General features: G+C 65.7%; 40 protein-coding genes, 6 tRNA genes, 1 rRNA gene and 1 pseudogene. 35 read left to right on the top strand and 13 right to left on the bottom strand.

The features are described from left to right. Positions 1–65: 65 nt before the first annotated feature. The 3 genes from AC1AYP_RS04275 to AC1AYP_RS04265 form a co-directional block, all read right to left on the bottom strand. The gene (locus AC1AYP_RS04275) at positions 66–902 is read right to left on the bottom strand and encodes a metal ABC transporter permease (RefSeq protein ID WP_476546841.1); all 837 of its coding nucleotides are present in this window, start codon (positions 900–902) and stop codon (positions 66–68) included. Further along, the gene (locus AC1AYP_RS04270) at positions 899–1,798 is read right to left on the bottom strand and encodes an ABC transporter ATP-binding protein (RefSeq protein ID WP_476546839.1); all 900 of its coding nucleotides are present in this window, start codon (positions 1,796–1,798) and stop codon (positions 899–901) included. The genes AC1AYP_RS04275 and AC1AYP_RS04270 overlap by 4 nt, the downstream gene beginning before the upstream one ends. Before the next feature lie 119 nt (positions 1,799–1,917). Further along, positions 1,918–3,024 (bottom strand): metal ABC transporter solute-binding protein, Zn/Mn family, encoded by a 1,107-nt coding sequence (locus AC1AYP_RS04265; protein WP_476546838.1) that lies wholly within the window; start codon positions 3,022–3,024, stop codon positions 1,918–1,920. 145 nt (positions 3,025–3,169) lie between these two features. Between AC1AYP_RS04265 and AC1AYP_RS04260 the strand changes: the two genes are divergently transcribed. The 6 genes from AC1AYP_RS04260 (at position 3,170) to pyk (ending at position 11,351) form a co-directional block, all read left to right on the top strand. Next, complete coding sequence (locus AC1AYP_RS04260; RefSeq protein WP_034526445.1) at positions 3,170–4,063, top strand: bifunctional methylenetetrahydrofolate dehydrogenase/methenyltetrahydrofolate cyclohydrolase; 894 nt, start codon at positions 3,170–3,172, stop codon at positions 4,061–4,063. 124 nt (positions 4,064–4,187) lie between these two features. After that, positions 4,188–5,660: a 30S ribosomal protein S1 gene (rpsA, locus tag AC1AYP_RS04255; RefSeq protein ID WP_034526447.1), complete on the top strand. Its 1,473-nt coding sequence runs from the start codon at positions 4,188–4,190 to the stop codon at positions 5,658–5,660. Between the two features lie 197 nt (positions 5,661–5,857). Continuing rightward, positions 5,858–6,499 (top strand): dephospho-CoA kinase, encoded by a 642-nt coding sequence (coaE, locus tag AC1AYP_RS04250; RefSeq protein ID WP_034526449.1) that lies wholly within the window; start codon positions 5,858–5,860, stop codon positions 6,497–6,499. After that, a complete protein-coding gene (gene uvrB, locus AC1AYP_RS04245; RefSeq protein WP_034526451.1) occupies positions 6,499–8,610 on the top strand; it encodes an excinuclease ABC subunit UvrB in 2,112 nt (703 codons plus the stop codon). The genes coaE and uvrB overlap by 1 nt, the downstream gene beginning before the upstream one ends. A 37-nt stretch (positions 8,611–8,647) precedes the next feature. Beyond that, the gene (locus AC1AYP_RS04240) at positions 8,648–9,667 is read left to right on the top strand and encodes a TerC family protein (RefSeq protein ID WP_051922765.1); all 1,020 of its coding nucleotides are present in this window, start codon (positions 8,648–8,650) and stop codon (positions 9,665–9,667) included. A gap of 241 nt (positions 9,668–9,908) precedes the next feature. Beyond that, positions 9,909–11,351, top strand: a complete 1,443-nt coding sequence (gene pyk, locus AC1AYP_RS04235) for a pyruvate kinase (protein ID WP_034526453.1) — start codon at positions 9,909–9,911, stop codon at positions 11,349–11,351. Positions 11,352–11,620: 269 nt separating this feature from the next. Here pyk and AC1AYP_RS04230 read toward each other — a convergent pair. Continuing rightward, positions 11,621–11,694: transfer RNA gene (locus AC1AYP_RS04230), tRNA-Leu, on the bottom strand. A 187-nt stretch (positions 11,695–11,881) separates the two neighbouring features. On the opposite strand from AC1AYP_RS04230, the gene AC1AYP_RS04225 reads away from it, so the two are divergent. From AC1AYP_RS04225 to AC1AYP_RS04200, 6 genes are all read left to right on the top strand, one after another. Then, positions 11,882–12,673, top strand: a complete 792-nt coding sequence (locus AC1AYP_RS04225) for an ANTAR domain-containing response regulator (RefSeq protein WP_034526460.1) — start codon at positions 11,882–11,884, stop codon at positions 12,671–12,673. Between the two features lie 33 nt (positions 12,674–12,706). Further along, positions 12,707–15,532, top strand: a complete 2,826-nt coding sequence (gene polA, locus AC1AYP_RS04220) for a DNA polymerase I (protein WP_034526463.1) — start codon at positions 12,707–12,709, stop codon at positions 15,530–15,532. Between the two features lie 76 nt (positions 15,533–15,608). Continuing rightward, on the top strand, positions 15,609–16,541 hold the full coding sequence (locus tag AC1AYP_RS04215; RefSeq protein ID WP_051922766.1) for a Nif3-like dinuclear metal center hexameric protein: 933 nt from the start codon (positions 15,609–15,611) through the stop codon (positions 16,539–16,541). Between the two features lie 4 nt (positions 16,542–16,545). Then, entirely contained in the window at positions 16,546–17,163 is a 618-nt protein-coding gene (locus tag AC1AYP_RS04210; protein WP_034526466.1) for an NUDIX hydrolase, read from the top strand. A gap of 75 nt (positions 17,164–17,238) precedes the next feature. Next, positions 17,239–19,380, top strand: a complete 2,142-nt coding sequence (gene glgX, locus AC1AYP_RS04205; protein ID WP_034526477.1) for a glycogen debranching protein GlgX — start codon at positions 17,239–17,241, stop codon at positions 19,378–19,380. 116 nt (positions 19,381–19,496) lie between these two features. Further along, positions 19,497–19,584: transfer RNA gene (locus tag AC1AYP_RS04200), tRNA-Leu, on the top strand. A 289-nt stretch (positions 19,585–19,873) separates the two neighbouring features. Here the strand turns inward: AC1AYP_RS04200 and AC1AYP_RS04195 are convergent. After that, positions 19,874–19,947 (bottom strand) — tRNA-Pro (locus AC1AYP_RS04195). A gap of 73 nt (positions 19,948–20,020) precedes the next feature. On the opposite strand from AC1AYP_RS04195, the gene AC1AYP_RS04190 reads away from it, so the two are divergent. The 3 genes from AC1AYP_RS04190 (at position 20,021) to aroA (ending at position 23,875) form a co-directional block, all read left to right on the top strand. Next, complete coding sequence (locus AC1AYP_RS04190) at positions 20,021–21,190, top strand: ABC transporter permease (RefSeq protein WP_476502178.1); 1,170 nt, start codon at positions 20,021–20,023, stop codon at positions 21,188–21,190. A gap of 162 nt (positions 21,191–21,352) precedes the next feature. After that, complete coding sequence (locus AC1AYP_RS04185; RefSeq protein ID WP_476546831.1) at positions 21,353–22,489, top strand: hypothetical protein; 1,137 nt, start codon at positions 21,353–21,355, stop codon at positions 22,487–22,489. 48 nt (positions 22,490–22,537) lie between these two features. Beyond that, positions 22,538–23,875 carry a 3-phosphoshikimate 1-carboxyvinyltransferase gene (aroA, locus tag AC1AYP_RS04180; RefSeq protein WP_476546827.1) on the top strand — a complete coding sequence of 446 codons (1,338 nt, stop codon included), beginning with the start codon at positions 22,538–22,540 and terminating at the stop codon, positions 23,873–23,875. Between the two features lie 151 nt (positions 23,876–24,026). Here the strand turns inward: aroA and AC1AYP_RS04175 are convergent, their stop codons facing one another. The 3 genes from AC1AYP_RS04175 to AC1AYP_RS04165 all read right to left on the bottom strand — a co-directional run bounded on the left by AC1AYP_RS04175 (position 24,027) and on the right by AC1AYP_RS04165 (position 29,740). Continuing rightward, entirely contained in the window at positions 24,027–25,256 is a 1,230-nt protein-coding gene (locus AC1AYP_RS04175) for an acetate/propionate family kinase (RefSeq protein WP_163197983.1), read from the bottom strand. Between the two features lie 130 nt (positions 25,257–25,386). After that, positions 25,387–27,057, bottom strand: a complete 1,671-nt coding sequence (gene pta / locus AC1AYP_RS04170) for a phosphate acetyltransferase (RefSeq protein ID WP_476502181.1) — start codon at positions 27,055–27,057, stop codon at positions 25,387–25,389. A 205-nt stretch (positions 27,058–27,262) separates the two neighbouring features. Beyond that, the gene (locus AC1AYP_RS04165) at positions 27,263–29,740 is read right to left on the bottom strand and encodes a phosphoketolase (RefSeq protein ID WP_034526492.1); all 2,478 of its coding nucleotides are present in this window, start codon (positions 29,738–29,740) and stop codon (positions 27,263–27,265) included. Positions 29,741–30,198: 458 nt separating this feature from the next. Between AC1AYP_RS04165 and guaA the strand changes: the two genes are divergently transcribed. The 9 genes from guaA (at position 30,199) to AC1AYP_RS04120 (ending at position 38,094) form a co-directional block, all read left to right on the top strand. Beyond that, entirely contained in the window at positions 30,199–31,761 is a 1,563-nt protein-coding gene (gene guaA / locus AC1AYP_RS04160) for a glutamine-hydrolyzing GMP synthase (RefSeq protein ID WP_476546824.1), read from the top strand. Between the two features lie 320 nt (positions 31,762–32,081). After that, complete coding sequence (locus AC1AYP_RS04155) at positions 32,082–33,875, top strand: acyltransferase family protein (protein WP_476546821.1); 1,794 nt, start codon at positions 32,082–32,084, stop codon at positions 33,873–33,875. 94 nt (positions 33,876–33,969) lie between these two features. Beyond that, positions 33,970–34,989: a ribose-phosphate diphosphokinase gene (locus tag AC1AYP_RS04150; protein ID WP_476502184.1), complete on the top strand. Its 1,020-nt coding sequence runs from the start codon at positions 33,970–33,972 to the stop codon at positions 34,987–34,989. Between the two features lie 41 nt (positions 34,990–35,030). Further along, a tRNA-Gln gene (locus AC1AYP_RS04145) sits at positions 35,031–35,101 on the top strand. 99 nt (positions 35,102–35,200) lie between these two features. Continuing rightward, positions 35,201–36,592, top strand: coding sequence for a bifunctional UDP-N-acetylglucosamine diphosphorylase/glucosamine-1-phosphate N-acetyltransferase GlmU (glmU, locus tag AC1AYP_RS04140; protein ID WP_476502185.1), 1,392 nt, complete (start codon positions 35,201–35,203; stop codon positions 36,590–36,592). A gap of 86 nt (positions 36,593–36,678) precedes the next feature. Next, entirely contained in the window at positions 36,679–37,062 is a 384-nt protein-coding gene (rsfS, locus tag AC1AYP_RS04135; RefSeq protein WP_034526502.1) for a ribosome silencing factor, read from the top strand. Next, positions 37,062–37,772: a histidine phosphatase family protein gene (locus AC1AYP_RS04130; protein ID WP_476502208.1), complete on the top strand. Its 711-nt coding sequence runs from the start codon at positions 37,062–37,064 to the stop codon at positions 37,770–37,772. The genes rsfS and AC1AYP_RS04130 overlap by 1 nt, the downstream gene beginning before the upstream one ends. 121 nt (positions 37,773–37,893) lie before the next feature. Further along, positions 37,894–37,966, top strand: a tRNA-Ala gene (locus tag AC1AYP_RS04125). A 55-nt stretch (positions 37,967–38,021) separates the two neighbouring features. Further along, positions 38,022–38,094 (top strand) — tRNA-Ala (locus tag AC1AYP_RS04120). 148 nt (positions 38,095–38,242) lie between these two features. Here AC1AYP_RS04120 and AC1AYP_RS04115 read toward each other — a convergent pair. Continuing rightward, positions 38,243–39,346: a hypothetical protein gene (locus AC1AYP_RS04115; RefSeq protein ID WP_476546818.1), complete on the bottom strand. Its 1,104-nt coding sequence runs from the start codon at positions 39,344–39,346 to the stop codon at positions 38,243–38,245. Positions 39,347–39,508: 162 nt separating this feature from the next. After that, positions 39,509–40,444, bottom strand: coding sequence for a DMT family transporter (locus AC1AYP_RS04110; RefSeq protein WP_034527987.1), 936 nt, complete (start codon positions 40,442–40,444; stop codon positions 39,509–39,511). Positions 40,445–40,636: 192 nt separating this feature from the next. On the opposite strand from AC1AYP_RS04110, the gene AC1AYP_RS04105 reads away from it, so the two are divergent. Beyond that, positions 40,637–41,041, top strand: coding sequence for a pyridoxamine 5'-phosphate oxidase family protein (locus AC1AYP_RS04105; RefSeq protein WP_034527991.1), 405 nt, complete (start codon positions 40,637–40,639; stop codon positions 41,039–41,041). A gap of 99 nt (positions 41,042–41,140) precedes the next feature. Here the strand turns inward: AC1AYP_RS04105 and AC1AYP_RS04100 are convergent. After that, positions 41,141–41,227 (bottom strand): annotated as a pseudogene (locus AC1AYP_RS04100) (addiction module antidote protein); the annotation flags it as partial. A 25-nt stretch (positions 41,228–41,252) separates the two neighbouring features. Here AC1AYP_RS04100 and AC1AYP_RS04095 point away from each other — a divergent pair. Beyond that, positions 41,253–41,504, top strand: coding sequence for a DUF2442 domain-containing protein (locus tag AC1AYP_RS04095; RefSeq protein WP_034527994.1), 252 nt, complete (start codon positions 41,253–41,255; stop codon positions 41,502–41,504). A gap of 40 nt (positions 41,505–41,544) precedes the next feature. Here AC1AYP_RS04095 and AC1AYP_RS04090 read toward each other — a convergent pair whose 3' ends face one another. Then, positions 41,545–42,861 carry a THUMP-like domain-containing protein gene (locus AC1AYP_RS04090; protein WP_034527996.1) on the bottom strand — a complete coding sequence of 439 codons (1,317 nt, stop codon included), beginning with the start codon at positions 42,859–42,861 and terminating at the stop codon, positions 41,545–41,547. A gap of 109 nt (positions 42,862–42,970) precedes the next feature. Between AC1AYP_RS04090 and AC1AYP_RS04085 the strand changes: the two genes are divergently transcribed. From AC1AYP_RS04085 to metF, 7 genes are all read left to right on the top strand, one after another. Then, positions 42,971–43,816, top strand: a complete 846-nt coding sequence (locus AC1AYP_RS04085) for a histidine phosphatase family protein (RefSeq protein ID WP_034527999.1) — start codon at positions 42,971–42,973, stop codon at positions 43,814–43,816. Positions 43,817–43,969: 153 nt separating this feature from the next. Next, positions 43,970–44,920 (top strand): magnesium transporter CorA family protein, encoded by a 951-nt coding sequence (locus AC1AYP_RS04080; protein WP_476544877.1) that lies wholly within the window; start codon positions 43,970–43,972, stop codon positions 44,918–44,920. Positions 44,921–44,928: 8 nt separating this feature from the next. Further along, positions 44,929–45,873 (top strand): transporter substrate-binding domain-containing protein, encoded by a 945-nt coding sequence (locus AC1AYP_RS04075; RefSeq protein ID WP_476544878.1) that lies wholly within the window; start codon positions 44,929–44,931, stop codon positions 45,871–45,873. A gap of 111 nt (positions 45,874–45,984) precedes the next feature. After that, positions 45,985–47,040, top strand: coding sequence for a tRNA (adenine-N1)-methyltransferase (locus AC1AYP_RS04070; RefSeq protein ID WP_034528004.1), 1,056 nt, complete (start codon positions 45,985–45,987; stop codon positions 47,038–47,040). A 153-nt stretch (positions 47,041–47,193) separates the two neighbouring features. Further along, positions 47,194–47,751: a SixA phosphatase family protein gene (locus AC1AYP_RS04065; RefSeq protein ID WP_476546812.1), complete on the top strand. Its 558-nt coding sequence runs from the start codon at positions 47,194–47,196 to the stop codon at positions 47,749–47,751. Between the two features lie 283 nt (positions 47,752–48,034). Continuing rightward, positions 48,035–50,341: a 5-methyltetrahydropteroyltriglutamate--homocysteine S-methyltransferase gene (gene metE / locus AC1AYP_RS04060; RefSeq protein ID WP_034528010.1), complete on the top strand. Its 2,307-nt coding sequence runs from the start codon at positions 48,035–48,037 to the stop codon at positions 50,339–50,341. 79 nt (positions 50,342–50,420) lie between these two features. Continuing rightward, positions 50,421–51,275 (top strand): methylenetetrahydrofolate reductase [NAD(P)H], encoded by an 855-nt coding sequence (metF, locus tag AC1AYP_RS04055; RefSeq protein WP_034528012.1) that lies wholly within the window; start codon positions 50,421–50,423, stop codon positions 51,273–51,275. A gap of 137 nt (positions 51,276–51,412) precedes the next feature. Here the strand turns inward: metF and AC1AYP_RS04050 are convergent, their stop codons facing one another. Further along, the gene (locus tag AC1AYP_RS04050) at positions 51,413–51,763 is read right to left on the bottom strand and encodes a hypothetical protein (protein ID WP_476532744.1); all 351 of its coding nucleotides are present in this window, start codon (positions 51,761–51,763) and stop codon (positions 51,413–51,415) included. 145 nt (positions 51,764–51,908) lie between these two features. Between AC1AYP_RS04050 and AC1AYP_RS04045 the strand changes: the two genes are divergently transcribed. Both AC1AYP_RS04045 and AC1AYP_RS04040 read left to right on the top strand, forming a co-directional pair. Further along, on the top strand, positions 51,909–55,040 hold the full coding sequence (locus AC1AYP_RS04045; protein WP_476546811.1) for a bifunctional [glutamine synthetase] adenylyltransferase/[glutamine synthetase]-adenylyl-L-tyrosine phosphorylase: 3,132 nt from the start codon (positions 51,909–51,911) through the stop codon (positions 55,038–55,040). A gap of 1,090 nt (positions 55,041–56,130) precedes the next feature. Continuing rightward, positions 56,131–57,661: ribosomal RNA gene (locus AC1AYP_RS04040) — 16S ribosomal RNA — on the top strand. Positions 57,662–57,671: the final 10 nt, after the last annotated feature.

Genomic DNA, 57,671 nt, shown 5'->3' with positions numbered 1-57,671 from the left:
CGGGCGATGGGGAAACCGGGATACGGGGAAACCGGGATACGGGGAAACCGGGATACGGGAGGGCGTCACCGCCGCCGCAGCGCTTCCACGGCTTTGGCGGCGGCCCAGAACAGGGTGGAGATCGTCACGATGATGAAGCTCGGGGGAGCTGGGAACATCGCGGAGAGCACGAGGCCACCCCAGATCGAGACGAGGCAGATCGCCCCGGCCGCGACCATCGCCCTGAGCGGCGAGGAGGCGATGATGTTCGCCGCGGCCGCCGGCGTGATGACCAATGCGAAGATGAGCAGCGTGCCCACCGCGGGCACGGCGATCGTGATCACACCGGCCATGATCGCCATGAACGCGACGTTCATCCAGCCGATCGGCACGCCCTTGGCCTGCGCCACCTGCTCGTCGAGCGAGCTGAACAGCAGCGGCCGGTAGATGATCGACAGCACCGCCAGCAGCACCACGTCGAAGATCGCGAATCCGACGATCTGCGCGGTGGTGATCGTCAGGATCGAACCGAACAGGATCGACTGCATCTGCTGCGAGGCCGAACTCGACAACCGGGCGAAGAACAGGCCGAGGCCCGTCGCGAAGGCGAGCACCGTGCCGGTGGCGATCTCGCGTTCGGAGACGCGCTTGCCGAGCGCGCCGATCACGAGCGCGCCGCCCAGCGCGAACACGCCGAGGCCGAGCGAGACGGGCAGTCCGAGCAGCACGGCCCCGGTCGCGCCGGGCAGGCCGATGTGGGCGAGCGCGTGCGCGGCGAACGTGGAATGCCGGGCGATGGTGAAGTAGCCCATCACGCCGGCCGCGAACGCGATGCACAGGCCGGCGAGGAACGCGTTGGCCATGAACGGCGCGGTCAGCGTGTCCATCCAGTTGGGGTCGAAGCTGAAATCGATGTGGCTCATTTCCTTGCTCCTTGAATCGTGGAGGCGTCGCGCGCGTGCATGTCGTCGGTGTGCGCGTGATGGTGCAGCTCCGCCACCTCGGCGGCCGTGTGCATGTCCATCGGCTGGTCCTTCGGCTCGTCGGGGGAGGGGGTGACGAACATGTCGCCCTGCGGCGTGGTCACGACCTGCACGTTCGTGCCGTACAGGTGGGTGAGGAGCTTCGAGTCGAGCACCTTGCGCATGTCCGCGTAGTGCGGGTGCCCGTCGAGCAGGTAGACGGCGCCGGTGAGGATCGGCAGCAACATGTTGAGGTCGTGTGCGACGATCTGGATCGTCATGCCGAGCTCCTGGTTGAGGCGTGCGAGCAGGTGCGCGACGGCGCGCTGGGATGCGAGGTCGAGGTTGGCGAGCGGCTCGTCGAGCATGAGCAGTTTCGGGTCGGAGACGATCGCCTGCGCGATGGCGACGCGTTGGCGCAGGCCTCCGGACAGTTCGGACAGCCGGTATCGCGCCTTGCCGTCGATGCCGACGAACGCCATCGCCTCGTGCGCCTTGGCGCGTTGCGCGCGCGTGACCGGGTGGATGCCGAACCGCGTGCCGGTCAGGCCGAGCAGCACCGACTGTTCGGCGGTGAGGTTCGAGTCGATGTCCGACGTGTAGCTTTGCGGGACGTAGCCGATGACGCCGTTCGCCTCGCCGGCCGGCTTGCCGAAGACGGTGAGCGAGCCGTGCGAGAGCGGCAGCAGTCCCAGCTCGGCCTTCATCATCGTGGTCTTGCCGGCGCCGTTGGTGCCGACGATCGCGGTGACCGATCCGGCGGGGATGGCGAAGTCGCCGTGCTGCCAGATGACGCGGTCGCCGCGCCTGATCGCCGCGTCGCGGAAGACGATCGCGTCCTGAAGCGGTTCGCCCATGGTCGGGCCTCCTGTGGTCATGGATTGGGATTCACGAATCTACCGCAGGATTATCGCAAATGATGTTGACAACCGTTCTCAATTACGTGCGCATCGATAAGGACCCGTCGTCCGTGCCGTTACTTGCCGGGGTCGGGTTGGGCGTCGCCTGCGGCGGTCCCGGCGGAATCCGAGTCGTTGGAGGAGTCGTCGGAGGAGCCAGAGGAATCAGAGGAATCGGAAGAGGACGATTCGGTATCGTCGGCCGTGTCGTCCTTGCCGTAGTCCGGGTCGACGGCGGTGAAGATCTCGTCGGCCAGCGCGCCGATCCAGTCGACGAGGGTGTCGTACCGCTTCGGCATCTGCTCGCTCACGTCGACGACCGGCACGTCGGAGCGCCCGGCCGTGCCGATGAGCATGTTCGTCGCGTCGGAGGCCTCCTGCGTGTTGTTGACCAGCACGTCGACCTTCTTCTTCTCGATGGCCTCCTGGAAGGTCTGCAGGTCCGCCGGCGCGACCTCGCCGCCGTTGGCGACCGCCTGCGCGTAGCCCTTCGGGGTGGCGTCGTCGAACGACATGTCGCTCATCAGATAGTAGACGACCGCCTCGGTCGCGCCATAGGTGAGGTCCTTGTGCGCGTCGGCGAAGTCGGCCATGCGCGCGTCGAGCTCCTTCTCGCGCGACTGCCAGGCCTTGAGATTGGCTGCGAACGTCTTGCGCTTCTTCGGCCGCGCCTTCGAGAACGCGTCGGCCAGCTCCTTGGCCATGCCGGCGCGCGCGTCCTTCGAGAACCACAGATGCGGGTTGTCGCCGTCCATCGCGCCCACGATCTGCGCGGCGGAGACGAGCGTCGAGTCCGGTCCGCGCGACTTCGTGGCCCACGTGTCGTATCCGGCGCCGTTCGCGACGACGATCTCGGCGCGGCTCAGTTTCGCCAGATCGGAGGTCTTCGGTTCGAAGTCGTGCGCGTCCACGCCCGTGGAGGAGAGGATCGATGTGACGTCGACCGCGTCGCCGCCGATCTCCTTGGCGAGCGACCCCCACTGGTTCACCGAGGAGACCACCTTGATGACGCCGGTCTTCGTCTCCTGCGTCGTCTGCGCGCCCGTGGCCGTCCCGCCGTCGCCCGCCGCCGTGCCGCAGGCGGCGCAGGCGAGGGCGAGCGCGGTAGCGACGACCGAAGCCGCGACGCGCCGCACGCTCCCGAACCGTCGTCCCGCTCGCCGTCCCAAATGTCCCACGTTCATCGTCCGAACCCTTCCGCTCCTCGCCGCGCGTCCATATCCGTCTTCGGCGAAACCGACATGTTACCTAATCGTAGTAGCGTCCACCGCATCCCACGACACGTTGGGACGCGTTGAGAAACGATGGGACGCAAGAGAAGGAGTCGACATGCCCGTGAAACTCGACGGCAAGGCCGTGGCCGCGCAGATCAAGCAGGATTTGAAGGAGCGCGTGGAGCGTCTCAAGGCCGCAGGCGTCGAACCCGGCCTCGGCACGCTGCTGGTCGGCAGCGACCCCGGCTCGGTCAAGTACGTGGCAGGCAAGCATGCGGACTGCGCCGAGGTGGGCATCCGCTCCATCAAGCACGAGCTGCCCGCCGACGCGACCTTCGACGACATCGCCGCCGTGGTGCGCGAGATGAACGGGGATCCGGCGTGCACCGGCTACATCGTGCAGCTGCCGCTGCCGAAGGGCATCGACCAGAACGCGATCATCGACCTCATCGACCCGGCCAAGGACGCCGATGGCATGCACCCGTACAACCTCGGCGAGCTCGTGCTGCACGTCAAGGGCGACATCGACACGCCGCTGCCGTGCACGCCTCGCGGCTGCATCGAACTGCTGAACGCCTACGACATCGACCTGGACGGCAAGGAGGTGTGCGTGCTCGGCCGCGGCATCACGATCGGCCGCACGATCGGCCTCATGCTCACCCGCCGCGCCGTCAACGCGACCGTCACGCTGTGCCACACCGGCACGCGCGACGTCGTCGACCACATGCGCCGCGCCGACGTGGTCGTCGCCGCGATGGGCTCCGCCGGATTCGTCAAGCCCGACATGGTCAAGGACGGCGCCGTGCTGCTCGACGTGGGCGTCTCGCGCGTCTACGACGAGGAGGCGGGCCGCTGGCGCGTCAGGGGCGACGTCGACAAGGCCGCCCACGAGAAGACGTCCGCCTACTCGCCCAACCCGGGCGGCGTCGGGCCGATGACCCGCGCCATGCTCCTCGCCAACGTCGTGGAGATGGCCGAGCGCCGGGCGAAGGCCGAGGGCAGGGCCTGACAGCGACACGCCCGGGATTTTGGGCATGGCTGACTGTATTGTGGAAAGTCGCGTGTCCGATGGGCACATCCATAACTGAATATCGAGTAATTATCCATCCAACTATTGAGAAACCATTACCTACATGGCAGAGAACAACACTGAGGTCACCAAGGTCGCCATCAACGACATCGGCACCGAAGAGGACTTCATCAAGGCAGTCGATTCCACCATCAAGAACTTCGACGATGGTGATCTGGTCGAGGGTACCGTCGTCAAGATCGATCACGACGAGGTCCTCCTGGATATCGGCTACAAGACCGAGGGTGTGATCCCCTCCCGCGAGCTTTCCATCAAGAAGGACGTCGATCCGGACGAGGTCGTCGAGGTCGGCGACACCGTCGAGGCCCTTGTCGTCACCAAGGAAGACAAGGAAGGCCGTCTGATTCTGTCCAAGAAGCGCGCCCAGTACGAGCGCGCCTGGGGCGACATCGAGAAGATCAAGGAAGCGGACGGCGTCGTCGAGGGCACCGTCATCGAAGCCGTCAAGGGCGGCCTCATCGTGGACATCGGCCTGCGTGGCTTCCTGCCGGCCTCCCTGGTCGAGATGCGTCGCGTCCGCGACCTCACCCCGTACATCGGCCAGAAGATCCAGGCCAAGATCCTCGAGCTCGACAAGAACCGCAACAACGTGGTCCTGTCCCGTCGCCAGTACCTCGAGGAGACCCAGTCCGAAGTGCGCGAGACCTTCCTCTCGCAGCTCAAGAAGGGCCAGATCCGCGAGGGCGTCGTCTCCTCCATCGTCAACTTCGGCGCGTTCGTCGATCTCGGCGGTGTGGACGGCCTCATCCACGTCTCCGAGCTGTCCTGGAAGCACATCGACCACCCGTCCGAGGTCGTCAAGGTCGGCGACAAGGTCACCGTCGAGGTGCTGGACGTCGATCTGGACCGCGAGCGCATCTCCCTGTCGCTCAAGGCCACCCAGGAGGATCCGTGGCAGCGCTTCGCCCGCACCCACGTCCCCGGCCAGATCGTCAAGGGCAAGGTCACCAAGATCGTGCAGTTCGGCGTGTTCATCTCCGTCGAGGACGGCATCGAGGGCCTGGTGCACATCTCCGAGCTCGCCAACCGTCACGTCGAGAACCCGGAGACCGTGGTCAAGCCGGGCGAGACCGTGTTCGTCAAGGTGATCGACGTCGATCTCGATCGTCGCCGCATCTCCCTGTCCCTCAAGCAGGCCAACGACTCCGTCGACCCGGCCTCCGAGGACTTCGATCCGGCCATCTACGGCATGCCGGCCGAGTACGACGAGCAGGGCAACTACAAGTACCCCGAAGGCTTCGACCCGAACACCAACGAGTGGATCGCGGGCTACGAGAAGCAGCGTGAGGAGTGGGAGTCCCAGTACGCGGCCGCCCACCAGCTGTGGGAGGAGCACAAGGAGTTCGTGGCCAAGGAGCTGGCGCACGCGGAGGAGTCCGCCGCCGCCGACGGCCAGGGCCCGAAGGAGGAGAAGGTCGAAGAGGTGTCCAACTACTCTTCCGACAACACTTCCACCGGCACGCTCGCCGACTCCGATCAGCTCGCCGCTCTGCGCGACCAGCTGCTCGGCAAGTGAGTTCCGCCTCACGGCATGAGCTCACGGCGTAACGCCTAACCGAAACCCGGTCCACGATGGGCCGGGTTTCGTCGTATATCGACCATATTCCCCATGGTGCGGCAACACACTTTCTCCATAACCGCGGAATCAAGCCGTTTTCGCCTACCGCGCCATGGGGATTTCACCGCACCATGGGAGAGGGGAGAGGAGGGCGCATGATTCGTATCGGATTGACCGGTGGCATCGCGGCGGGCAAGAGCACGGTGGCGGCGCGGATGCGCGAGGACGGCGTGCTGCACGTCGACTATGACGCGATCGCGCATGCGATCACCGCGCGCGGGGGAGCGGCGTTGGCGCCGATCGCGCGCGAGTTCGGCGACGCGGCCATCGCCGCGGACGGTTCGCTGAACCGCGCGTGGATGGCGGAACACGTGTTCGGACGCGATGCCGAGCCCGGCGCGCGCGAACGGCTCGACGCGATCGAGCATCCGCTGATCTACGCCGAGGCGCGACGACGGGAGCACGATGCCGTGGCGGCGGTTCGGAACGCCGCATGCGGCCCGGGGGAGCATGGGATCGTCGTTGTGCACGACGTGCCGTTGCTCGCCGAGGTGATCGGCGACATCCCGTTCCGGTTCGACCATATCGTCACGGTCGAGGCGCCCGCCCCGACGCGGATCGCGCGCATGGCCGCGACACGCGGCATGACGCGCGAACAGGCCGAGGCACGCATCCGCTGCCAGTCGACGCGCGGGCAGCGCGAGGCGATCGCCGACGTCATCATCGACGCCACGCAACCGCTCGAACGCATGTTCGAGCAGGTTGATAGACTGGTCGCCGAGTGGAAGGAGCAGTGATGGGATTCAACATCCAACGCGAGAACCGGCCGTTCGTCGTCAAATCGCCATACCAGCCGAGCGGCGACCAGCCTCAGGCCATCGACGAGCTCGCCACGCGCATCGAGAACGGCGAGAACGACGTCGTGCTCATGGGCGCGACCGGCACCGGCAAGACCGCCACCACCGCCTGGCTCATCGAACGGCTGCAGCGGCCGACGCTCATCATCGAGCCGAACAAGACGCTCGCCGCGCAGCTGTGCGCCGAATTCCGCGAGCTCATGCCGGACAACGCGGTGAGCTACTTCGTCTCCTACTACGACTACTACCAGCCGGAGGCGTACATCCCCCAGACCGACACCTACATCGAGAAGGACTCCAACATCAACGACGATGTGGAACGGCTGCGCCATCAGGCCACCGCCAACCTGCTCACGCGACGTGACTGCGTGGTCGTCGCCACCGTGTCGTGCATTTACGGTCTCGGCACGCCGGAGGAGTATGCGGGCCGCATGCTGCTGCTCAAGGTCGGCCAGCAGATCGACCGCGACCAGCTGCTGCGGAAGTTCGTCGCCATGCAGTACAAGCGCAACGACATCGCGTTCACGCGCGGCACGTTCCGCGTGCGCGGCGACACGGTGGAGATCATCCCCGTGTACGAGGAGCTCGCCGTGCGCATCGAGTTCTTCGGCGACGAGATCGACCGCATCTCCACGCTCCACCCATTGACCGGCGACGAGATCGCCGAGGAGAACGAGGTGCACATCTTCCCCGCCTCGCACTACGTGGCCGGGCCGGAGCGCATGGAACGCGCGTTGAAGACGATCCGCGAGGAGCTCGACGAGCGCGTCGCGGAACTGAAGAAACAAGGCAAGGAGCTGGAGGCGCAGCGCCTCACCATGCGCACCACCTACGATCTGGAGATGCTCACCCAGGTGGGCGTATGCTCCGGCGTCGAGAACTATTCGCGGCATTTCGACGGACGTGCGCCCGGCACGCCGCCGCACACCCTGCTTGACTTCTTCCCCGACGACTTCCTGCTCGTCATCGACGAGTCGCATGTGACCGTCCCGCAGATCGGCGCCATGTACGAGGGCGACGCGTCGCGCAAGCGCACGCTCGTCGAGCACGGCTTCCGCCTGCCCTCCGCGATGGACAACCGCCCGCTCAAATGGCCGGAGTTCCTTCAACGCGTCGGCCAGACCGTGTACCTGTCCGCCACGCCCGGCGACTACGAGCTCGGGCTTTCGGACGGGGTGGTCGAGCAGATCATCCGCCCGACCGGACTGCTGGACCCGAAGGTCGAGGTGCGTCCCACCGACGGGCAGATCGACGATCTGCTCGCCGAGATCAAGGACCGCGTCGCCAAGGGCGAGCGGGCGCTTGTCACCACGCTCACCAAGAAGATGGCAGAGGATCTGACCGATTATCTGCTCGAACGGGGCATCAAGGTCGAATACCTGCATTCCGACGTGGACACGCTGCGCCGCGTCGAGCTGCTGCGCATGCTGCGCGAAGGCAAGATCGACGTGATCGTCGGCATCAACCTGCTGCGCGAGGGTCTCGATCTGCCCGAGGTGTCGCTCGTCGCGATCCTCGACGCCGACAAGGAGGGCTTCCTGCGCTCCTACCGTTCGCTCATCCAGACGATCGGCCGCGCGGCCCGCAACGTGTCCGGCACGGTCATCATGTATGCGGACGAGGTCACCGAGGCGATGCGCAAGGCCATCGACGAGACCGAACGCCGCCGCGAGAAGCAGATCGCGTACAACAAGGAGCACGGCATCGACCCGAAGCCGCTCATCAAGAAGATCAGCGACGTCAACGACATGCTCGCCAAGGAGGACGTGGACACGGCCACCCTGCTCGAAGGCGGCTACCGCAACGCCGGCAAGGCGGGCAACACGCATCTGGGCGTGCCTGCGTTCGACGCCGCCGAGGCGGACAAGCGGCACGAGGAGATCCTCAAGGCCGGTCTGCCCGCGCAGGACCTCGCCGATCTGATCCGCCAGCTGAGCGAGCAGATGCACATCGCGGCCGAACAGCTCCAGTTCGAGCTCGCCGCCCGTCTGCGCGACGAGATCCGCGACCTCAAGAAGGAACTGCGGCAGATGACCGAAGCCAATAAGTAGGAGGGACGGTCATAGAGGTGCGTTAGGGTAGGGAATCATGGCCGAAACCCCTCTTGCATTTGAGATCACCACATTCGTGGTGCTTGCGTTGTTCTTCATCGTCGACCTGTTCGTCATCGGACGCAGGCCGCACGTGCCCTCCACGAAGGAGTGCGTCCAGCACATCGCCTTCTTCGTGGTCATGGCGCTGATCTTCGGCGGCTGCATCTGGTATTTCGCCGGTTCCAAGCCCGCGATCGAGTTCTACTCCGGATGGCTCACCGAGTATTCGCTGTCCATCGATAACCTGTTCGTGTTCGTCATCATCATGTCGAACTTCGCCGTGCCGAAGCAGATCCAGAAGTACGTGCTGTCCGTGGGCATCACGATCGCGCTGATCTTCCGAGGCCTGTTCATCCTCGTCGGCGCGGCGCTCATCAGCCGTTTCACATGGGTGTTCTTCATCTTCGGCGCGTTCCTCATCTACACGGCGATCAAGCTGGTCATTGGCGGCGACGATGATGAGGAGTATCAGGAGAACGGGCTCATCCGCACGTTGCGCAAGGTGATCCGCATCACCGACGAATATGACGGCGAGAAGCTCAGGACCACCCATAACGGCGTGCGCTACTGGACGCCGATGCTCATCGTGTTCCTCACGATCGGCACCACCGACGTGATGTTCGCGTTCGATTCGATCCCGGCCATCTTCGGCCTGACGAAGGATCCGTTCCTCGTGTTCACGTCGAACGTGTTCGCACTGCTGGGCCTCCAGCAGCTCTACTTCCTTCTGGGCGCGCTGCTCGACAAGCTCGTCTACCTGCCGCTCGGCCTGTCCGTCGTGCTTGGCTTCATCGGCGTGAAGCTGGTGATGGAGGCGCTGCACGGCAACACGCTGCCGTTCATCAACGGCGGTGAGGGCGTCCACTGGGTGCCGGAGGTGCCCACGTGGCTGTCGCTGGCCGTGATCGTCGTCGCGATCGGCGGCGCCGCGCTCGCCTCGGTCGCCAAGATGAAGGCGATGGACGCGGGCAAGGAGCCGAAGCCCGCCGTGAAGTCCGGCGCGGACGGCGAGTGACGCTCAGGCGACGTGACGGGTGGATTCGTTCGTCACGGCGGTGAATTCTACGAGAACGCTCACGGAATTCCCTGAAAAGGGAGTTTCCGTGGGCGTTCTTTGTATTGCGGCGATTGGGTTGTGAGCGTTAACAACACACCGAGAGGAAAACTGGAAGGAACGGATGAAAGCTAGTACACTGTTCCGTGGAAAACGTAGGTCGTCCGGCCTGCGTCCCTTGCAATAGTTAGGAATAGGCAACATGCGCAAAGCCAAGATCGTCGACACCATCGGTCCCGCCACCGAATCCCTCGAAGGCATCACCAGCCTCGTCGAGGCCGGCATGGACGTGGCCCGTCTGAACCGTTCCCACGGCACGCCGGAGGACCACCTCAAGGTCTACAACAACGTGCGTCAGGCCTCGAAGGCCGCCGGCCGCAACGTGGCCGTGCTGGTCGACCTCCAGGGCCCGAAGATTCGCTGCGGCTGGTTCAAGAAGAACGCCGAGGGCGAAGACAAGGTCGAGCTCAAGGAAGGCCAGGAGTTCGTCATCACCACCGACGACGTCGAAGGCGACGAGCACATCACCTCCACCACCTTCAAGGGCCTGCCGGGCGACTGCCACCCGGGCGACCCGATCCTCATCGACGACGGCAAGGTCCGCCTCGAGGTCACCAAGGTCGAGGGCAACAACGTGCACACCAAGGTCGTCGTGGCCGGTCCGGTGTCCTCCCACAAGGGCATCAACCTGCCGGGCGTCGCCGTCTCCCTGCCGGCCCTGACCGAGAAGGACGAAGAGGATCTGCGCTGGGCCATCCGCACCGGCGCCGACATCATCGCCATGTCCTTCGTGCGTTTCGCCACCGACATCGACCGTGCCCACGAGATCATGGACGAGGAAGGCCGTCGCATCCCGATCGTCGCCAAGATCGAGAAGCCGCAGGCCCTCGAGAACCTCGAGGACATCGTCAAGACCTTCGACGGCATCATGGCCGCCCGCGGCGACATGGCCGTCGAGTGCCCGCTCGAGGAGGTGCCGCTGGCCACCAAGCGCATCATCGAGCTGTCCCGTCACTACGCCAAGCCGGTCATCGTCGCCACCGAGGTCCTGGGCTCCATGGTCCACTCCCCGGTCCCGACCCGCGCCGAGGCCTCCGACTGCGCCAACGCCGTGCTCGACGGCACCGACGCCACCATGACCTCCAACGAGACCGCCGTCGGCGAGTACCCGGCCGTCACCGTCGCCACGATGGCCCGCATCTCCAGCTTCGCCACCGAGCACGGCTTCGACCGCATCCCGTCCCTGAAGAACCTGGACATGTCCTCCACCGGCGCCGTCTCCTCCGCCGCCGTCGATCTGGCCGACAAGCTCAACGCCAAGGCCATCGTCGCCTACACCCAGACCGGCAACACCGTGCACCGCGTCTCCCGCGAGCGCCCGGCCGCCCCGATCTACGGCGTCACCAACAACGAGCACACCTACCACTGGCTGGCCCTCTCCTGGGGCACCGAGTCCTTCCTGCTCGATGAGGACTACCACAACAAGTCCCGCAAGGACCTCATGGTCTTCACCGACAAGCTGCTGCGCGACGCCGGCAAGGTCGTCGACGGCGACAAGATCGTCATCCTGAGCTCCGCCCAGGGCAAGTCGACGCCGGGCAGCACCGACTCCATTTACGTCCACACCGTGGGTGCCTGCGACTGATTCCGGTCGGTCCGGTGCATGAACCGGCAGGATGAATCCGGTATCCGTGGGATTTCCTAGGATTCCGGTTCGACGTGAAAGCCCCTTACCCGTTCAAACACGGGTAAGGGGCTTTTCGTATGCCTCGGCGGCGTATGACAACGTGCATCAGTGCGCCGGTGAAGGCGTTTCGATTGTTGCCAAAACCGTTGTCAGACCGTCCGATGTGACGGGAGAGTAAAGGCCTCTGATGGTTGGGATTCCAACCATCAGAGGCCTTTGCCGCGTCGTGCCCCCGGTGGGACTCGAACCCACACTGCGCAGATTTTGAGGCTGCTTCCTCTACCAATTGGGATACGGGGGCATGTTCGATTATCGATGGTGCCGTAAGGCACTCGTGACAATATAGCACATCGGCGCGATACGGCGCACACGATGCGCGTCCCGCGTGGCGATTTCGTTCAGGGGCGGCCACGTCGTGCGGGCAGGCGCCGGGATTATGCGTTAAAATCGCGAAGGATGAATTTGTAAGCAATGAGGAAAGGACTGGCATGGCTGCTAAGAACGCCGATGATCAGACTCCGAAGATGGAGCCCGTGCTGACCGAGGAGGAACTGGAGGCCGTCGCGCAGGAGGCCGCCGCCCCCCGTGAGGAGACCGCCCCGGCCGAGCCGGATGAGAACCGCAAGCGCACCGTCGTGGTCGCCGAGGACGAATCCGTGAACCGCATGGATCTTGTCGGCATGCTCGAGGACAACGGCTACGAGGTCGTCGGCGAGGCCGCCAACGGCGAGGAGGCCGTCGAACTGACGCGCGCCAAGCGCCCGGACGTGGTGTGCATGGACGTCAAGATGCCTCGCATGGACGGCATCACCGCCGCCGGCATGATCTGCGACGAGAACATCGCCCCCGTGGTCATGCTCACCGCCTTTTCCCAGCCGGACCTCGTCAAGAAGTCCACCGGTGCGGGCGCCATGGCCTACGTGACCAAGCCGTACGAGGAGTCCAAGCTCATCCCGGCCCTCGAAGTCGCGATGGGCCGCTTCGCCGAGATCAACGACCTGCTCGACAACGTCGAACGCAGCGAGGCGAAGCTCAAGGAGACCAAGGAGGAGCTCGCCAAGGCGCAGGCCGACCTCCAGAAGGCGCAGGACACGCTGGAGGAGCGCAAGCTCGTCGACCGCGCGAAGGGCCTGCTCATGGACAAGGCCGACTTCTCCGAGCAGGGCGCGTTCCGCTGGATCCAGAAGACCTCGATGGACCAGCGCATCCCGAAGAAGCGTCTCGCCATGGCCATCATCGCCAAGTACGGCGACCCGAAACCGGAACGCAACGAGCGCTGAGCCGGACCGTAGGGAACGGACGTTCACGGATACATGGCGCAACAAGAATCCACGCCGACGCGCGGAACGCTGCTGGTCGTAGACGGCCATTCGCTGGCGTTCCGCGCGTTCTTCGCTCTACCGGTCGACAACTTCTCCACCTCCTCCGGACAGGCCACGAACGCCGTCTGGGGATTCGCCTCGATGCTCTCGCAGGTCATCGACTCGGAGAAGCCCGACCATCTCGCCGTCGCCTTCGACGTGAAGGGCGGCACCTTCCGCAACGAGCTGCTGCCCCAATACAAGGGCACGCGCGACGCGGCCCCCGAGGAGCTGCTCACCCAGCTGCCGCTCATTCAGGAGATGCTCGCCGCACTCGGCGTCACCTACATCGAGAAGCCCGGCTACGAGGGCGACGACGTGATCGGCACGCTCGCCACGATGGGCGAGCAGGCCGGCTACCATACGCTCGTCCTGTCCGGTGACCGTGACGCGTTCCAGCTCATCGACGACAACATCACCGTGCTCTACCCGGGTCATCATTTCAAGGACCTCAAGCACATGACGCCGGACGAGGTCGTCGCCAAATACAAGGTGACGCCGCAGCAGTACCCGGATCTCGCGGCCCTGCGCGGCGAGACCGCGGACAACATCCCCGGCGTGCCCGGCGTGGGCGACGGCTTCGCCGCCAAATGGATCAACCAGTACGGCTCCCTCGACGCGATCCGCGAGCATGCGGACGAGATCGGTGGCAAGAAGGGCGAGGCGTTGCGCGCCAACATCGACCAGGTGATGCTCAACCGCAAGGTCAACGCGCTCGTGCGCGACGTCGACCTCGGCGTCACCGTCGACGATCTCACGTTCTCCGGCATCGACGCGGGCCGTCTCGACACGCTCTTCACCAAGCTCGAATTCGGTTCGCGCACCAAGAGCCGTCTGCTGAAGACGTTCAACAACGGCGTCGCGCCCGTGCTCCCGTCCGGTGCGGCGGCACCAGCCGCCGACGATTCGGCGACGCTCGACATGCCACACGCGGAACACGCGGCGGACGCCGCATCCCTGCGCGCATGGGCGGAACGCCACATGCCCGCGACGGGCGGAACGGCGTCCGACGGTGCATCCGATTGGGTGCTGTACGCGTCCGGCGACGCGCGCCCGGGCCGTGCCGCGATTGCCGTCGTCGTCCTGCTCGTCGGCGGCGAGGCCATCGTCGTCGACAAGGCGACGTTGGCGGACGACGCGACCGTTGACGCGCTGCGCGACGTGATCGACGCGCACGCGGACACGATGACCGTCCACGGCTACAAGGAGCATCTGCACCTGCTTGCCGCAGCCGGCGTCGCGCTGCCGACACCCGCGTTCGACACGAAACTCGCCGGCTACCTCGTCAAACCCGACTTCCATGCGGACACGCTCGAACAGGCCTCCGCCCAGTTTCTTGACCTCCATCTGGAGGAGCGTGAGGAGGCGACGCAGGGCCTGCTCGACCTCGACGCGGGCGCCGACGAGACCGCCGACTCCACGGCCGCAGGCACCGACGACGGCACGGAACCCGATCAGGGCGTGCTGCGTGACGCGGCCATCATCGCCGCGCTCGCCCGCGAGCTCAAGCCGCGCATCGCCGCCGACGAGCAGTCGAAGCTCCTGACGGACATCGAACTGCCCGTCTCCCGCGTCCTGTACGGACTGGAGGCGGAAGGCGCGAAGGTCGACGAACGACGCCTGGAGGACATGCGCGCCGGCTTCGCGGCCGACGCCGAACAGGCGCAGCGCATCGCCTGGGAGAACGCCGGTTCCCGCGTCAACCTGCAGAGCCCCAAGCAGCTCGCCAAGGTCCTGTTCGAGGACATGGGCCTGAAGCCCACGAAACGCACCAAATCGGGTTCGTATACGACGAACGCGGACGCGTTGCAGACCCTGTACGTGCGCAACGCGGACGACGAGCGGGCCAGCGGGTTCCTCGGCGCGCTCCTGCGCCACCGCGAGACCAACAAGTTGAAGCAGATCGTCGCCACGCTGATCGACGCGGTCAACCCGGCCGACGGGCGCATCCACACTACGTTCGAACAGACCGTGGCCGCCACCGGGCGTCTGAGCTCCGTCGACCCGAACCTGCAGAACATCCCCAACCGCAACGCGGCCGGCCGCGAGATCCGTTCTGCGTTCGTGCCGGGGGAGGGCTACGAGTCGCTGATGAGCTGCGACTATTCGCAGGTCGAGCTGCGCATCATGGCGCACCTGTCCGGCGACGAGGCGCTCATCGAGGCGTTCAGGAGCGGCGCCGACTTCCACCGCTACGTGGCCAGTCTCGTGTACCAGCTGCCCGTCGACGAGATCAGCGCCGACCAGCGCAGCCACGTGAAGGCCATGAGCTACGGCCTCGCCTACGGGCTGAGCACATACGGCCTCTCGCAGCAGCTCAAGATCAGCCCCGGCGAGGCGGAAGGCCTCAAGAACAAGTACTTCGCCACGTTCGGCAAAGTGCACGACTATCTCGAATCCTGCGTCGCCGAGGCACGCCGCAAAGGCTACACGGAGACGATGTTCGGCCGCCGCCGCTACTTCCCGGGACTGAAGTCGACCAGCCGCAACGTGCGCGACGCCGCCGAACGCGCCGCGCTCAACGCACCCATCCAGGGCACGGCCGCCGACATCATGAAGATCGCGATGATCCACGCCGATTCGGCGTTGCGGGACGGCGGGCTCAAGAGCCGCATCATCCTGCAGATCCACGACGAACTCGTCGTCGAGATCGCGCCCGGCGAAGCCGAGCGGGCGACCGCACTCGTCAGGGACGCGATGGAGCACGCCGTCGCGCTCGACGTGCCGCTGGACGTGTCCACCGGCATCGGCGACGACTGGCAGCTCGCCGCGCACTGACCGGCACATCCGGTACCGGCCGCACCGGCTTGCCGGGAACCTCGCCGGCCGCCGTCGGAAAGGAAAGGAGAGAAGGATGACGAACCTCAATCAGGTCGTCGACACGCTCGAAACGCTGTATCCGCTCAAATACGCGGAAAGCTGGGACGCGCCCGGCCTCATCGTCGGCGACCTCACGGCGCCGGTGACGCGCATCGCGTTCGCCTGCGACCCGACCATGGCCGTGATCGACGAGGCGCTGGAATGGGGCGCGGACCTGCTCGTCACGCATCATCCGTTGTTCTTCCGTTCCGTGCATCAGGTGTCCGGGCTGGGCGCGCGCGGCATGATCGTGAACCGTCTCAATCGTGCCGGATGCGCGCTGTGGGTGGGACACACCAACGCGGACTGCGCGGTGCGCGGCGTCGGACAGGCCGCGGCCGACGGCTTCGGCCTCGTCGACCAGCGTGCGCTCGTGCCGGTCGACGATCCGGAAGCGGCCGGTCCCGTCGGACTCGGCCGCGTCGGACGCCTGCCGGAGCCCGTCACGCTGCGCGAGTTCGCCCGACGCGTGTGCGACGCGCTGTCCATCGACACCGCGCTCGGCGTGCAGGCGTGCGGCGACCCGGACACGCCCGTCGAGACCGTCGCCGTGCTGCCCGGCTCCGGCGACTCCCTGTTCGACGAGGTGCGCGCCGCCGGCGTCGACGTGTACGTGACCAGCGACCTGCGCCATCATCCCGCCACCGACGCCATCGAACAGGCGCGATACGAGGCGTCGATGCGAGCGGCGGGCGTCACGCTCGGCACGGGTGACGCGCACGTGCGTCCGTGCCTCGTCAACACGCCTCACTCGGCCATCGAATCGATGTGGTTCCGTTACGCCGTCGACGATATCGCCGACGCGCTCGAACGGCGGTTCGGCGAGCGGCCCGAAACGAATTGGATCCGCCGCGACACGGATCCGTGGACGTTTTCGCTCCACCGGAGCGCGGACGCGCCGACGGACATGACGACAGAAGGGGAGTGAGACGATGACGGACGAACGCACCGTGCTCGACGCCAGCTCCGACGGCATCGACATGAACGTGCCGGCGAAGGTGATCGAACGCCGCGAGGTCTACCGCGGCGCCATCTTCCACGTGGAGGACATGACCATCGGACTGACCACGAACGGCGGCGGCGTCGTGCCGATCCGCCGGCAGGTGCTGCGTCACGCGCCCTGCGTCGTCATGCTCGTGCACGACGTGGCCACGGACCGCTACCTCATCGAACGCGAATACCGCGCGGGCAGCGACATCTTCGCCTACGGGCTGCCCGCCGGACTCATGGACGACGGCGAGGACGTGCGCGCCGCGGCGCTGCGCGAACTCGCCGAGGAGACCGGCGTCACCCCCGCGAGCGACGACGCGATGCGCATTGACCACGTCGGCGACTATTATTCCTCGGAAGGGATGACCGACGAACTCGCCCACATCATGGTCATCCATCTGGACGCATGGACGAACGTGCCCCGGCATTTCGACCCGGACGAACACGTCGAATCCGCGTGGGTCGGCTGGGAGGAGCTTCTCGCCACCCGCATCACCGCGTCCAACTCGATCATCGCCATCCAGCACGAGACGATACGGCGACTGACCGCACATGACTGACTTCCAACTAGACCATCACCGACTGTTCATATACGGTGACGATTCACCACACATGGAGGTGCGATACTGGTGAATATGCAGATACGACCAGGTTTGACCTATCCGTACGGCGCAAGCTACGACGGTGCCGGCGTGAACTTCGCGCTGTTCTCCCAAGTGGCCGACAGCGTCGAGCTATGCCTGTTCGACGATGACGACAACGAGACGCGCATCACGATGACCGAGCAGAACTCGTACGTCTGGCACAACTACATCCCGGGCATCCAGCCGGGCCAGCGCTACGGCTACCGCGTGCACGGCCCGTACGACCCCGGCCAGGGACTTAGGTGCAACCCTTCCAAACTGCTCCTCGACCCCTACGCCAAGGCCATCGAAGGCAACATCGACGGCGACGAGAGCCTGTTCTCCTACCGTTTCTCCGACCCGGACAACGACGGCGTGCTCAACGACATGGACTCCGCCGCCCACACCATGAAGTCCGTGGTCGTCAACCCGTACTTCGACTGGGGCAACGACCAGCATCCGCGCATCCCGTACCACGATTCTGTGATCTACGAGGCGCATGTGCGTGGCATGACCAACCTCAACCGCGACGTGCCGCCGGACATCCGCGGCACCTACGCGGGCCTCGCCTACCCGACCGTCATCGAATACCTGAAGAAGCTCGGCGTGACCGCCATCGAACTCATGCCGATCCACCAGTTCGTCAACGACTCGTTCCTCCAGGAGAAGGGCTTGTCGAACTACTGGGGCTACAACACGATCGGCTTCTTCGCCCCGCACAACGCGTACTCGTCGGCGGGGGAGCGCGGCCAGCAGGTCAACGAGTTCAAGTCGATGGTCAAGGCGTACCACCAGGCCGGCATGGAGGTCATCCTCGACGTGGTGTACAACCACACCGCCGAAGGCAACCACATGGGCCCCACGCTGAGCTTCAAGGGCATCGACAACCGCGCCTACTACCGTCTCGTCGACAACGACCAGCGGCACTACTTCGACACTACCGGCACCGGCAACTCGCTGCTCATGCGATCGCCGCACGCCCTGCAGCTCATCACCGACTCGCTGCGCTACTGGGTGTCCGAAATGCACGTCGACGGCTTCCGTTTCGATCTGGCCGCCACGCTGGCCCGACAGTTCCAGGAGGTCGACAAGCTGTCCGCGTTCTTCGACATCGTCGAACAGGATCCGATCATCAGCCGCGTCAAGCTCATCGCCGAACCGTGGGATCTCGGCTCCGGCGGCTACCAGGTGGGCGGCTTCCCGTCCAGCTGGTCCGAATGGAACGGCCGCTACCGCGACACCGTACGCGACTTCTGGCGCTCCCAGCCGTCCACGCTGCCCGAATTCGCGTCGCGACTCATGGGCTCGTCCGACCTGTACCAGATGAACGGCCGTCGACCGGTCGCCTCCGTGAACTTCATCACCGCGCACGACGGCTTCACCCTCAACGACCTCGTCTCGTACAACGGCAAGCACAACGACGCGAACGGCGAAGGCAACCGCGACGGCGAAAGCAACAACCGCTCGTGGAACTGCGGCGTCGAAGGCCCGACCACGATCCGCGACGTCAACGAGCTGCGCCAACGTCAGATCCGCAACATGTTCTCCACGCTGCTCGTCAGCCAGGGCATCCCGATGATCTGCGGCGGCGACGAGGTGGAGCGCACGCAGCAGGGCAACAACAACGCCTACTGCCAGGACAACGAGATTTCGTGGACCGATTGGGACCTGGATGAGACCCGCGAAGACATGTTCGAGTTCGTCTCGAAGCTCATCCACCTGCGGCTCGACCATCCGGTCCTGCACCGCCGCCGCTTCTTCTCCGGACGCGAGCCGGGGGAGGACACGGAGACGATCCCGCAGGTCGAATGGTTCGACCACACCGGCTCCATCATGGACATGGAGGACTGGCAGAACACGCATGCGTTCTCGATGATGGTGTATCTCAACGGCTCCAACATCCCGGAGCTCGACTACTACGGCAACCCGATGGTCGACAACGACTTCATCCTCATCTTCAACGCGCACTACGAGCCCATCCAGTTCACGCTTCCGGACGAACGCTACGGACGCAAGTGGAAGCTCGTCGTCGACACGCACAACCCGAAGGGCCCCGTGCTCAACTACGAGGCCGGGTTCGCGATCACCGCGCAGTCGCGCAGCTTCATGCTGCTGATGAGCGCCGAGAAGCCGAAGCAGCCGCGCAACTTCTGACGGATGTTCCCGACGGGCGCGCCGGCGGGGCGGTCTTTCCGCTCCACCGGCGTGTCGCGGATTTGACGATTCGTCATGTTCTGGTAATGTATTCACTCGTTGCCAAGACAACACCTGTCCGGGTGGCGGAATGGTAGACGCGCTAGCTTGAGGTGCTAGTGCCTATTTTATACAGGCGTGTGAGTTCAAGTCTCATCCCGGACACCGGCAAGACCCCGTGGTTCCCAAGGAACCCGGGGTCTTTTCCGTATACCCGATACCCGCGTTGTCGACGTTGCCGTGCCGGGATCATAGGCCCCGTGCCGCCGTGGCAACGTGCCGCCGTGCCGGGACCGCGACCCCATGGTGCGGTGAAACCCTCATGGTGCGGTTGCCGCAAACAGCCATTTTCCGCCGATATGGAGATTTTGTGTTGCCGCACCATGGGAGTTGCGGGCGGGGGAGAGAGAAAGAAAAAGCCCTTGCTCACCGGTGGGTGAGCAAGGGCTGTGGGTCGGGCTGACAGGATTTGAACCTGCGACATTCTGCTCCCAAAGCAGACGCGCTACCAAGCTGCGCTACAGCCCGTCGTGACTCCGCCGAAGCAGGCACAATCAGTCATTGTACAATACAGGTGGACGTGACGCGAACGGGAGGAGCCATGGAGACGATGCGCATGGGCCGCCACCAGCGTGCCGAGACGGGCGGACTCGTCGCCTTCATCCTGTGCGCGTTCGCCGGTGCCGTCGGCATGAACCTGTATCTCGAATACGCTTCCGCCATCTGGCAGGTCACGCAACGCCGCTTCTCCGTATGCTCCGGCATCGTCGCCGCCTGCGCGGTCCTCTCCTTCTGCGCCGGATACATGAGCCATTCGCGGTCGATGACGCTCAAGGCCGGATGGCTCGTGCCGCTGCGCCGCACGTTCGAGACGCTCGCCCTGTCCGTCGTGTACGCGGCCACCACGTTCCTCTCCACGTTCGCGCTGCTCGGCGCCATCAACGAGATGATGGGCACGCTGTTCGTCGGCTACATGTCGTCCGTATGCGCCGCGTTCGCCGGCGTCGTCGGCTACATGACGTTCGTGCAGGCGGAGATGATGAGCGCGAAGACCCTCGCCTCGCTCCTGCCGTTCTTCGTCGTCTCCGGCGTGTGCGTCGCCGGACTCACCACCGACGACCCGTACTGGTACCACAACAACTTCTCCCAGCTCGGCGACCGCACCACGTTCGCCGCCACGATGTTCAACTCGACGCTCATGCTCGCCGGCGTGTGCGTCATCATCGTCAGCTACTTCGCCGTGTCCGAGCTCGTCACCACCGAACGGCTCATGAGACTATGGCACGACCGCACGCGCGACGATCCGAACCGCGGCTACGACATCCCGCATTTCACCGTGCGCATCGCCGTGCTGTCCGTGCTGCTCACCGTCTCCGGTCTCGCGTTCATCGGCATCGGCGCGTTCCGCTACACGCCGCACAACCTCATGCACAACATCTGCGCGAAGGGCCTGCCGTTCGTCATGCTCGTCCTGTTCCTCCTGCTGCCGTGGCTCGCCCCCCGCATCAGCAGGGTCGTCATGGTCGGCTCCGATCTGGCCGCGCTCCTGTGCGCCGGATTCTGGGGGAACATGATGCTCGGCCGCAACACGCTCACCAACGTGGAGGCGCTCGCCGGCATGCTGTTCCTCGGCTGGTTCATCGTGTTCTCGCGGCAGATCGCCGCCATCGAGGCCGATCGCGTCGCCATGGAGCTCGTGCACGCGCAGACCGCCGAACAGGCGGCGCGCAGGGCGGACATGCCGGAGTCCCGCATCGCCTCCGACCGCTGACGACGCCGGCGCATGACGGGCCGTATGCGCGGGTCCGTATGTACGGCGCGCATGATACATGGCCGTCTTCTCTCACCAGTACACTTGCTTTGCGCAATCGCATGAACGCGCCGCCGCGTCTTCGCGGCGTCCCCCGCCACCCGCCAGACAGAGGGAGAAGGTATGACCGACGACAAGCAGGGTGAAGGCTCCTCCGAGGACATGCAGCACCACGGTGAGGAGACGACGGTCATCCCGCCTCTCGGCGCGGACGCGGCGGATGACGGTTCCTTCATCGCGGGCGGTCCCGCGGCGGACGCGCCTACGGGCGATTTTGCGGACGTTTCCGCGGATGTTCCCGCGGATGTTCCCGCCACGGCCCCTGCCGTGACCGGCGATGCGGAATCCGCCGGACCCGCTTCCGACGACGTTCCGCGCGATCCGCTCGAAGCCCCCGATTTCGATACGCTGGTGGCTCCCGTCGAACTGCCGCGTCGCCGCCCGCCGGCCGTCGCGATGATCGGCGTGGCCGCCGCGGTCGTCGTGGTCATCGCCCTGATCGTCACGCTCGTCGTCGTCCGTCCGTTCGGTTCGGTGCGCGCCTCCGATTATTCGGCCGGAACGAAACGCACGGTGGCGATGCAGCGCCAATACGAGAAGACCTCGGCCGCCATCGACGACGCGCTCGGATTCCTCTATACGCAGGGTGTCGGCTACGATGCGGACAAGGTGAGCGCACTCAAGACGCAGGCCGCGAAGCTGCGTGAATCCGCGGCGTCGTTCGCCGATCTCAGGGCCAACAGGGACACGGACGTCGCCGCCGCCTACGCCTCCTATGTGCGCCAGGCGAACCGGTTCGCCGACATGTCCGCCAATCTCGCGGATTCGGCCCAGGCGTTGTCCACGATGAACGACGCCTGCGGGAACACGCCGAGCGGCACCGTGTACGACAGCGACTTCACCGCCCAATACGAGCAGTACATCGCCTCCTGCCGTACGTCGACGGAATCGTTGGCGAAGGCGAAGGCGAAGGTCGTCTCCGAATTCTCCGGCACGCTCACCCAGTCGCTCGACCAGATGGCCGCCGTGGTCGACCAGATCAAGGCGCTCGGCGACATCTCGGCCATCAGCTCGGGTTCGGACCAGGCGCAGCAGCTCCAGACGCTGTCCGCGCAGCTGGTCGACCTCGACGCCTCGTCGGGCGCGATTAACGACTTCCAGGACAAGCTGCGCCAGTCGCGTGAGAACGCGAATCCGTCCACGCTGCTGCAGAAGCTCAACGACGTGCTCAAACAGGGGTATGAGGAGCGCTCCAAGTAAGACGGACGCATCCACGCGGTTCGGCCATGATGCCGATACGATGGTGGCATGAGTGAATCGCAGAAGAACCTGTGGGCCGCGCCGAAGGCGGACGGCCCGTTGCATGCCGTCGTCACTATTCCCGGCAGCAAATCCCTGTCCAACCGGTATCTGATTCTCGCCGCATTGGGGAAGAAACCGGTCACGCTCGTCGGCCTGTTGCGCTCGCGCGACACCGAACTGATGATGGGCGCGTTGGAGGCGCTCGGCGTGACCTGCGCCGTCGACCCGGGCAATGAGACGACCGTCACCGTCACACCGCCCGCCGACGGACGCTTCCATGGCAACGTGGACGTATACTGCGGACTCGCCGGCACGGTGATGCGCTTCGTGCCCGGACTCGCCCTGTTCGCCGACGCCCCGGTGCGGTTCGACGGCGACGAGCAGGCGTATGCACGCCCGATGAAGCCGGTGCTCGACGGATTGGAGCAGTTGGGTGCGACGGTCGAATACCATGGCGAGGAAGGCTTCCTGCCGTTCACCGTCACGCCGCCCGCCGCGCTTCCCGCCGAAGCCGCGCACGTGTCCATCGACGCGTCCGGATCGTCGCAGTTCATCTCCGGTCTGCTGCTCGTCGGATCGCGTCTGCCGGGCGGTCTCACGCTCACGCATACGGGGAAGAAGACGCCGAGCCTGCCGCACATCCGCATGACCGTCGCCGACGTGAACGGCGCCGGGGGAGCGGCCTCGGCCGACGAGGCGGCACGCGTGTGGACCGTCGCGCCGCACGCGCTGCAGCTGCCGGAGCGCGTCGTCGTCGAGCCGGATCTGTCGAACGCGGCGCCGTTCCTCGGCGCGGCGCTCATCGCCGGCGGCACCGTGCGCGTGCCGCATTGGCCGGTCGAGACCACGCAGCCGGGCGGTCTCCTGCCCGGCTATCTGGAGCGCATGGGTGCGACCGTCGCCTTTCCCGAGGAGGACGGCGTGCGCTACTGCCAGGTCACGTCCGACGGCACGATCCGCGGTCTCGGCGATTTCGATCTGACGGCGGCCGGCGAGATCGCGCCGTCGCTCGCCGCGATTCTCGTATTCGCCGACGCGCCGACGCGCATGATCGGCATCGGACATCTGCGCGGCCATGAGACGAACCGTCTGGAGGCGCTCGTCACCGAGATCAGGCGGATCGGCGGCGAGGCCGAGGAGCTGCCCGACGGCATCGCGATTACGCCGGTGCCGCGCGGCGACCTGCACGGCGCGGTGATGGAGTCCTACGCCGATCATCGCATGGCCACGTTCGCCGCGATGATCGGATTGGCGGTGCCCGGCGTGCTCGTAGTCGACGTGGAGACCACGCGCAAGACGCTGCCCGATTTCACGGGTATGTGGCGGGGGCTGCTGGGGGAGTAGCCGTCGAGACAGCCCGGAAGCGAATCGAATACGGGAAGGCCCCTGACCTCCATGATGATGGAGATCAGGGGCCTTCCCGTATGCCGTATCAATCCGTCCCACGGTCTAGGCGACCGGTCGGACGGACCTAGGCGGGCCTAGGCGACGGGACTCACTTGGCGAACTTGTTGCCGTAGGTGTCCTCGCCGGCCTCGGCGATGGCGGCGGACTTGCGGGCGATGGCCAGCTCCTCGTTCGTCGGGATGACGGCGATGACCACGGAGGAATCCGGGGTGGAGATGATGCGCGGCTCCTTGGAGCGGGTCGCGTTCTTCTCCTCGTCCAGCTTCACGCCGAACGGGGCGAGCTTGTCGCACACCATCTTGCGCACGATGTCATCGTTCTCGCCGACGCCGGCGGTGAAGGTGATGACATCGCAGCCGCCCATCTGGTAGGTGTAGTTGCCGATGTAGCTCACGATGCGGTGCACGTAGACGTCGAGGGCCAGCTTGGCGTCCTCGTTGCCCTCGGCCACCAGACGGTGGACCTCGCGCAGATCGCCGAAGCCGGTCATGCCGGTCATGCCGGAGCGCTTGTTGAACAGGGCGTCCAGCTCGTCCACGTTCATGTGGGCGTTGCGGATCAGGTGGAAGACCACGGCCGGGTCGATGTCGCCGGTGCGGCCGCCCATGACGAGGCCTTCGAGCGGGGTGAGGCCCATGGAGGTCTCGACCGGCTTGCCGGACACCTCGGCGGAGGCGGAGGCGCCGTTGCCGATGTGCAGGACGATCTGCTTGAGACCCTCGGCCGGCTTGCCGACGACCTCGGGCACCACGGAGGAGATGAACTCGTGGGAGGTGCCGTGGGCACCGTAGCGGCGGATGTGGTACTGGTCGGCGATCTCCTTGTTCAGCGCGTAGGTGCTGGCGGCCTTCGGCAGCTGGAAGAAGAAGGAGGAATCGAAGACGAAGATCTGCGGCACGTCCGGCAGCAGGGAGCGCATGACCTCGGCGCCCTTGGCCTCAGGGCCGTTGTGCAGCGGGGCGAGGACGGCCAGATCCTTGACCTGGTTGATGGTCTTGTCGGTGACGAGGGCCGGCTTCGGGAAGAGGGAGCCGCCCTGGACGACACGGTGGCCGACGGCGACGATGCCCGCGTCGGACAGCTTCGGGCCGTACTCCTCGAAGAAGCCGAGGACACGCTTCAGACCCTGCTCGTGGTCGTGGATCGGCTCCTCGAGTTCATGCTTCTCGCCGTTGTACTCGTGCTTGTAGTGGCCGTCGATCGGCTCGCCGATCTTCTCGACGAGGCCGGAAGCGAGACCCTCGCCGGTCTCGAGGTCCACCAGCTGGTACTTGATCGAGCTGGAGCCGGAATTGATGACAAGGACGGTTTTCGCCATTGTGGGCATCCTCCATTGTGGTTGTCGTACCGTGAAACACGGCTTTCCAAGTGTTTAGATTACTCGTTGCTTGCTACAAGACACGGTCCTCCCGCCGAATGACGGGAAGACCGTGGGGACGTTCATCGGATCACTGCGCGGTGACGGCGGTGAGGGCGACGGTGTTGATGATGTCCTGCACCAGCGCGCCGCGGCTCAGATCGTTGACCGGCTTGTTGAGGCCCTGCAGCACCGGGCCGATGGCGAGCGCCCCGGAGGAGCGCTGCACGGCCTTGTACGCGATGTTGCCGGCGCACAGGTCGGGGAACACGAACACGTTGACGTGGCCGGCGACGTCGTTGCCCTTGGCCTTCGTGGCGGCCACGGTGGGCGACCAGGCGGCGTCGAACTGGATGGAGCCGACGACCGGCAGGTCCGGGGCCTTCTCCTTGACGAGCTTCGTGGCCTCCTCGACGACGTCGACGTCCGGGCCCTTGCCGGAGCCGAGCGTGGAGTAGGAGAGCATGCCGACCTTCGGGTCGATGCCGAACGACTTGGCGGTCGCCGCCGACTGGATGGCGATCTCGGCGAGCTGCTCGGCGGTCGGGTTCAGGTTGATGGCGCAGTCGGCGAACACGGCCACGTGGTCCTTGAAGCACATGAGGAACGCGCCGGAGACGAGCTTCTGGCCGGGCTTGGTCTTGATGACCTGCAGGGCCGGGCGCACCGTGTTGGCGGTGGAGTTGACGGAACCGGAGACCAGGCCGTCGGCCTGGCCGAGCACGACGAGCATGGTGCCGAAGTAGCTGGCGTCCTTGAGCTGCTTGCGGGCCTGCTCCTCGGTCATGCCCTTCTTGGCGCGCAGCTCGCACAGCTTCTCGACCATCGGCTTGAGGATCTCCTCGTCGTCCATGGACTGGAAACGGGCGCGGTCGAGGTACTTGAGCCCGAGCTCCTTGCCGCGGGCGAGGATGGCGTCCTTCTCGCCGACGATGATGAGGTTCACGGCCTCGCGCTCGAGCAGGAAGTCGGCCGCCTTGATGATGCGGTCCTCCTCGCCCTCAGGCAGGACAATCGTCTTCTTGTTCGTCTTGGCCTTGCCGATCAGGCCGTACTGGAACGCGTAGGGGGTGATCGGGAAGTCGTCGTCCACGTCGAGCGCGGCGAGCACCTCCTCGGTGGGGGCGTTCGCGCGGAAGGTCTCGAGCGCCAGCGTCTTGTTGTCCTCGTCGGTGAACGGCACCTGCGGGATCGTCCACACGGGCAGGCCGTACTTGGCGAGGGTCTGCTTGACGGAGAACGCGTGACGCGGCTCGCAGCCGGTCACGAAGATGCCGAGCACCTTGTTGCCGGCGGCCTCCATGCCTTCGATGGACAGCTTCACGGTCTCGTCCAGCTCGTCCGGCCAACGGTCGATGGTGCAGATGGAGAGGAACACGCCGGCCTGCAGGTCGGCGGCGACGTTCGCGTTGAACTCGTAGGTGGTCGGATCGTTGACGTGCGACTTGTCGGTGCCGACGATGAGCGCCGCGTCCGCGCGGGAGACGGCGAGGGCGTCGTTGAAGGCCCCGACGATGTCGCCGCGGGCGGTCTCCTTGTCGGCGCGCACCTTGTGGATGTCGAGTCCGGTGGACAGGGCGACGCCGAGGCCCGCGTTCGAGGCGGCGAGCAGCACCGGGGTGAAGTGGTCGTGGTTGGACACGGCGGGGCGGAACACCATCGTCTTGTACTTGGAGGTCAGCGCGTTGAGGACGCCGTATGCGACGACGTTGCGGCCATTGGCGCCCTCGGGGCTTGCGATGTATACACGGGTGACGGTCACTGGTGTCAGTCTCCTTTGATGATTCAGTGCGGATGTAGCCACCCCTCATTGTAGCGGCGCTTGTTATCGTTCACGCACGTGTTGCCGTGAAATTCGCGGAAAGTTGCGGGAGAATGCGTCGGAATATACGAATGGGGCCCGGGTATGGAACCCGGGCCCCATTCAGCCCTTACGGGATGCGATCACCTCGTGGAGAGGCGGCGCGTCACTCGTTGTCGCCGGCGGTGGCGGCGGTGGCGGTGATGGCGCCCTTCTCGGAGGTGTTCAGGCCGGAGTACACCCAGTCGGTGTAGTCCGGGTGATCGTAGCCGTTGTCGACCGCGAACTGGAAGGCTTCCAGACGGAAGTCCTCGAGCTTCTTGATCTCATCGGCGTACTTGTCGGCGTCGATCATGCGCAGGGCCTCGGCGGTCAGCTCGTAACGATCGATCTCGTTCACGCGAACCATGTCGTACGGCGTGGTGGTGGAGCCTTCCTCCTCGTAGCCGTGGACGTTGAAGTTGTCGTGGTTCGGACGATCGTAGATCAGGCCGCGCACGTCGTGGGCGTAGGAGTGGTACGCGAACAGCACCGGCTTGTCGGCGGTGAAGATGTCGGCGAACTCCTCGTCGGACAGGGCCTCGTCGTTCTCCTTGGCGGACTGCAGAGCGAGCAGGTCCACCACGTTGACGACCTTGAACTTGATGCCCATGGCCTTGAGCTTGTCGGAGGCGGCCATGATCTCCTGGGTCGGGACATCGCCGGCGGCGGCAAGCACGATCTCGGCCTCATCGTTGGACTTCGCGGTGGAGGCCCAATCCCAAGCGGCGGCACCCTTCTCGAGCTCGGCGCGAGCCTCGTCGAGGGACAGCCAGGTGGCGGCCGGCTGCTTGCCGGCGATGATGGCGTTGATCTTGTTGGTGGACTTGTAGCACTTCTCGGCGATGGCCAGCAGCATGTTCGCATCGGTGGCGAAGTAGATGCCGATGACGTGGTCGTTGTGGAAGCACTTGTTCAGCAGCAGGGAGGTGACACCCGGATCCTGGTGCGAGAAGCCGTTGTGGTCCTGGCGCCAGACGTGGGAGGAGACCAGCAGGTTCATGGACGCGATCGGCTTGCGCCACGGGATCTCACGAACGGTGGCCTCGAGCCACTTGGCGTGCTGGTTGAGCATGGAGTCGATCACGTGCACGAAGGACTCGTAGGAGCTCCAGATGCCGTGGCGACCGGTGAGCAGGTAGCCCTCCAGGAAGCCTTCCATCTGGTGCTCGGACAGCTGCTCGACGACCTGGCCGGAGACGTGCATGTGCTCGTCGACCTCGTCGGAGATGTAGCCGGCGTCCCACTGCTTGTTGGTGACCTCGTAGGAGGCCTGCAGACGGTTGGAGGCGGTCTCATCCGGTCCGAAGATGCGGAAGTCGTGCGGGTTGTTCTTGATGATGTCGCGGGTGTAGACGCCCAGACGACGGGTGGCCTCGAGCTGGCCCCAGCCGTGGCCGTACTTCTCGACTTCCTTGACGGCGTAGTCCTCGAGGTTCGGGAGCTTCAGGTCGTCGCGGATGACACCACCGTTGGCGTTCGGGTTGGCACCGATACGCAGCTCGCCCTTCGGCATGAAGGCGAGGACATCGTCCTTGACGGCGCCGTTCTCGTCGAACAGCTCCTCCGGCTTGTAGGACTCGAGCCAGTTCTTGAGGACCTCGAAGTGGGCCTCGGTGTCGCGGGCGGAGGCCAGCGGCACCTGGTGGGAACGCCAGGAGCCCTCGGTCTTCTTGCCGTCGATGTACTTCGGGCAGGTCCAGCCCTTCGGGGTGCGGAAGATCAGCATCGGGTAGAACGGACGGTGCACGTTGTCGGTGTTGGCCGCGGACTTGATGTCGCAGATCTCGTCCCAGATGGACTCGAAGAGCTCGGCGAAGCGACGGTGGATGGACATGTGGTCCTCATCGTCGAAGCCGGCGACGAACTCGTACGGCTCGTAGCCCATGCCGTGGAAGAACTCGTGGAGCTCCTCGTCGGAGATGCGGGACAGGATGGTCGGGTTGGCGATCTTGTAGCCGTTGAGGTGCAGGATCGGCAGCACGATGCCGTCGGTGCGCGGGTTCACGAGCTTGTTGGACTGCCAGCCGGTGGCCAGCGGGCCGGTCTCGGCCTCACCGTCGCCGACGATGGCCGGGACGAACAGGCTCGGGTTGTCCATGATGGCGCCGTAGGCGTGGGACAGGGCGTAACCCAGCTCGCCACCCTCGTGGATGGAGCCCGGGGTCTCCGGAGCGAAGTGGGACGGGATGCCGCCCGGGTAGGAGAACTGGCGGAAGAACTTCTGAAGACCGGCTTCGTCCTTGGTGATCTTCGGGAAGGTCTCGGTGTAGGTGCCGTCCAGGTAGGACTGCGAGGTGCCGGCCGGGCCGCCGTGGCCCGGGCCCATGATGATCACGGTGTTCTGGCCGTGGTCGGCGATGAAGCGGTTGATGTGGCCGATCAGGAAGTTCAGGCCCGGGGTGGTGCCCCAGTGGCCGACCAGACGGTGCTTGACGTCCTCGCGGGTGAAGGGCTCCTTCATCAGCGGGTTGCTACGCAGGTAGATCTGGCCGATGGAGAGGTAGTTGGCAACGCGCCAGTACTTGTCAACGCCTTCGAGGGCCTCCTCGGAAACCGGAGCGTTCAGCTTCTTCCAAGGGGTGCCAATAACAGGACTCGTCATGTGTACTCCTGTACTCCTGCGCGCCGATCGTGCGATCGTCGCGCGATTGATTATTTCCACTCGGTCGCGGTGCCGTACAGCCTTGCGGTTATGCGGTTTCCGCTCCCAATCACTCGTTATGGTACGAGGACAACACGACTTTTGAACGATTTCTTGCGGGTGTGTTCGGAATTGTTTCGATTTTTGCTGGTTTTGTGTGAATTGCCCGTGCGATTGTGCGCATCAAAAATGCGGCAAGACGAAATGAAAACGTTGGAATATCAATGGAAACAACGCTTTTCGCGCGATGGGGCACGTTCGTTTCGTTATGTTCACTCCCGGCGTGTTGGCCGTGCCGGCATGTGAAGGAAGTGCGTTTTCCGCACATGAAAACGGCCTTTTCCCCTTGTCTCGTTGGACGGGGATAATGGTCCGGCAAGTCATCAAGTTACATCCCGATAAACGTTAGGGGAACATCCATGGCAACAGGTCCTGTGCTCGTCGTCGACTTCGGCGCCCAGTACGCCCAGCTCATCGCCCGTCGCGTCCGAGAGGCCAACGTCTACTCCGAACTCGTGCCCCACTCGATGCCCGTCGACGAGATGCTGGCCAAGGATCCGAAGGCGATCATCCTCTCCGGCGGCCCGGCCTCCGTCTTCGAGCCCGGCGCCCCGCGCGTCGACAAGAAGCTCTTCGAGGCGGGCGTGCCCGTGCTCGGCATCTGCTACGGCTTCCAGGCCATGGCCTACGCCCTCGGCGCCGACGTCGACAAGGCCGCCCTCGGCGAATACGGCAAGACCGAGACCGCGATCGACCACGCCGACGCCATCCTCGCCGGCTCCCCGGCCGAGCAGAGCACGTGGATGAGCCACGGCGTCGCCGTCAAGACCGCGCCCGCCGGCTTCGAGGTCCTCGCCCACACCGAGGGCGCGCCCGTCGCCGCCATGGCCGACGAGTCCCGCAAGCTCTACGGCGTGCAGTGGCACCCCGAGGTCAAGCACACCCCCCTCGGACAGAAGCTCATCGAGACCTTCCTCCACGACTGCGCCGGCCTCGGCTCCGACTGGGACGCCTCCTCCATCATCGAGGACCAGGTCGCGAAGATCCGCGAGCAGGTCGGCGACGCCGAAGTGATCTGCGGCCTGTCCGGCGGCGTCGACTCCGCCGTCGCCGCCGCCCTCGTCCACAAGGCCATCGGCGACCAGCTCACCTGCGTGTTCGTCGACCACGGCCTGCTCAGGAAGGGCGAGGTCGAGCAGGTCAAGCACGACTTCGTCGAGGCCACCGGCATCCGCCTCATCACCGTCGACGCGGCCGACGACTTCCTCGACGCCTTGAAGGGCGTCTCCGAGCCCGAGCGCAAGCGCAAGATCATCGGCGAGAAGTTCATCCGCACCTTCGAGAAGGCCCAGCTCCAGGTCCTCGAGGAGGCCGGCGCCCGCGGCAAGGAAGTGAAGTTCCTCGTGCAGGGCACCCTCTACCCGGACGTCGTCGAATCCGGCGGCGGCGACGGCGCGGCCAACATCAAGAGCCACCACAACGTCGGCGGCCTGCCCAAGGACATCAAGTTCCAGCTCGTCGAGCCCCTGCGCACCCTCTTCAAGGACGAGGTCCGCGCCATCGGCACCGAGCTCGGCCTGCCCGACGAGATCGTCTGGCGCCAGCCGTTCCCCGGCCCCGGCCTCGGCATCCGCATCGTCGGCGAGATCACCCGCGAACGCCTCGACGTCCTGCGCGAGGCCGACGCCATCGCCCGCGAGGAGCTCACCAAGGCCGGCCTCGACCGCGACATCTGGCAGTGCCCCGTCGTCCTCCTCGCCGACGTCCACTCCGTCGGCGTCCAGGGCGACGAGCGCACCTACGGCTCGCCCATCGTCCTCAGGCCCGTCTCCTCCGAGGACGCCATGACCGCCGACTGGTCCCGCGTCCCCTACGACGTGCTCGCCACCATCTCCACCCGCATCACCAACGAATGCCGCCAGATCAACCGCGTCGTGCTGGACTGCACTTCCAAGCCGCCGGCGACCATCGAATGGGAGTGAAATCCGGTGATGGAGCGTTAGCTGCGTTGCTCCTCGGTCGGCGTACCTTCGTACGCCTTCCCTCGGTGCGCCTTGCTACCGCACGCATCACCGGATTCCACGGGTGACGGCGGTCTCCGCACGCATCCCGCGATTCCCCGGTGAGGTGAGAGGGCCCGGAACGTTTCCGACGTTCCGGGCCTTTTTGAATGTGGCGTGAACGACGACACGGGAAAGGCGCGTCGGCGGGAGAGTGTTACTAGTCTGTCACTGTCCGCGGTTTGCGGGAACAACCCGGCGGACGCGGGAAGAACGAGAGACAAGAGAAGTAGAGAAGAACAGTGGCACGTCGGCATTTCGTCGGATTGGACGGCATCAAGGGACTCGCCCTCATCGCCATCATCCTGTATCACTGCGAGCAGTCATGGCTGCCGGGAGGATTCTACGGCGTGGACGTGTTCCTCACCGTGTCCGGATTCCTGGCCGTGAGCGGCATGTTCACCCGGTTGAACGCGGGGGAGGGACTCGGCCTCGAGGAGTACTGGCCCAGGCGTTTCGCGCGCCTCTACCCGGCGCTCGTGCTCATGGTGCCCGCCGTCTGCACCGCCGCATGGCTGCTCGACGGGGACCTGCTCGTCCGCATCCGCGACCAGATCGTCACCGTGGCGCTCGGGTGCTACAACTGGTACGCCATCGCCAGCGGCAACAGCTACTTCGGCCAGATGAACCCGCAGCTGCTGCGGCACCTGTGGTTCGTCTCCGTGCTCATGCAGCTCTACCTCGTCACGCCGCTCCTCGCATGGATCATGCACCGCCTCCGGCGCAGCCGCTGCTCCGTGCTCGCCCCCCTCGCCCTCGCCGTGGGAAGCGCCCTGTCGATGAACCTCCTGTACAAGCCCGGCGCCGACCCCACGCGCGTCTACTTCGGCACCGACACGCACGCCACCGGCTTCATGCTGGGCGTCGCCCTCGCCTGGATCGTCGCGAACCGCCGCGTCGCCACCGGCGACCGTCTGCCGTGGATCGTGCGCGCCCGGCGCGTCCTCGCGCCCGCCGTCGCCTTCATCGCCGCGATCGCGCTCATCGACATGGCCTTCCGCGGCGACCAGGGCGCCGACGCGTTCCGATGGGGCATTCCGCTCGCCAGCGTGCTCGCCGTGCTGCTCATCGCCGGCACCGTGCAGACCGATTCGTGGATGCAGTCCCAGTTCGTGTTCCGCCCGCTCGCCCTCCTCGGCCGTTACTCCTACGGCCTGTATCTCTGGCATTGGCCGGTGTGGCTCATCGTCTCCGCCGCGCTGCCGCGTCTCGCGCCCGGACGGGACATGCGTCCATGGGTGCTGCCGGTCACGCTCGCCGTCGCCATCCTCGCCACCGCCGTCTCGTGGATCCTCGTCGAACGTCCCGCGGCGGTCGGCGGCGTCGCCTCGATCGTCGTCCCCCTGGGCTTCGTCACCTGGAGGAGCTTCGTGCGCATCGTCGTCTCCTGCGTCGTCCTCCTGTCCGTGATCGTCGGCGGCGTGTACGCCGTACGGGACGCGCCGGAAAGGACCTCCGTCGAGATCGCGCTCGAACGGCAGGCCGCGCGCTTCGACGCCGAACGGGCGCTCGGCCGCGCCCAGGCCCCCGCGCCGCGCAGACCGGCGCACACCATGCCCGCCGGCGACGACATCACCGCCATCGGCGACTCCGTCATGCTCGCCGGTGCCAAAGGCATGCAGCGGGTGTTCCCCGGCATCGACATCGACGCGCAGGTGTCGCGCTCCAGCTTCGCCGGCATCGGCATCGTGTCCGGCAAAGGCGACGGGCTGCGCCAGTGGGTCGTGCTCGGCCTCGCGACCAACGGCCCCATCCCGCCCGAACAGCTCGACCGCTACCTCGACATGATCGGCCCCGACCGGGTGCTCGTGCTCGTCAACGCGCATGGCGACCGCTCGTGGATCCCGTCGAACAACCAGCTCCTCGCCGACTTCGCCGCCGGGCATCCCGGCAACGTGCTCGTCGCCGACTGGGACGCGATGGCCACCGCCAACGCCGACCACCTCGCCGCGGACGGCATCCACCCCGACGGCGGCGACATCTACGCGCAGGCCATCCGACGGTCCATCGACGCATGGATCGCCGCCGGGCACTGAACCCGCGCGACGCGTGCCCGCGGAGCAGGTCGGCTATGGCCATTACACTTAGTTTTCGTCCATTGATAACTGCAAACAACGTTTGGGAGATACGGTGAGCGCAATCCTCGAAGGGAAGCCCGACAAGAACCTTATTCTCGTCACGGGAAGGATTCATCCGAAACTCGCGCAGGACGTCGCCGACCAGCTCGGCATCGACGTGCTCGAAACCACCGCATACGACTTCGCGAACGGCGAGATGTACGTGCGCTACACCGAATCGGTCCGCGGCGCCGACGTGTTCGTGCTGCAAAGCCATTACCAGCCGATCAACAAGGCGATCATGGAGCAGCTCATCATGATCGACGCGTTGAAGCGCGCCTCCGCCCGCTCCATCACCGCCGTCTGCCCGCTGCTCGGCTACTCCCGTCAGGACAAGAAGCACCGCGGCCGCGAGCCCATCTCCTGCCGCCTCATCTTCGATCTGCTCAAGACCGCCGGTGCCGACCGCATCATGTCCGTCGACCTGCACGCCGCGCAGTCCCAGGGCTTCTTCGACGGTCCCGTCGACCATCTCATCGCCATGCCGGTGCTCGTCGACTACATCCGCGACCGTTTCCAGGGCCAGCTCGACAACGTCGCCGTCGTCTCCCCGGACGCCGGCCGCATCCGCGTCGCCGAGCAGTGGGCGCAGCGCCTCGGCGGCGGCCCGCTCGCCTTCGTGCACAAGACCCGCGACATCACCCGTCCGAACCAGGCCGTCGCCAACCGCGTCGTCGGCGACGTCAAGGGCAAGGACTGCGTGCTCGTCGACGACCTCATCGACACCGCCGGCACGATCGCCGGCGCATGCAAGGTGCTGCGCGAGGCCGGTGCGAAGTCCGTCACCGTGGTCGCCACGCACGGCGTGCTGTCCGGTCCCGCCGTCGAACGCCTCAAGGAGAGCGGCGCCCGCGAGGTCGTCCTCACCGACACCGTGCCGATCCCCGAGGAGAAGCGCTGGGACGGACTGACCGTCCTGTCCATCGCCCCGCTGCTCGCCGGCGCCATCCGCGCCGTGTTCGAGGACGGCTCCGTGGCCGAGCTGTTCGACACGTACCCCGAGCACCATGGCCAGGGTTTCCTTTTCGCCTGACCTTATGGTATAAATAAACACTTGGCGGCGAACGCCGCCGGTCCCCCATGGTGTAATGGCAGCACACGGGCCTTTGGAACCCTTTGTCTTGGTTCGAATCCAGGTGGGGGAACGCCTACACCGCGCAGACGGCCGTCCGGCACATCCGGGCGGCCGTCTATCGTTAGGTGCTGGAACAGATGACACGCCAAGTGAAGGGAACGACACGCATATGGCATCTTCGGCAGTGACCGCCGCAATCATCCTCGCCGCGGGGGAAGGCACCCGCATGCGCTCCAAGAAGCCGAAGGTGCTGCACGCCTTCGCCGGCAGGACCTTCCTCAACCGCGTCATGGACTCCGTCAAGGCGCTCGATCCGGACACACTCGCCGTGGTCGTCCACTTCCAGGCCGAGCGCGTCGCCGCCGCGGCCCGCTCCTATGACGAGGACGTCACCATCGTCAACCAGGACGACATCCCCGGCACCGGCCGCGCCGTGCAGTGCGCGATGGCGCAGCTCGCCGAGAACGGCCCGCTGACCGGCCCCGTGCTCATCGCCGCCTCCGACATGCCGTTGCTCGACTCCGACACGCTCGCCAAGCTCGTCGCGTTCCACAACGAATCCGGCAACGGCGCCACCGTCCTGACCACCGTGCTCGACGATCCGACCGGCTACGGCCGCATCATCCGCGACCGCGAGGGCAACGTGCTGCGCATCGTCGAACAGAAGGATGCGAACCGCAGCGAACTCGCCGTGCAGGAGGTGAACACCTCCGTGTACGTGTTCGACGCCGAACTGCTCGCTCGCGCCATCGCCGACCTCAAGTCCAACAACGCGCAGGGCGAGTTCTACCTCACCGACGCGCTGGAGACCGCCCGCGCCGACGGCAAGGTCGGCGCGTTCACCGCCCCCGACCCCCTGAGCGTCGAAGGCGTCAACGACCGCGTGCAGCTCGCCGCGCTCGCCAAGGCGCACAACCGCCGCGTGTGCGAGGCGTGGATGCGCGCCGGCGTCACCATCCTCGACCCGGAGACCACGTGGATCGAGGACGACGTCGAGATCGGCCGCGACGCGACCATCCTGCCCGGCACGTTCCTCCAAGGCCACACGGTCATCGGCGAGGAGGCGGTCGTCGGACCGTACTCGACGCTCATCGACGCGACCATCGACGCCGAGGCCGTCGTCGAACGCTCCCGCGTGCAGGAATCCCACATCGGCCGCGCCACCAACATCGGCCCGTGGACGTACCTGCGCCAGGGCAACGACTTCGGCGAGGAGGCGAAGGCCGGCGCCTTCGTCGAGATGAAGAAGGCGCACATCGGCAACGGCACCAAGGTGCCGCACCTGAGCTACGTGGGCGACGCGCAGCTCGGCGACCATACGAACGTTGGCGGCGGCACCATCACCGCCAACTACGACGGCGTGCACAAGAACCGCACGACGATCGGCGCCGGCTGCCACATCGGCGCCGGCAACCTGCTCGTCGCGCCCGTGGAGGTCGGCGACAACGTCACCTCCGGCGCCGGCTCCGTCATCCGCCACGCCGTTCCCGACGACACGATGGTGTACTCGGAGAACACGCAGCACAACGTCGAAGGCTGGAAGCCCGCCTGGGAGCGCTGACCGGCGTCCGTGGGCGTATCGGCCATTATTCCGACCATTCCGGCGATTCCGACCATTCAGATCACGCAACAGACACGAGGAGATTCATGACCGCACTGCAGTCATCCATCGACGACATCCGCATCGCCGCCGAGGCGGCCGACCGCGTCAAGGCGACCGACATCGTCGCCTACGACGTGACCGGACCGCTCGGCATCACCGACATCATGATGATCGCCGGCGCATCCAACGAGCGCCAGGTGCTCGCCGTCGCCGAGGAGATCGAAAAGGATCTCTACCTCAAGTGCGACGGGCGCAAGCCGCGCGACCGCGAAGGCCTCACCGAAGGCCAGTGGGTGCTGCTCGACTACGGCGACTACGTGATTCACGTGATGCACGAGGAATCCCGCGAGTTCTACGGACTGGAGCGTCTGTGGCGCGACTGCCCGCAGATCGACCTGGAGCTCGCGCACCCGGAAAGCGCCGAATGATGGTCCGCCACGTCCGATCCGTCTTCCTCGTGCGTCACGGGCGCACCTCCTACAATGCGGCGCACAAGCTGCAGGGGCAGGTCGACATCCCGCTTGACGCCGTCGGCCGGTGGCAGGTCGTCCAGACCGCGGCCGCGCTGAAGTCGCTGTACGTCGACCGGCGTCCGGAGGTCACCGGACGTCTCATCGTCTCCTCCGACCTGAGCCGCGCCCACGCCACCGCGCAGGCGTTCGCCGACGCGCTCGGCGGCCCCCGGGCGGGCGTCGAGGTGCATGACGACGAGCGCGTGCGCGAACGCAGCTTCGGCGAATGGGACGGCCACGCCGTCGCCGAACTCGCCGAACGCTACCCGGAGGACTTCGCCTCATGGCGCATGCATGGCGGCGGCGAACTCAAGTACGGCGCCGAACCCAAAAGCCACGTGGGCATGCGTGGCATGGAGGCGCTGAACGACTGGGCCACGCGCGCGGGGGAGGACACCGACCTGTTCGTGTTCTCCCACGGCGCGTGGATCGCGCAGACCCTGCAGACCCTGCTCGGGCTGGACAAGGTGGATCCCACGTTCGCCACGGTCGTCTCGATGCGCAACGCGCATTGGGTGCGGCTCGCGCTGATGGACATGCCCGACGGCACGTTCCGTTGGCGTCTCGCCGAATACAACCATGGTCCGGCCATCGCGGACACGCCCGAATGGGAGAAGGAACGCTGACGTGGCGCGATTGTCGTCCGCGTGCCGCAAACGCGACACGCGGACGACACGCGTATTTGCCTGAAACGGTTCTTCGTCGTAATGTATACGAGGTTCGCACGGCGGGCTGATAAATGAATACGGGGCTATGGCGCAGCTGGTAGCGCATCTCCATGGCATGGAGAGGGTCAGGGGTTCGAATCCCCTTAGCTCCACGAAACGCGATGATTCGAATGACTTCGATGATGGCGTTCACGGATAAATGAATACGGGGCTATGGCGCAGCTGGTAGCGCATCTCCATGGCATGGAGAGGGTCAGGGGTTCGAATCCCCTTAGCTCCACAGATACGGCGAAGGCCCGCAGGATTGGTTTCCTGCGGGCCTTCGTGTTGTTTTTCGGCGTATCCGTGTATCGGCGGCGCTTACGCCGAGCGCCCTCCCAGTCCGACGTGGCCGGACCGGGAGGGCGCTCGATGGTGCCGATGAACCGTCAGTTCGTGGCGCCGGAACCGGTGTCGGTCGAACCGGATCCGGTCGAACCGGAGGACGAACCCGACGTGCCGCCGGACGATTCGGAGCCGCTCGTACCCGAGCCGCTGGAACCGGACGAGGACGACGAGCCGGAGCCGGAGGACGTGCCGCCGGACGATTCGGAGCCGCTCGTACCCGACGAGGACGAGCCGTTCGAACTGCTCGAACCTGAGGAGGACGACGAACCGGACGAGGAGGAACCGGACGACGAGGAGCCGCTCGTGCCCGAGGACGAGCTGGAGCCGGATGTGCCGGAGGATGACTCCGAACCGGAGGACGAGCCGGACGTGCCGGACTTGCTGCCGGACTTCGTGCTGCCGGTGCCGTCGGTCGTGTCGGTGTCCGTGCCGTCGGTCGTGTCGTAGCCGTACTGGTCGCTCGGCTTCTCCGGCTTCGTCGGCGTCTCCTGCGTGGTCGTGTCGGTGTCCGTCGTGGTCTTGGACGTGGAGGACGGGCTCACGATGTCACGCACCACGGAGTCGGTGCCATGGCCGTTGGTGAACAGCATGACCACGCCGGCGGTGATCGCCACACCCACCAGGCCGCTCACCACGGAGACGATGATGGCCATGCGCTTCGGGTCGATCTTGCGCTTGCCGCGCAGCTCGGCCACGTTGTAGGTGCTGGTGTTCGTCGCGGGCGCCGTCCTGCCGGCCGCCGGCGGCAGCGGCACATCGCCGATGCCGAGAGTACGGCCCTTCCCGCCCGCTTCGAGCACATCGGTGGCGTTGAAGCGCCCGATGACGGTCTCGTCGCCGGTGTCCGCGGCGGCCGCGTCTTCCGCGGTGGCCGTGCCGTTCGTCTTGGTGTCGTCGGCGTCGTCAGCCGAGTCGGCGGCGGACTCGGCGTCGCCGTCCTTCTTGTCGGCGGAATTGCCGCTCAACGGATTGACCTCCTGGAGCTTCTCTCCGGAGGCCTTGAGGATCGTGCCGTAGATGTTCGAAGCCAGCGTGGAGATCACGTAACTGGCCGCCGCGCCGATGACCGAGCCCGCGATGCCGATCTTCGCGGACAAGAGGAACGAGGTGACGGCGGCAAGCGATCCCGCGATGATCTGCGACATCGATATGCCTTGGAAAAACTTCTTCACGAAGATAGAACGTACCCAAAACCGCTGGGAATAGTCTGTGGCGTCCACGAAAGACTCAGAATGCTTACATGTGTGCGGGAATCTCCACACAAGCGACATGTCGGCGTCACATGGACGCGCCGGCATGCCCGTGGTTCAGTTGCGGTGCAGCGAGTGGCGCGTCGGCCTGAAGACGGACAGCAATACGGCCGTGAAGATCAGCGCGAACCCGACCAGCGAGCTCCACGTGATCCGCTCGCCCCAGAACAGGGCGGAGAACGAGACAGCGAACAGGCTTTCCGTGCACATGATGATCGATGCCTGCGAGGCGGGTACGTGCGCGAGGCCGATGTTCTGCATGATCTGCGCGCTCATCGTCGCCCCGAGGAACAGGTAGAGGACGCTCGCCACCACCGGCGGTGCCAGCCACGCGGTGGTCGGCGCGGGCTCGGTGAACGCTGCGCCCGCGACGAACAGCACGCCGGCCACCGCGAACTGCACGAAGGTGACGGCGATCGGGTCGAAGCGTTTCGCATATACGCCGAGGCAGGTGAGGTTGAACGAGAAGACGACGGCCGTGCCGATCGTCAGCCAGTCGCCGGCGGACAGGGACAACGTCATGCCGTTTTTGAGCGAGACGAATCCCACGCCGACGAGGCAGATCACGCCGGCCACCAGGTTGATGGCCCTCGGCCGGACGCGGGAGACGATCCACGTGGCGAACGGCGTGAGCACGCAGTAGGCGGCGGTCAGGAACGCGCTGCGCCCCGGGTCGATCGTCTGCAGCCCCGTCATCTGCGTGACCATCGTGCCCCAATAGGTGACGCCCACCACGAGCGCCGGTATGATGATCGACCGGTTGAGCGCCGGAAGGATATGCCGGTGGAACAGGGCGAGCATGCACGCGCTGGCGCCCGCCATACGCAACGCCATCAGCCATTGCGGCGTGATCGCGGTCATCGCCACCTTGGCGAGCAGATAGCTGCCGCCCCACAGCGCCGCGCATGCGAGCAGCATGATGCGCGCCAGATTCGGCGGGAACGAGCGCGACCAGCGACTGCGCAGCGCATTGAACCGTTCGACCATCCGCATACCCGTCTCGCCGCCTTTCCCTCGATTCGCGCCGACCGTTCGCACCGGCGTCGTCCGCTCATACGATACGGCCCGCGCGGCCGTGACATGCCCATGTGTGCATGCTCACAGCGGACGTCGGCCGGGCGCGGCGGGGGAGTGGGTAAGGTGGGGTGCGGATACAACCGTCCGTTGCAACGAAAGGACACTGCCATGGCAACGATCACCGCCGAAATGAAGACCTTCATCGAGAACAATCTGGGCTGGATCTCCACCGTCTCCAAGGACGGCCAGCTCGACCTCGGCCCGAAGATGAGCCTGTTCGTGCTCGACGACAACCACATCGCCTACCACGAGCGCACCGCCGGCCAGGCCTACGAGAACCTCAAGAACGGCTCCCCGCTGGTCATCGCGTTCGCGAACCTCGCCGAGAAGAAGGGCTACCGCTTCCGCGGCACCGTGACCCTGCACTCCGACGACGCCATCTACGAGGAGCAGGTCAAGGTCGCCGAGGAGAAGGGCACCAAGAAGCCGGCCGTCATCCCGGTGCTCGAAGTCACCGAGATCCAGAACCTCGCCTCCGGCCCCACCGCCGGCAAGACCATCGAGAAGGACTGAGCCTTCTGGCCCACGTTCCGTTTCCCGTTTTCGCAGGGCCCTGGTCCGATTGATCGCTTCCGCGCATCGGACCGGGGCCCTGTCTCGTATTACGGCCGATCAGGCGGGTTGGATGCTGATCCGGCCTCCGAGCGCGCGAACCACCTTGACGATGGTCTGGAAGCTTGGATTGTCGATGCGTATCGAGCCGCTGCGATAGGAGAGGACGGATATGTCGTTTCTGGATTATCTGTGTGATGTGACCGAAGTGGTTCCGCTGGACGGATACAAATTGAGGGTCGTCTGCTCCGACGGGGCGCGGGGCGTGTTCGACATGTCGAAATACCTCGATGAAGGCGACTTCCGTGCATTGCGGAACCAGTCGGTTTTCCGGGGTGTCCGATTGGTGGCCGGAGCCCCCACGTGGCCGAACGGCATGGACATCGCCCCCGAGCGTGTCCGCTCCGACATGATCGTCGACTGACGCGGCGAAACGGAACCGCTCGGACGCGAAACTCAGCGGGTCATCGTTTCCGCGAACGGATGACGATGTGGCGGCCGGCGGCGTCGGTGGTGGCGAACAGATAGGCGTCGCCGCCGTCCTTGAGCTTGAGCTTCTTCCTCAGCACGGCGACCGGGAGCGGGAAGTTGCGCGTCGCGATGTTCGCGTGCGTGAGCCCGTCCGTGAGTTTCCTCAGCTCCTTCTTGTTCATCGTGGCGACCGCGTCGATTTCGAACGCGCGGCCGGGGAAATCCTCGATAGGATTCCCGGAAACGAACAGGTGGCTGTCGCGTGCGACCGGAGCCACGGCGAAGCGGCGTGCGAGCAGGGCGAAGCAGCCAGCCTTCATGATCGACGCGTTCGGCTCGTACAGGTACCGCCACGAATCGGGCTCGGCGGGGTCGGCGGTGCGGCCGCCTTGTCCGGGTGCGTCACCGGCCGTCGTTTCACCGCCCGTCCTCTCAACGGTAGCGCCGGTATCGGCTGCGGTGTCGCGGCCGTCGTCGTCCGCGTCGAACTCCAACGCCCGCCCGTCGTTCACGCAGAGGACCCGCGGCGCGGCGCACGCGTCGCGGCCGATGACGAGCAGCAGCTCCTTGCATTCGTTGGCGACGGACACGATATGCACCTCATGCACGAGACCCGCGAAATCGGCGACCGTCTTATGCCAGTCGAGCATCGGGGAGAGCTTCACCATCACGTGCGGCGCGACGGCGAGCAGCCGATTGATGAGCCCCAGCACGTCCGGCGTGCAGTCGGCAATCGCGTACGTGCGTGCGCCGTGCGCGTCGCGTCGCGCCGGATCGAGGAACGCCATCGTCGCCGCATCGTCCGGCAGCGTCGCGAGATAGACGGCCGCGTCGTCGTTCACGACGCGCGCGTGCGCGAGCCCCAGCGCGGGCAGGTTGTGCGCGGCCAGTTCGCACAGATGCTCCTGCCGCTCCACGTAGACCGCGCGGTCGAACGCGCGCGCCATGTACGAGAGATCAACGCCGAAACCGCCGGTGAAATCGATCAGCGTCGTCGGCTCGCCCGCCGCGGCGTTCCCGGCGGCCGCATCGCCGTCACCGCCCGCGATGATCCGCCGCGCGACGTCCGCCTTGTAGCGCGCCGTCGCCTCCGACGAGCACTGCTCCATCGCCAGGTGCGGCGGGTAGACGACGTCCTCGCACGCCGCCCAACCGGGCAGCTTCACGCGCGCCGTCCGGAATCCGGCGATCTGCTCCAGCGCGGCCGTGAGATCCACGTCCGGCCCCGGCTTCGCGTGCAGCGCGAGGTCGCGCACGTCCTCATCCCTATGCGCGCGGGCGAAGGCGCGCGTGGCATCCGAAATCAACACCGCTCCATTGTACCGGCGGTCCGGCGCGTCGCAGCGGCGGCAGCGGCGTGCATGTGGGAAGCTGGGACGTGGATGGCGGCACGGCCGCAGGCGACGGAAAGGACCGACGATGATCGACGAGATCGTGATGCTCAGGCACGGACGCACGAACTACAACCTCCAACGCCGATTGCAGGGGCAGATCGACATCCCGCTCGACATCGTCGGCCAATGGCAGGCCGACCAGTCCGGCCTCGCGCTCGCCGCCCGCTACTACTGGGCGAAGGTGAGCCGCCTCGCCGACGACCCCGCGTCGATCCCGCAGCCGGGGCCCGAGGCGAGGGAACGGACCCGCACGTTCGAATACGAGGAGGCCCCCGCCGCACGCCGCCGCATGGCCGTCATCAGCTCCGACCTGTTCCGCGCCATGCAGACCGCGCACGCCTTCGCCGACATCCTCGGCCTTCCCGTCACGCCCGACCCGCGTCTGCGCGAACGCTCCTTCGGCCAGTGGGAGGGCCTGACCCGCGACGAGGTGCGCGCGGTGGACGCCGAAGCCTACGCCTCATGGAAGCGGCATGAGGGCGGCGAGACCGCCTACGGGGTGGAAAGCCGCCGTGCCGTGGGGGAGCGCGGCGCGAAGGCCGTGCGCGACATCATCGCCGACCCCGCCTATGCGGGCGAGCGGCCAGTCACGCTGATGCTCGTCGGCCACGGCTCGTGGATCGTCGCGACGATCAGCGAACTGCTCGGACTCGACCCGGACGGCATGAACGCGGTCGGCTCGATGCGCAACGCCTGCTGGAGCCGTCTCGCCGTACGTCACACGGTCAACGGGAGGCCCGCGGCCGAGCCGATGTTCGACCTCGTCGAGCACAACCAGGGTCCCGCCGTCGCGAACCTCGGCGACTGGGAGAACGGCCCCGCCGAATTGAGGGGCCCGCACATGCCCGACTGGCAGCCGATTAACTGGTGACGGCGCCGGCCGTGACGTCTCGCGAATTCACCGTGAATTCAACCGCAATGGCGATATCCGTTGGCGCACGTCCCGCACATGGGACTAGACTTGTCGAGGTTTTCGGGGCGGGCCCCGATCGGACGGACATGGCGAAAGGCGGGTGAAGAGACGATGTTGAGGATGTTCAGCACCATTAACGGCCAAGTGGAGCGGGTCGACAAACCGGAGAACGGCTCATGGCTGTGCCTGAGCGAACCCACCGACGTGGAGCTCGCCACCGTCGCCTCCGAAACCGGCGTCGACCTCGCCGACCTGCGCGCGCCGCTCGATGACGAGGAACGCTCCCGCGTCGACGTCGAGGACGACTACACGATGGTCATCGTCGACATCCCGACCGTCGAGGAACGCGGCGGACGCGACTGGTACGAGACCATCCCGTTGTCGATCATCGTCACCGAGCATCTCATCATCACCGTGTGCATGCAGGACACCCCCGTGCTCCACCCGTTCATGGAAGGCACGATTCGCGGGTTCAACACGTACATGCGCTCGAGGTTCATCCTGCAGATCCTCTACCGCAACGCCACCATGTACCTGCGCTACCTGCGCATCATCGACCGCGAAAGCGACAAGCTCGAACTCAAACTGCGCCACTCCATGCAGAACCGCGAGATCGTGATGCTCATGGAGCTCTCCAAGACGTTGGTCTACTTCACAACCTCCCTCAAATCGAACGAGATCGTGATGGAGAAGCTCACCACCCTGCAGCGCATCAAGCAGTACCCGGACGACGAGGACCTGCTCGACGACGTCATCACCGAGAACAAGCAGGCCATCGAGATGGCCAACATCTACAGCGGCGTTCTCGCGAACATGACCGACGCGTTCGCCTCGATTGTGTCCAACAACCTGAACAACGTGATGCGCATCTTCACGATCATCTCCATCACGCTGTCCATCCCGACGCTCATCTTCTCCATGTACGGCATGAACTTCCAGGACGGCATGCTCGGCATGCCATTGACCGACAAATCATGGGGCTTCGCCGTCATCATCCTCATCTCCGTGGCGCTGTCCGTCGCCGTCACCTGGTTCCTCACCCGTTCGCGCATGTTCAAGTGAGACGCCGCATGGCAGCCATCCGCAACCGAACCGATCGCCCGCGGCGTTACCATGCGAGCCGCCGGCCGGGCGCGCGCACGTGCGTCACGCGGGGCCTCGCCGCCGCGCTGACGGCGCTCGCGCTCGTCGCGACGGCGGGCTGCGGCGGCGCCCCCTCCACGGTGAGACAGCCGGACGGCCCCACCATCGCGATCGGCGTCGCCGCCGACGAGCCGGGACTGTCACGCTGGCATGACGGCGGCTACGGCGGATTCGAGGTCGAGATCGCCCGATACGTCGCCAAGAGACTCGGATACGCGAACAAGCAGATTGTCTTCAAACAGGTCGAACCCTCCAACCGCCTCGAACTGCTCGCCGACGGTACCGTCGACATGGTCGTCGCCGGCATGCCGATGCCCGCCGGCGACGGGAACGACGACGGCGACGGCCGGGACAGTGGCGGCAAGGACGGCGGTACGGGCGAGAACGGCGTCGTCTCCGACAGTCACGCCAGCTACGCCGGACCGTACCTGACCACGCGGCAGGGACTGCTCGCACGCCCCGACGATGCCGGAGGCATCGGCGACGTCGCCGCGCTCGCCGGCAAGTCCGTTTGCACGGTCGCCGGCAGCGGCGCGAAGGACGCGTTGCTCGCCGTCGCGCCGCGGGCGAAGACGCGCGAACGCGACACCTATCCGCAATGCGTCACCGATCTCATGGTCGGCACCGCCGACGCGATCGCCGGCGACGCGGTCACGCTCGCCGGACTCGCGCGCGACGAAGGCGGCACGCTCACGGAGCGCGTGACGGGCGTGCGCTACGGGAGCGTGCGCTACGGCATCGCCGTGCAGGCCGGGGCCGTCACGCTCGCCGCCGACATCGCCGAGGCGCTCGGCGACATGCGCGCCGACGGCTCGTACCGCGCCGCGCTGGACGCGCTCGCCGACGCGACCGGTTGGCGGCCGGCGCGGTAGGCGGTAGTCCGTGAGGTAGGTAGTCCGTGCGATAGGGCACGATGACCGTATTCCGTCGACGATCCGTCGACGTTTCCCGAGAACGACAGCAGACAGCTAAGGAGACCGTTCATGCGACGTGGACCGCTTCAGGCGGGCGAGAAGGTGCAGTTCACCGACCGCAAGGGCAAGAAGATCACCGACCAGATCGTCGCCGGAGGCAGCACACAGACCGAGCACGGTCTGATCCTGCACGACGACGTGATCGGCCGCACCGAAGGCGTGGTCGTCACCACCGTCACCGCGAAACGCGAGGCGCAGGTCAACGCCCTCCACCCGGAACGTGACGCCGGCAAGCCGTGGAAGGCGGCGCGCGCGATCGGCGGCTGGCAGTACGCGGTGATGCGCCCGCGTCTCGCCGACTACGTGCTGTCCATGCCGCGCGGCGCGCAGATCATGTACCCGAAGGACATCGCGCAGGTCATCCAGCTCGGCGACATCCGCTCCGGGCACCGCGTGCTCGAATCCGGCGCCGGATCGGGCGCGATGAGCGTCAACCTGCTCGACGCGGTGGGGGAGACCGGCGGGCTCACCACCATCGAGCTGCGACCCGACTTCGCGCGCGTCGCCGAGGCGAACGCCACGCTCTACTACGGCGGAAAGCCCGCGTGGTGGGACCTGAGGACCGGCGACTTCGACACGGTGGCGGCCGGGCTGCCCGAACACCACTATGACCGGATCATGCTCGACATGCTCGACCCGTGGAACCGTCTCGAACAGGCGTGGCGGGTGATCGCGCCCGGCGGCGTGCTCGTCGCCTACATCACCACGACCACGCAGATGAGCCGCATGGTCGAGGCGCTGCGCGAATCCGGGCGGTGGACGGAGCCGGCCGTGCAGGAGACGCTCGAACGCAGCTGGAAGGTCGCCGGCCTCGCTGTGCGCCCCGACCACCAGATGATCGGCCACACCGGCTTCCTCGTCGTCGCGCGCGCCATGGCCGACGGCTTCACCGCGCTGAAGAAACGCGACCGCCCCGCCAAGGACACCGTCACCGACGTGGACGAGATGACCGCCGAGGAGCGCGAGGCGCAGCTGGAGGACCTCGAGCTGCGCGACATCTCCGACCGCAAGCTGCGCAAGGTGCTGCGCGACCTCGACCGGCAGGTGGGCTCGCTCGACGTCTGATATGGCGTGCGGGCCGATTGTGCGGTCGAAATCGTGCGGGGTGATGATGACGCGTGGGCGTGCGCGGGGACGTATAATCGACTGATGTATTCGTGAGCGCTTACGTGTGTGTGACGCGCGAGCCGAGGGACAAACGAGGCTGGGAGGCCCAACGTGGGAGTCAATCCGAACAAGGTCGCGAAGCGGGCCAAAGGCTACGGCCACATCCTGATCGTCATGCGGCACGCGAAGGCGGAGCCGTTCGGTGCCGAGGGCGACTACGGCCGTGAGCTCACGTCCAAGGGGCTCAAGCAGGCGAAGAAGGTCGCCAAGGGGCTCGCCGAGATGAAGCTCGTGCCCGACGCCATCGCCTGCTCGGCCGCCACGCGCGCCCGCCAGACCCTGGGCAAGATGCTCAAGACCTTCGGCGACAAGCCCAAGGTCGACTACCATCAGAGCCTCTACGACGGCGGCATGCAGGCCGTGTTCGACGAGCTCACGCACGTCAAGGACAAGGCGCGCGTGCTCATGGTGCTCGGCCACGAGCCCACCGTCTCGATCGCCAGCCAGTGGCTCGCCTCCTCCGAATCCGATCCGGAACGCCTCGACCTGCTCAACCTGGGACTCCAGACCGCGGGCGTCGTGATCTTCGGCTCCGACAAGCCGTTCAAGCAGTGGCAGGTGCACTCCGGCGACCTGCTCGCCGTGATGAGCTCCTCCGACTTCGACTGAGCGCCCTCGCCGGGGCGGGCGCGGACGGACGCGGCCGGTATCGCAACCGGTATCGCAACCGGTATATGGTCATGGCGGCGCAGGAACGACGCGGGCGGCGTATACTCGCCGCTCGTGTATTCGTCCGGTTGCCAAGCGCTCGTTGAACAAGGTCGGGAAACGGCGCTATAAAGCCGATTGATAGCGACACTTAACCGTCGCTGATGACCCTGTTTGCGGATGTGTTTGATAGGCTGGGCGGGTTGAAAAGCCGTTTCGTTAACGCTAGCAGTATGGAGGATTCATGGCTGCACTCACGTCCGTGTCCGGATTCCCGCGCATCGGTCAGAACCGAGAGCTGAAGAAGATCATCGAGGCCTACTGGAAGGGCAACGCCACCCTCGACGAGGTGCACGCCACCGCCAAGGAGCTCAGGGCCAAGCACTGGAAGCTCCAGGCCGCCGCCGGCGTCGACCTCATCCCGAGCAACGACTTCAGCTACTTCGACCAGCTGCTCGACACCGCGATCCTGCTCAACGTGATCCCCGAGCGCTACCAGCGTCTCGGCTTCACCGAGCCGGAGGAGACCCTGTTCGCCATGTCCCGCGGCTACCAGGGCGACAAGGGCGACGTGACCGCCCTGCCGATGAAGAAGTGGTTCACCACCAACTACCACTACATCGTGCCGGAGATCGAGCCGTCCACCGAGATCAAGCTCAACGGCACCAAGCCGTTCGACGAGTACCTCGAAGCCAAGGATCTCGGCATCGAGACCAAGCCGGTGCTCATCGGCCCGTACACCTTCCTCAAGCTCGCCCGCGACGACGACGCCCAGGAGCTCACCTTCGACAAGGGCCTCGTGAACGCGGTCGCCGCCGTGTACGCCCAGGTGCTCGCCAAGTTCAACGAGCTCGGCGCCAAGTGGATCCAGATCGACGAGCCGTTCCTCGTGCTCGACAAGCAGCCGGGCGACGTGGAGCTGTTCAAGAGCCTCTACGCGAAGATCCTGCCCGCCCGCGACGGCAAGATCAAGGTGCTGCTCAACACGTACTTCGGCCACATCGCCGACGTGTACGAGACCGTCAACCTGCTCGGCTTCGACGGCATCGGCCTCGACCTCAACGAAGGCAAGGACGAGAACCTCGCCGCCGTCTCCAAGCACGGCGTCGCCGAGAACACCACGATCTTCGCCGGCGTCGTCAACGGCCGCAACATCTGGCGCAACGACTACGCCGTGAGCCTCGGCCTCGTCGACGCCCTCAAGCAGGTCACGCCGAACGTCGCCGTCTCCACCGCCAGCTCCCTGCTGCACGTGCCGTTCAGCACCGAAGGCGAGACCGCCCTCGACCCGGCCGTGCTCAAGCACTTCGCGTTCGCCGTCGAGAAGCTCGGCGAGCTCAAGGAGATCGCCGCCCTCGCCGACGCCGACGACGAGGCCCGCAAGGCTGACCCGGCGCTCGCCGCCAACCAGGAGCTGTTCGATGGCACCCGCGTGTCCGCCGACCCGAAGGTCGCCGAGCGCATCGCCGCCCTCACCGAAGCCGACTACACGCGCCAGCCGGCCCGCGCCGAGCGCCAGAAGCTGCAGCGCGAGGCCCTCGGCCTGCCGCTGCTGCCCACCACCACGATCGGCTCCTTCCCGCAGACGCGCGAGGTGCGCGCCGAGCGTGCGAAGTTCCGCAAGGGCGAGATCACCAAGGAAGCATACGACGAGTTCATCAAGGGCCAGATCGACGCGTGCATCAAGCACCAGGAGGAGATCGGCCTCGACGTGCTCGTCCACGGCGAGTTCGAGCGCAACGACATGGTCGAGTACTTCGGCCAGAACCTCAACGGCTTCCTGTTCACCAAGAACGCGTGGGTCCAGTCCTACGGCACCCGCTGCGTCAAGCCTCCGATCGTGTGGGGCGACGTCTCCCGCGCCAAGCCGATCACCGTCGAATGGTCCGCTTACGCGCAGAGCCGCACGAACCACGTCATGAAGGGCATGCTCACCGGCCCGGTCACCATCCTCAACTGGTCCTGGCCTCGTGAGGACATCACCCACGAGCAGCAGACCCAGCAGCTGGCCCTCGCCATCCGCGACGAGGTGCTCGACCTGGAGGCCGCCGGCATCAAGGTCATCCAGATCGACGAGGCCGCCCTGCGCGAGAAGCTGCCGCTCAGGAAGACCGACTGGCACTCCAAGTACCTCGACTGGGCCGTGCCCGCGTTCCGTCTCGTGCACTCCGGCGTCAAGCCGACCACGCAGATCCACACGCACATGTGCTACTCCGAGTTCAACGACATCATCCGCGACATCGACGCGATGGACGCCGACGTGATCTCCTTCGAGGCGTCCCGCGGCGACCTCGTCGTGCTCGACGCCATCCACGAGGCCAACTTCGAGACCGAGGCCGGCCCGGGCGTCTACGACATCCACTCCCCGCGCATCCCCTCCGAGCAGGAGATCGAGGAGCGCATCGGCGAAATCCTCAAGAAGATGAGCGTCGAGAAGGTCTGGATCAACCCGGACTGCGGTCTGAAGACCCGCGGCAACGCGGAGACCTGGCCGAGCCTCGAGCACCTCGTCGCCGCCGCCAAGGCCGTGCGCGCCCAGCTCGCCAAGTGACCGCGTCCCGCGAAACGCAATGAATGAGTGAGGCTCCCTCGTCCGAGGGAGCCTCCTTTATCGAGGAAGGTTTGCAATCATGCATCAGCCGATGTTCTCGCTGGAAGTGTTCCCGCCCAAGCGGGACGCGCCCGTCGGCACCATCTACGACACGCTCGACGGCCTGCAGGGCATGCACCCGGACTTCATCTCGGTGACCTACGGCCACGGCACGCACGCCGACCGCACCGCCACCGCGCGCATCGCCAACACGATCCGCAAGGAATACCGCATCCCCACGGTCGCCCACCTGACCGCCCTCTACTCCGACGAGGCGAAGGTCGACGAAGCGTTGGAGATGTTCGAGCACGCCGGCGTCGACGCCGTGCTTGCCCTGCGCGGCGACTACATCGAAGGGGAGACCCCGGTCGGCGTCTTCGAGCACGCCATCGACCTGGTACGCTACATCCGCGCGCGCAAGCCGGAGCTCAAGGTGTTCGGCGCCTGCTATCCGGAAGGACACTACCAGGCCGCCTCGCTCGACCAGGACATCGACTATCTCAAGGCCAAGGTCGACGCCGGCGCCACGCATCTCATCTCCCAGCTGTTCTACGACAACGAGGACTTCTACCGCTTCCTCGACAAGGCGCGCGCCGCCGGCATCGACGTGCCGATCGAGGCGGGCATCATGCCGATCAACGGCGCGAAGTCGCTGCGCTCCATGGCGGCGAAGAACAACACGGTCGTGCCGCCCGCCGTCGAGGCGTTGCTCGAGAAGTGGGGGAGCGACGTGCCCACGCTGCGCGAGGCGGGCATCAACTACGCGTCCACGCAGATCACCGACCTCGTCGCGCACGGCGTCGACGGCGTTCACCTGTACACGATGAACCGTCCCGCCACCACGCGTCGCATCTGGCGCAACGTGCGTCCCCTGTTCACCAAGACGGAGGAGTGACGGTGATCCGGCGGTGATTCTGTGGTCCGGGAGCGGCGCCGAATCACCGCCGAGCCGGTCCCGAATCGACGGAAGGCGGTGGAATCCCATGTCGGGAATCCACCGCCTTCCGTCATCCGCGATGCGGGGAACGGGCGTCACTTCCGCTTCTTCGACGCCTTTCCGCCGTTCCCCCCGCCGCGCTTCACCGGAGCCTTCCTCGGCTGCAGCCACGGGAAACGACGGAGCGCCCACGCGTGCAACGGCGGGATCTTGCCGATGGCGAAGCCCGCCAGCATCGCGAACGTCGCCGCCCAGGAGGCGGCGTCCTGCTTCATGAAGATCAGCACGACGATCAGACCCACGCCGACCACGCCGAGCACCTGCGAGGCCTTGTTCTGCTCCTCGGTGAGCTCGTCCTTCCTGAACGGAACCAGACCGAAGAACACGCCTATCGGCACGCCGACCACGCACGAGGCGACGACGCCCGCGATATCAACAGCGTTCATGACCATACCCTTTCCGGACCGTCCGCGGCACGCGTGCGCGGCGCGGCGTCCGACATGCGGCGCCGGCCGCCGTGAGAGGCCCCGCCGCGAAACGATTGCGACCGCGTCCCAGTCTAACGCAGGGCGCGGTGTACATTAGCTAGGTATGAACGCAAATGACGCATTCCGCCCCTCCGCGATGGATCTGATCCGCGCGGGCCTGCAGAACCTCGACGACGCGCGCGGGCAGTTCGACCGTCTCAAAGCCGACGGGGTGCCGGACGATCGGCTGCGGTTCATCCTCAAGGCGCTCGCCGAGGCATGCGACCCGGACGCGGCCCTCGCCAACCTCGTCGGCATCACCAACGCCGTGCAGAGCCAGGGGCGCGACTTCGAGGAGATGGTGCCCGACCAGCCGGCGTTCGAACGGCTCGTCACCGTGCTCGGCGTATCCGACGCGCTCGGCAAGCTCATGCGCTTCCGTCCCGAACTCGTCGAAGCCGCATCCAAGGACAGCTGCGACAGCCACCTGTACGACCACGCGCAACGACGCGCGCACATCCTCAAGGCCGTCGGCGCCGATTCGGACGAGACGGCCGCGCCCGCCGCCACACTTCCGCTCGCCGAATCCGCCACCGCGCTGCGCGGCACCTACCGCCGCCAGCTCGCCGCCATCATGGCGCAGGACGCCACCGCCGCCGACCCGTGCGCCATCCAGCCGACCATCAGCCGCGAACTGTCCGATTTGGCCGACGCGGCGCTCGAAGGCGCGCTCGCCATCGCCCGCCACGAAGTGCCCGGCAGCGAACACGTACGGTTCGTCATCATCGGCATGGGCAAGCTCGGCGCCCAGGAACTGAACTACGTGTCCGACGTGGACCTCATCTACGCGGTCGAACCCGCCGACAAGGAAATCGGACGCCAGGAGCTCATCCGCATCGGCACGAAGATGGCCACCACCCTGCAACGCGTATGCCAGTCCGTGATCATGGGCGTCGCCGAACCGACCTTGTGGCAGATCGACGGAGGGCTGAGGCCCGAAGGCAAGGACGGCCCGCTGGTGCGCACCATCGACTCGCATCAGGGCTACTACGAGCAGTGGGCGGAGAACTGGGAGTTCCAGGCGCTCCTGAAGGCCCGGCCCGTCGCCGGCGACCCGGAGCTCGGACGCGCCTACATGGACATGACCCGACCGTTCGTCTGGTCCGCCGCCAAACGCGACAACTTCGTCTACGACTGCCAGAAGATGCGCAAGCGCGTCGAAGACCTCATCCCCGCGCCGCTCAAGGACCGCGAGATCAAACTCGGCAAAGGCGGTCTGCGCGACGTCGAATTCACCGTGCAGATGCTCCAGCTCGTCCACGGGCGCACCGACGAGACGCTGCGCACCCGCTCCACGCTCGAATCGTTGGCGCGTCTCGCCGAAGGCGGCTACGTGTCGCGCAAACAGGCCGCGCGGATGTCCGCCGACTACCGGTTCGAACGCGTGCTCGAACACCGTCAGCAGATGTGGGCGTTGAAACGCACCCACCTGTTCCCCGACCTGGGCGCGGGGGCGAACCTCGGCGGGCTCGAACGCAAACGCGACGTGGACGTGGACGCGCTGAACCAGAACCAGGAGCTGCGTCGCGTGGCACGCGCCTTCCACCTCCACCCGGAGGAACTCGTCGAACGCTACGACGAGACGCGCCGTGAAGTGCGCCACCTCCACCTCGACATCTACTACCGGCCGATGCTGCCCGTCTCCGCGCAACTGGAGGACGACCAGATCGACCTGAGCCAGGATGCGGCCCGCGAACGCTTCAGCTCCATCGGATTCGGCGATCCGGACGCCGCCATGCGCCACGTCGTCGCCCTCACCAACGGCCTCGGGCGCGCCGCCAAGATCAATCGCATCATCCTGCCCGCCGTGCTCGAATGGCTTGGCCAAGGCCAGAACCCGGACATGGGCCTGCTCAACTGGCGCAAACTCGAAGAGCATTTCGGCACCGAAAGCGAATACCTCGGCTTCCTGCGCGACTCCACATCCGCCGCGCAGCGCCTGTGCCACGTGCTGTCCAACTCCCGCTTCCTCGGCGACGCGCTCAACAAGTCCGTCGAATCGGTCACCTGGCTCGGCAACGACGAACGGCTCAAGGCGCGCACACGCGACAGCCTCGACGTGCAATGCCGCTCCTCGCTGGAACGCAACGCGGGCGACATCAACGACTTCGCCACCTCAATGCGCGCCATGCGCCGGCACGAGATCGAACGCATCGGTCTCGCCTGGATGAGCGGCGTGATGGACGACGCCGCGTCATTGGAAGGCATGACCGACGTGTACGACGCGATCATCGACGCGGCGCTCACCTGGGCGGTCAACAACCGGATGCGCGAATTCGGGGCGGACGGCGGCTCCGATGCCGGTGGGGCCGCCGCGGCGCCTGCCGCGCTCGCCGTCATCGGCATGGGACGCTACGGCGGACGTGAGGTGAACTTCAGCTCCGACGCGGACGCGATCATCATCTACCGTCCCGGCGATGGCGTCGACGAGCGCACGGCGAACCTGTTCGCCCGCAAGGTCGTCGAGGACCTGCGCGCCATCCTGCAAGGGCCGACCACGCTGGAACCGAAGATCGAACTCGACCTGGATCTGCGGCCGGAAGGCAAGAACGGGCCGCTCGTGCGCTCCTACGCCTCCTGCGAGGAGTACTACCGCTCCTGGTCGAGCACGTGGGAGCGGCAGGCGCTGCTGCGCGCCCGGTATGCGGCCGGCGACGAGGCGCTCGCACGCGACTTCCTCGCCAACCTCGCCGACCCGCTGCGCTACCCGCACGTCGACCTGACCGACGCCGAAATCGGCGACATCCGCAAACTCAAGGCGCGCATGGAGGCGGAACGACTGCCGCGCAACGTGCGCCGCGACCGCCACCTCAAACTCGGCAAAGGCGGCCTATCCGACGTGGAATGGACCGTGCAGCTCATGCAGCTGCGTCACGCCGGCGACATCAAGGAGCTGCGCGTTGGCGGCACTCTGGCGGCCCTCGACGTGCTCGAACGCCGCAAGCTCATCGACGCGGGCGACGCCGCGACCCTGCGCCACGCGTGGACGATGTGCACGGCGGCGCGCAACGGCAACTACCTGTGGTCCGGACGCGTCAACCAGGCCGACATCCTGCCCGACGACATGTATTCGCTCGGCGGCATCGCCGTCTACCTCGGCTACGACGCGAACCGCGGGCAGCATTTCGAGAACGACCTGCTCGCCGTCATGCGCAAGGCCAGGGAGGTCACCGACCGTCTGTTCTACGGGCGCTGAGTGGTCCGGGGTATGGGAACCGGGCGGCGCGATGCGGCATGCGTCCGTCGCCCGGCCCTCTGCAATCGCGCGGGGAAGAGATAGCGGTGTCTGCTCTCCCTGTGAGGGGGAGCTGCCGGCCTTTGGCCGACTGTGGGGGGTTGTTGGGTTGTTTGTGGTCGGTTTTTCGACACGCCGGTGGAGGCTAGTGTTTGCAGGGGTTTTGGTGGTTGTTTTGTGGTGTGGGTTTGCGTGTGTGGTCGGTGTGGTGTAGGTTATTCATTCGCTGCCGCTGAGCGGTCGGGGTTCCTTCCTGTTGGTTGGTTTCCGGGTTGCTTGGCGTGTGTGGTGGTTTGAGAACTCAAGAGTGTGTTGTACTACTTACTTCTTTATAGTCAATGATTGCCAGTCCGATTCCCGCTCGTTTTCGAGTACCCGGGGGGGTTTGATGGGGGTCGGGGTTTTTGTGCGAACGTCCTTCCTTATAGGATGTTCCGTCTTTTTTCTTTTTTGGGAGCCGTTTGTTTGGTTCTCTTCATGAAGTTTTTTTGTGGAGGGTTCGATTCTGGCTCAGGATGAACGCTGGCGGCGTGCTTAACACATGCAAGTCGAACGGGATCCTGCCAGCTTGCTGGTGGGTGAGAGTGGCGAACGGGTGAGTAATGCGTGACCGACCTGCCCCGTACTCCGGAATAGCTCCTGGAAACGGGTGGTAATGCCGGATGTTCCAATATGCTGCATGGTGTGTTGGGAAAGGGTTTTACTGGTATGGGATGGGGTCGCGTCCTATCAGCTTGACGGTGGGGTGATGGCCTACCGTGGCTTCGACGGGTAGCCGGCCTGAGAGGGCGACCGGCCACATTGGGACTGAGATACGGCCCAGACTCCTACGGGAGGCAGCAGTGGGGAATATTGCACAATGGGCGCAAGCCTGATGCAGCGACGCCGCGTGCGGGATGACGGCCTTCGGGTTGTAAACCGCTTTTAGCAGGGAGCAAGGCTTNGGGGGTTTGATGGGGGTCGGGGTTTTTGTGCGAACGTCCTTCCTTATAGGATGTTCCGTCAATTGTTTTTAGTGAGAGTCATCTGTCGATGTCTTTCTGCAATGTTTTTTGTGGAGGGTTCGATTCTGGCTCAGGATGAACGCTGGCGGCGTGCTTAACACATGCAAGTCGAACGGGATCCTGCCAGCTTGCTGGTGGGTGAGAGTGGCGAACGGGTGAGTAATGCGTGACCGACCTGCCCCGTACTCCGGAATAGCTCCTGGAAACGGGTGGTAATGCCGGATGTTCCAATATGCTGCATGGTGTGTTGGGAAAGGGTTTTACTGGTATGGGATGGGGTCGCGTCCTATCAGCTTGACGGTGGGGTGATGGCCTACCGTGGCTTCGACGGGTAGCCGGCCTGAGAGGGCGACCGGCCACATTGGGACTGAGATACGGCCCAGACTCCTACGGGAGGCAGCAGTGGGGAATATTGCACAATGGGCGCAAGCCTGATGCAGCGACGCCGCGTGCGGGATGACGGCCTTCGGGTTGTAAACCGCTTTTAGCAGGGAGCAAGGCTTCTGGTTGAGTGTACCTGTTGAATAAGCACCGGCTAACTACGTGCCAGCAGCCGCGGTAATACGTAGGGTGCAAGCGTTATCCGGAATTATTGGGCGTAAAGGGCTCGTAGGCGGTTCGTCGCGTCCGGTGTGAAAGCCCATCGCTTAACGGTGGGTCTGCGCCGGGTACGGGCGGGCTGGAGTGCGGTAGGGGAGACTGGAATTCCCGGTGTAACGGTGGAATGTGTAGATATCGGGAGGAACACCAATGGCGAAGGCAGGTCTCTGGGCCGTTACTGACGCTGAGGAGCGAAAGCGTGGGGAGCGAACAGGATTAGATACCCTGGTAGTCCACGCCGTAAACGGTGGATGCTGGATGTGGGGCCCTTTCCACGGGTCCCGTGTCGGAGCCAACGCGTTAAGCATCCCGCCTGGGGAGTACGGCCGCAAGGCTAAAACTCAAAGAAATTGACGGGGGCCCGCACAAGCGGCGGAGCATGCGGATTAATTCGATGCAACGCGAAGAACCTTACCTGGGCTTGACATGTTCCCGACGACCGCAGAGATGTGGTTTCCCTTCGGGGCGGGTTCACAGGTGGTGCATGGTCGTCGTCAGCTCGTGTCGTGAGATGTTGGGTTAAGTCCCGCAACGAGCGCAACCCTCGCCCCGTGTTGCCAGCAGTTCGGCTGGGGACTCACGGGGGACCGCCGGGGTCAACTCGGAGGAAGGTGGGGATGACGTCAGATCATCATGCCCCTTACGTCCAGGGCTTCACGCATGCTACAATGGCCGGTACAGCGGGATGCGACATGGCGACATGGAGCGGATCCCTGAAAACCGGTCTCAGTTCGGATTGGAGTCTGCAACCCGACTCCATGAAGGCGGAGTCGCTAGTAATCGCGGATCAGCAACGCCGCGGTGAATGCGTTCCCGGGCCTTGTACACACCGCCCGTCAAGTCATGAAAGTGGGCAGCACCCGAAGCCGGTGGCCTAACCTCCTTTGGAGGGTGGAGCCGTCTAAGGTGAGGCTCGTGATTGGGACTAAGTCGTAACAAGGTAGCCGTACCGGAAGGTGCGGCTGGATCACCTCCTTTCTACGGAGAA

Source organism: Bifidobacterium sp. LH_424, from assembly GCF_056356895.1.
The sequence above is the reverse complement of the archived record's forward strand: the minus strand, read 5'-3'. Positions and strand labels throughout refer to the sequence as shown.

Bases quoted from the DNA above. Each gene is read 5' to 3' on its own strand.
- AC1AYP_RS04275 (WP_476546841.1), bottom strand. From the start codon at position 902: ATGAGCCACATCGATTTCAGCTTCGACCCCAACTGGATGGACACGCTG.
- AC1AYP_RS04270 (WP_476546839.1), bottom strand. From the start codon at position 1,798: ATGGGCGAACCGCTTCAGGACGCGATCGTCTTCCGCGACGCGGCGATC.
- AC1AYP_RS04265 (WP_476546838.1), bottom strand. From the start codon at position 3,024: ATGAACGTGGGACATTTGGGACGGCGAGCGGGACGACGGTTCGGGAGC.
- AC1AYP_RS04260 (WP_034526445.1), top strand. From the start codon at position 3,170: ATGCCCGTGAAACTCGACGGCAAGGCCGTGGCCGCGCAGATCAAGCAG.
- rpsA (WP_034526447.1), top strand. From the start codon at position 4,188: ATGGCAGAGAACAACACTGAGGTCACCAAGGTCGCCATCAACGACATC.
- coaE (WP_034526449.1), top strand. From the start codon at position 5,858: ATGATTCGTATCGGATTGACCGGTGGCATCGCGGCGGGCAAGAGCACG.
- uvrB (WP_034526451.1), top strand. From the start codon at position 6,499: ATGGGATTCAACATCCAACGCGAGAACCGGCCGTTCGTCGTCAAATCG.
- AC1AYP_RS04240 (WP_051922765.1), top strand. From the start codon at position 8,648: ATGGCCGAAACCCCTCTTGCATTTGAGATCACCACATTCGTGGTGCTT.
- pyk (WP_034526453.1), top strand. From the start codon at position 9,909: ATGCGCAAAGCCAAGATCGTCGACACCATCGGTCCCGCCACCGAATCC.
- AC1AYP_RS04225 (WP_034526460.1), top strand. From the start codon at position 11,882: ATGGCTGCTAAGAACGCCGATGATCAGACTCCGAAGATGGAGCCCGTG.
- polA (WP_034526463.1), top strand. From the start codon at position 12,707: ATGGCGCAACAAGAATCCACGCCGACGCGCGGAACGCTGCTGGTCGTA.
- AC1AYP_RS04215 (WP_051922766.1), top strand. From the start codon at position 15,609: ATGACGAACCTCAATCAGGTCGTCGACACGCTCGAAACGCTGTATCCG.
- AC1AYP_RS04210 (WP_034526466.1), top strand. From the start codon at position 16,546: ATGACGGACGAACGCACCGTGCTCGACGCCAGCTCCGACGGCATCGAC.
- glgX (WP_034526477.1), top strand. From the start codon at position 17,239: ATGCAGATACGACCAGGTTTGACCTATCCGTACGGCGCAAGCTACGAC.
- AC1AYP_RS04190 (WP_476502178.1), top strand. From the start codon at position 20,021: ATGGAGACGATGCGCATGGGCCGCCACCAGCGTGCCGAGACGGGCGGA.
- AC1AYP_RS04185 (WP_476546831.1), top strand. From the start codon at position 21,353: ATGACCGACGACAAGCAGGGTGAAGGCTCCTCCGAGGACATGCAGCAC.
- aroA (WP_476546827.1), top strand. From the start codon at position 22,538: ATGAGTGAATCGCAGAAGAACCTGTGGGCCGCGCCGAAGGCGGACGGC.
- AC1AYP_RS04175 (WP_163197983.1), bottom strand. From the start codon at position 25,256: ATGGCGAAAACCGTCCTTGTCATCAATTCCGGCTCCAGCTCGATCAAG.
- AC1AYP_RS04165 (WP_034526492.1), bottom strand. From the start codon at position 29,740: ATGACGAGTCCTGTTATTGGCACCCCTTGGAAGAAGCTGAACGCTCCG.
- guaA (WP_476546824.1), top strand. From the start codon at position 30,199: ATGGCAACAGGTCCTGTGCTCGTCGTCGACTTCGGCGCCCAGTACGCC.
- glmU (WP_476502185.1), top strand. From the start codon at position 35,201: ATGGCATCTTCGGCAGTGACCGCCGCAATCATCCTCGCCGCGGGGGAA.
- rsfS (WP_034526502.1), top strand. From the start codon at position 36,679: ATGACCGCACTGCAGTCATCCATCGACGACATCCGCATCGCCGCCGAG.
- AC1AYP_RS04130 (WP_476502208.1), top strand. From the start codon at position 37,062: ATGGTCCGCCACGTCCGATCCGTCTTCCTCGTGCGTCACGGGCGCACC.
- AC1AYP_RS04115 (WP_476546818.1), bottom strand. From the start codon at position 39,346: ATGTCGCAGATCATCGCGGGATCGCTTGCCGCCGTCACCTCGTTCCTC.
- AC1AYP_RS04110 (WP_034527987.1), bottom strand. From the start codon at position 40,444: ATGCGGATGGTCGAACGGTTCAATGCGCTGCGCAGTCGCTGGTCGCGC.
- AC1AYP_RS04105 (WP_034527991.1), top strand. From the start codon at position 40,637: ATGGCAACGATCACCGCCGAAATGAAGACCTTCATCGAGAACAATCTG.
- AC1AYP_RS04095 (WP_034527994.1), top strand. From the start codon at position 41,253: ATGTCGTTTCTGGATTATCTGTGTGATGTGACCGAAGTGGTTCCGCTG.
- AC1AYP_RS04085 (WP_034527999.1), top strand. From the start codon at position 42,971: ATGATCGACGAGATCGTGATGCTCAGGCACGGACGCACGAACTACAAC.
- AC1AYP_RS04080 (WP_476544877.1), top strand. From the start codon at position 43,970: ATGTTGAGGATGTTCAGCACCATTAACGGCCAAGTGGAGCGGGTCGAC.
- AC1AYP_RS04075 (WP_476544878.1), top strand. From the start codon at position 44,929: ATGGCAGCCATCCGCAACCGAACCGATCGCCCGCGGCGTTACCATGCG.
- AC1AYP_RS04070 (WP_034528004.1), top strand. From the start codon at position 45,985: ATGCGACGTGGACCGCTTCAGGCGGGCGAGAAGGTGCAGTTCACCGAC.
- metE (WP_034528010.1), top strand. From the start codon at position 48,035: ATGGCTGCACTCACGTCCGTGTCCGGATTCCCGCGCATCGGTCAGAAC.
- metF (WP_034528012.1), top strand. From the start codon at position 50,421: ATGCATCAGCCGATGTTCTCGCTGGAAGTGTTCCCGCCCAAGCGGGAC.
- AC1AYP_RS04050 (WP_476532744.1), bottom strand. From the start codon at position 51,763: ATGAACGCTGTTGATATCGCGGGCGTCGTCGCCTCGTGCGTGGTCGGC.
- AC1AYP_RS04045 (WP_476546811.1), top strand. From the start codon at position 51,909: ATGAACGCAAATGACGCATTCCGCCCCTCCGCGATGGATCTGATCCGC.